Annotated in this window: 55 protein-coding genes and 1 riboswitch (2 of these 56 cut by a window edge); of the genes, 14 read left to right on the top strand and 41 right to left on the bottom strand. The window is 73.0% G+C overall.

The genetic code is table 11. The features are described from left to right. The 17 genes from HHX35_RS01570 to pyrR all read right to left on the bottom strand — a co-directional run. A protein-coding gene (locus tag HHX35_RS01570; RefSeq protein WP_182897241.1) for a hypothetical protein crosses the window boundary here: on the bottom strand, positions 1–610 show its 5' end (the start). The gene continues 632 nt to the left of window position 1, outside the view; only the first 610 of its 1,242 coding nucleotides appear in the window; it begins with the start codon at positions 608–610; the stop codon falls past the left edge of the window. A 23-nt stretch (positions 611–633) separates the two neighbouring features. Further along, positions 634–2,301: a hypothetical protein gene (locus HHX35_RS01575; RefSeq protein ID WP_182897242.1), complete on the bottom strand. Its 1,668-nt coding sequence runs from the start codon at positions 2,299–2,301 to the stop codon at positions 634–636. A gap of 40 nt (positions 2,302–2,341) precedes the next feature. After that, complete coding sequence (locus HHX35_RS01580; protein WP_310738841.1) at positions 2,342–4,861, bottom strand: primosomal protein N'; 2,520 nt, start codon at positions 4,859–4,861, stop codon at positions 2,342–2,344. Between the two features lie 154 nt (positions 4,862–5,015). Then, positions 5,016–6,203, bottom strand: a complete 1,188-nt coding sequence (metK, locus tag HHX35_RS01585; RefSeq protein ID WP_139574472.1) for a methionine adenosyltransferase — start codon at positions 6,201–6,203, stop codon at positions 5,016–5,018. A 186-nt stretch (positions 6,204–6,389) separates the two neighbouring features. Next, entirely contained in the window at positions 6,390–6,758 is a 369-nt protein-coding gene (locus HHX35_RS01590) for a hypothetical protein (RefSeq protein ID WP_079320031.1), read from the bottom strand. Positions 6,759–6,826: 68 nt separating this feature from the next. After that, positions 6,827–8,113 (bottom strand): bifunctional phosphopantothenoylcysteine decarboxylase/phosphopantothenate--cysteine ligase CoaBC, encoded by a 1,287-nt coding sequence (coaBC, locus tag HHX35_RS01595; protein WP_182897243.1) that lies wholly within the window; start codon positions 8,111–8,113, stop codon positions 6,827–6,829. Between the two features lie 14 nt (positions 8,114–8,127). Further along, positions 8,128–8,391, bottom strand: a complete 264-nt coding sequence (gene rpoZ, locus HHX35_RS01600; protein ID WP_030508986.1) for a DNA-directed RNA polymerase subunit omega — start codon at positions 8,389–8,391, stop codon at positions 8,128–8,130. A 1-nt stretch (position 8,392) separates the two neighbouring features. Further along, the gene (gmk, locus tag HHX35_RS01605; RefSeq protein WP_182897244.1) at positions 8,393–8,965 is read right to left on the bottom strand and encodes a guanylate kinase; all 573 of its coding nucleotides are present in this window, start codon (positions 8,963–8,965) and stop codon (positions 8,393–8,395) included. 122 nt (positions 8,966–9,087) lie between these two features. After that, complete coding sequence (gene mihF / locus HHX35_RS01610; protein ID WP_030450375.1) at positions 9,088–9,411, bottom strand: integration host factor, actinobacterial type; 324 nt, start codon at positions 9,409–9,411, stop codon at positions 9,088–9,090. Between the two features lie 219 nt (positions 9,412–9,630). Further along, positions 9,631–10,329 carry an orotidine-5'-phosphate decarboxylase gene (gene pyrF, locus HHX35_RS01615; protein WP_139574475.1) on the bottom strand — a complete coding sequence of 233 codons (699 nt, stop codon included), beginning with the start codon at positions 10,327–10,329 and terminating at the stop codon, positions 9,631–9,633. After that, a complete protein-coding gene (locus tag HHX35_RS01620; RefSeq protein ID WP_182897245.1) occupies positions 10,326–11,300 on the bottom strand; it encodes a dihydroorotate dehydrogenase in 975 nt (324 codons plus the stop codon). Before HHX35_RS01620 ends, pyrF begins: the two co-directional genes overlap by 4 nt. Before the next feature lie 21 nt (positions 11,301–11,321). Next, positions 11,322–12,179, bottom strand: coding sequence for a dihydroorotate dehydrogenase electron transfer subunit (locus HHX35_RS01625; protein WP_182897246.1), 858 nt, complete (start codon positions 12,177–12,179; stop codon positions 11,322–11,324). Between the two features lie 73 nt (positions 12,180–12,252). Further along, entirely contained in the window at positions 12,253–15,531 is a 3,279-nt protein-coding gene (carB, locus tag HHX35_RS01630) for a carbamoyl-phosphate synthase large subunit (RefSeq protein WP_182897247.1), read from the bottom strand. Beyond that, complete coding sequence (carA, locus tag HHX35_RS01635) at positions 15,524–16,639, bottom strand: glutamine-hydrolyzing carbamoyl-phosphate synthase small subunit (RefSeq protein ID WP_142556694.1); 1,116 nt, start codon at positions 16,637–16,639, stop codon at positions 15,524–15,526. Before carA ends, carB begins: the two co-directional genes overlap by 8 nt. Then, entirely contained in the window at positions 16,636–17,937 is a 1,302-nt protein-coding gene (locus HHX35_RS01640) for a dihydroorotase (RefSeq protein ID WP_182897248.1), read from the bottom strand. The genes carA and HHX35_RS01640 overlap by 4 nt, the downstream gene beginning before the upstream one ends. 26 nt (positions 17,938–17,963) lie before the next feature. Then, entirely contained in the window at positions 17,964–18,899 is a 936-nt protein-coding gene (locus tag HHX35_RS01645; RefSeq protein ID WP_139574480.1) for an aspartate carbamoyltransferase catalytic subunit, read from the bottom strand. Further along, positions 18,896–19,453 (bottom strand): bifunctional pyr operon transcriptional regulator/uracil phosphoribosyltransferase PyrR, encoded by a 558-nt coding sequence (pyrR, locus tag HHX35_RS01650; protein WP_139574481.1) that lies wholly within the window; start codon positions 19,451–19,453, stop codon positions 18,896–18,898. The genes HHX35_RS01645 and pyrR overlap by 4 nt, the downstream gene beginning before the upstream one ends. 489 nt (positions 19,454–19,942) lie before the next feature. On the opposite strand from pyrR, the gene HHX35_RS01655 reads away from it, so the two are divergent. Continuing rightward, positions 19,943–20,437 carry a transcriptional regulator gene (locus HHX35_RS01655; RefSeq protein ID WP_030508976.1) on the top strand — a complete coding sequence of 165 codons (495 nt, stop codon included), beginning with the start codon at positions 19,943–19,945 and terminating at the stop codon, positions 20,435–20,437. Positions 20,438–20,566: 129 nt separating this feature from the next. After that, on the top strand, positions 20,567–21,811 hold the full coding sequence (locus tag HHX35_RS01660; RefSeq protein ID WP_182897249.1) for an arginine deiminase: 1,245 nt from the start codon (positions 20,567–20,569) through the stop codon (positions 21,809–21,811). 129 nt (positions 21,812–21,940) lie between these two features. On the opposite strand, the gene HHX35_RS01665 is transcribed toward HHX35_RS01660, so the two are convergent. Together HHX35_RS01665 and HHX35_RS01670 are read right to left on the bottom strand one after the other, a co-directional pair. Further along, the gene (locus HHX35_RS01665) at positions 21,941–22,378 is read right to left on the bottom strand and encodes an SAV_6107 family HEPN domain-containing protein (protein ID WP_076432068.1); all 438 of its coding nucleotides are present in this window, start codon (positions 22,376–22,378) and stop codon (positions 21,941–21,943) included. Between the two features lie 405 nt (positions 22,379–22,783). Beyond that, positions 22,784–23,662 carry a L,D-transpeptidase family protein gene (locus tag HHX35_RS01670; RefSeq protein ID WP_259404677.1) on the bottom strand — a complete coding sequence of 293 codons (879 nt, stop codon included), beginning with the start codon at positions 23,660–23,662 and terminating at the stop codon, positions 22,784–22,786. Between the two features lie 126 nt (positions 23,663–23,788). Here HHX35_RS01670 and HHX35_RS01675 point away from each other — a divergent pair, with 126 nt between their 5' ends. Both HHX35_RS01675 and HHX35_RS01680 read left to right on the top strand, forming a co-directional pair. Next, positions 23,789–24,265: a YbaK/EbsC family protein gene (locus tag HHX35_RS01675; RefSeq protein WP_182897250.1), complete on the top strand. Its 477-nt coding sequence runs from the start codon at positions 23,789–23,791 to the stop codon at positions 24,263–24,265. A 44-nt stretch (positions 24,266–24,309) separates the two neighbouring features. After that, positions 24,310–24,879, top strand: coding sequence for a GNAT family N-acetyltransferase (locus HHX35_RS01680; protein WP_182897251.1), 570 nt, complete (start codon positions 24,310–24,312; stop codon positions 24,877–24,879). 14 nt (positions 24,880–24,893) lie between these two features. Here HHX35_RS01680 and metF read toward each other — a convergent pair whose 3' ends face one another. Then, the gene (gene metF, locus HHX35_RS01685) at positions 24,894–25,823 is read right to left on the bottom strand and encodes a methylenetetrahydrofolate reductase [NAD(P)H] (protein WP_182897252.1); all 930 of its coding nucleotides are present in this window, start codon (positions 25,821–25,823) and stop codon (positions 24,894–24,896) included. Positions 25,824–25,963: 140 nt separating this feature from the next. Between metF and HHX35_RS01690 the strand changes: the two genes are divergently transcribed. Further along, entirely contained in the window at positions 25,964–27,031 is a 1,068-nt protein-coding gene (locus HHX35_RS01690) for a polyprenyl synthetase family protein (RefSeq protein ID WP_182897253.1), read from the top strand. A 58-nt stretch (positions 27,032–27,089) separates the two neighbouring features. Here the strand turns inward: HHX35_RS01690 and thiE are convergent, their stop codons facing one another. From thiE to HHX35_RS01710, 4 genes are all read right to left on the bottom strand, one after another. After that, the gene (thiE, locus tag HHX35_RS01695; protein ID WP_396779503.1) at positions 27,090–27,743 is read right to left on the bottom strand and encodes a thiamine phosphate synthase; all 654 of its coding nucleotides are present in this window, start codon (positions 27,741–27,743) and stop codon (positions 27,090–27,092) included. A 28-nt stretch (positions 27,744–27,771) separates the two neighbouring features. Continuing rightward, positions 27,772–28,146 carry an Rv2175c family DNA-binding protein gene (locus tag HHX35_RS01700; protein ID WP_182897254.1) on the bottom strand — a complete coding sequence of 125 codons (375 nt, stop codon included), beginning with the start codon at positions 28,144–28,146 and terminating at the stop codon, positions 27,772–27,774. Between the two features lie 43 nt (positions 28,147–28,189). Beyond that, positions 28,190–29,368: an FAD-dependent oxidoreductase gene (locus HHX35_RS01705; protein WP_182897255.1), complete on the bottom strand. Its 1,179-nt coding sequence runs from the start codon at positions 29,366–29,368 to the stop codon at positions 28,190–28,192. 111 nt (positions 29,369–29,479) lie between these two features. After that, positions 29,480–30,022 carry a dihydrofolate reductase family protein gene (locus HHX35_RS01710; protein ID WP_182897256.1) on the bottom strand — a complete coding sequence of 181 codons (543 nt, stop codon included), beginning with the start codon at positions 30,020–30,022 and terminating at the stop codon, positions 29,480–29,482. A gap of 112 nt (positions 30,023–30,134) precedes the next feature. Beyond that, a riboswitch (TPP riboswitch) is annotated at positions 30,135–30,245 on the top strand. Between HHX35_RS01710 and thiO the strand changes: the two genes are divergently transcribed. The 5 genes from thiO to HHX35_RS01735 all read left to right on the top strand — a co-directional run bounded on the left by thiO (position 30,234) and on the right by HHX35_RS01735 (position 35,493). Further along, positions 30,234–31,382 (top strand): glycine oxidase ThiO, encoded by a 1,149-nt coding sequence (gene thiO / locus HHX35_RS01715; RefSeq protein ID WP_182897257.1) that lies wholly within the window; start codon positions 30,234–30,236, stop codon positions 31,380–31,382. (Overlaps the previous riboswitch by 12 nt.) Next, on the top strand, positions 31,379–31,579 hold the full coding sequence (gene thiS, locus HHX35_RS01720; RefSeq protein WP_139574490.1) for a sulfur carrier protein ThiS: 201 nt from the start codon (positions 31,379–31,381) through the stop codon (positions 31,577–31,579). The genes thiO and thiS overlap by 4 nt, the downstream gene beginning before the upstream one ends. A 2-nt stretch (positions 31,580–31,581) precedes the next feature. Continuing rightward, on the top strand, positions 31,582–32,346 hold the full coding sequence (locus HHX35_RS01725) for a thiazole synthase (RefSeq protein ID WP_182897258.1): 765 nt from the start codon (positions 31,582–31,584) through the stop codon (positions 32,344–32,346). A 211-nt stretch (positions 32,347–32,557) separates the two neighbouring features. Then, complete coding sequence (pknB, locus tag HHX35_RS01730; RefSeq protein ID WP_182897259.1) at positions 32,558–34,561, top strand: Stk1 family PASTA domain-containing Ser/Thr kinase; 2,004 nt, start codon at positions 32,558–32,560, stop codon at positions 34,559–34,561. Between the two features lie 182 nt (positions 34,562–34,743). Beyond that, positions 34,744–35,493 carry an NUDIX hydrolase gene (locus HHX35_RS01735; protein WP_220504887.1) on the top strand — a complete coding sequence of 250 codons (750 nt, stop codon included), beginning with the start codon at positions 34,744–34,746 and terminating at the stop codon, positions 35,491–35,493. Positions 35,494–35,660: 167 nt separating this feature from the next. Here HHX35_RS01735 and alc read toward each other — a convergent pair whose 3' ends face one another. Genes alc through uraD form a run of 9 tightly spaced genes read right to left on the bottom strand, consistent with a single transcriptional unit; the run spans position 35,661 to position 43,671 of the window. Continuing rightward, the gene (gene alc / locus HHX35_RS01740; RefSeq protein ID WP_182897260.1) at positions 35,661–36,626 is read right to left on the bottom strand and encodes an allantoicase; all 966 of its coding nucleotides are present in this window, start codon (positions 36,624–36,626) and stop codon (positions 35,661–35,663) included. Next, positions 36,623–37,936, bottom strand: coding sequence for an allantoinase AllB (gene allB / locus HHX35_RS01745; protein ID WP_182897261.1), 1,314 nt, complete (start codon positions 37,934–37,936; stop codon positions 36,623–36,625). Before allB ends, alc begins: the two co-directional genes overlap by 4 nt. A 10-nt stretch (positions 37,937–37,946) precedes the next feature. Next, complete coding sequence (locus HHX35_RS01750; RefSeq protein WP_220504889.1) at positions 37,947–39,116, bottom strand: glycerate kinase; 1,170 nt, start codon at positions 39,114–39,116, stop codon at positions 37,947–37,949. Between the two features lie 43 nt (positions 39,117–39,159). Next, positions 39,160–40,569 carry an 8-oxoguanine deaminase gene (locus HHX35_RS01755; protein ID WP_182897263.1) on the bottom strand — a complete coding sequence of 470 codons (1,410 nt, stop codon included), beginning with the start codon at positions 40,567–40,569 and terminating at the stop codon, positions 39,160–39,162. Between the two features lie 10 nt (positions 40,570–40,579). Further along, positions 40,580–41,119, bottom strand: a complete 540-nt coding sequence (locus HHX35_RS01760; RefSeq protein ID WP_182897264.1) for a (2Fe-2S)-binding protein — start codon at positions 41,117–41,119, stop codon at positions 40,580–40,582. After that, entirely contained in the window at positions 41,116–41,988 is an 873-nt protein-coding gene (locus HHX35_RS01765; protein WP_182897265.1) for a xanthine dehydrogenase family protein subunit M, read from the bottom strand. Before HHX35_RS01765 ends, HHX35_RS01760 begins: the two co-directional genes overlap by 4 nt. Positions 41,989–41,991: 3 nt before the next feature. After that, positions 41,992–42,852, bottom strand: a complete 861-nt coding sequence (pucL, locus tag HHX35_RS01770; RefSeq protein WP_182897266.1) for a factor-independent urate hydroxylase — start codon at positions 42,850–42,852, stop codon at positions 41,992–41,994. A 1-nt stretch (position 42,853) separates the two neighbouring features. Next, complete coding sequence (uraH, locus tag HHX35_RS01775) at positions 42,854–43,201, bottom strand: hydroxyisourate hydrolase (RefSeq protein ID WP_182897267.1); 348 nt, start codon at positions 43,199–43,201, stop codon at positions 42,854–42,856. After that, positions 43,198–43,671, bottom strand: coding sequence for a 2-oxo-4-hydroxy-4-carboxy-5-ureidoimidazoline decarboxylase (gene uraD, locus HHX35_RS01780; protein ID WP_182897268.1), 474 nt, complete (start codon positions 43,669–43,671; stop codon positions 43,198–43,200). The genes uraH and uraD overlap by 4 nt, the downstream gene beginning before the upstream one ends. A gap of 222 nt (positions 43,672–43,893) precedes the next feature. Here uraD and HHX35_RS01785 point away from each other — a divergent pair, with 222 nt between their 5' ends. Continuing rightward, positions 43,894–44,733: a deoxyribonuclease IV gene (locus HHX35_RS01785; RefSeq protein WP_182897269.1), complete on the top strand. Its 840-nt coding sequence runs from the start codon at positions 43,894–43,896 to the stop codon at positions 44,731–44,733. A 535-nt stretch (positions 44,734–45,268) separates the two neighbouring features. Here HHX35_RS01785 and HHX35_RS01790 read toward each other — a convergent pair. Both HHX35_RS01790 and HHX35_RS01795 read right to left on the bottom strand, forming a co-directional pair. Continuing rightward, the gene (locus tag HHX35_RS01790; protein WP_310738843.1) at positions 45,269–46,096 is read right to left on the bottom strand and encodes an ABC transporter permease; all 828 of its coding nucleotides are present in this window, start codon (positions 46,094–46,096) and stop codon (positions 45,269–45,271) included. After that, complete coding sequence (locus HHX35_RS01795; protein ID WP_182897270.1) at positions 46,093–47,037, bottom strand: ATP-binding cassette domain-containing protein; 945 nt, start codon at positions 47,035–47,037, stop codon at positions 46,093–46,095. Before HHX35_RS01795 ends, HHX35_RS01790 begins: the two co-directional genes overlap by 4 nt. Before the next feature lie 77 nt (positions 47,038–47,114). On the opposite strand from HHX35_RS01795, the gene HHX35_RS01800 reads away from it, so the two are divergent. Continuing rightward, entirely contained in the window at positions 47,115–47,696 is a 582-nt protein-coding gene (locus tag HHX35_RS01800) for a TetR/AcrR family transcriptional regulator (protein ID WP_240808920.1), read from the top strand. A gap of 34 nt (positions 47,697–47,730) precedes the next feature. Here the strand turns inward: HHX35_RS01800 and HHX35_RS01805 are convergent, their stop codons facing one another. Then, a complete protein-coding gene (locus HHX35_RS01805) occupies positions 47,731–48,459 on the bottom strand; it encodes a LytTR family DNA-binding domain-containing protein (protein ID WP_182897749.1) in 729 nt (242 codons plus the stop codon). 215 nt (positions 48,460–48,674) lie between these two features. On the opposite strand from HHX35_RS01805, the gene HHX35_RS01810 reads away from it, so the two are divergent. Next, on the top strand, positions 48,675–50,039 hold the full coding sequence (locus tag HHX35_RS01810) for a HAMP domain-containing sensor histidine kinase (RefSeq protein ID WP_182897272.1): 1,365 nt from the start codon (positions 48,675–48,677) through the stop codon (positions 50,037–50,039). Between the two features lie 23 nt (positions 50,040–50,062). On the opposite strand, the gene HHX35_RS01815 is transcribed toward HHX35_RS01810, so the two are convergent. Together HHX35_RS01815 and HHX35_RS01820 are read right to left on the bottom strand one after the other, a co-directional pair. Further along, complete coding sequence (locus HHX35_RS01815) at positions 50,063–51,205, bottom strand: histidine kinase (protein WP_310738844.1); 1,143 nt, start codon at positions 51,203–51,205, stop codon at positions 50,063–50,065. A 27-nt stretch (positions 51,206–51,232) separates the two neighbouring features. Then, a complete protein-coding gene (locus HHX35_RS01820; protein WP_182897273.1) occupies positions 51,233–51,853 on the bottom strand; it encodes a sulfite oxidase-like oxidoreductase in 621 nt (206 codons plus the stop codon). A gap of 251 nt (positions 51,854–52,104) precedes the next feature. Here HHX35_RS01820 and aroF point away from each other — a divergent pair, with 251 nt between their 5' ends. Next, the gene (gene aroF, locus HHX35_RS01825; protein WP_182897274.1) at positions 52,105–53,145 is read left to right on the top strand and encodes a 3-deoxy-7-phosphoheptulonate synthase; all 1,041 of its coding nucleotides are present in this window, start codon (positions 52,105–52,107) and stop codon (positions 53,143–53,145) included. 88 nt (positions 53,146–53,233) lie between these two features. Here the strand turns inward: aroF and thiI are convergent, their stop codons facing one another. The 3 genes from thiI to macS all read right to left on the bottom strand — a co-directional run. Further along, entirely contained in the window at positions 53,234–54,430 is a 1,197-nt protein-coding gene (thiI, locus tag HHX35_RS01830; protein ID WP_182897275.1) for a tRNA uracil 4-sulfurtransferase ThiI, read from the bottom strand. A gap of 137 nt (positions 54,431–54,567) precedes the next feature. Then, positions 54,568–55,218 carry a response regulator transcription factor gene (locus tag HHX35_RS01835; RefSeq protein ID WP_182897751.1) on the bottom strand — a complete coding sequence of 217 codons (651 nt, stop codon included), beginning with the start codon at positions 55,216–55,218 and terminating at the stop codon, positions 54,568–54,570. Positions 55,219–55,325: 107 nt separating this feature from the next. Then, on the bottom strand, positions 55,326–56,340 hold the 3' portion of the coding sequence (gene macS, locus HHX35_RS01840; protein ID WP_182897276.1) for a MacS family sensor histidine kinase. 236 nt of this gene lie beyond the right edge of the window; the window shows 1,015 of its 1,251 coding nt (coding positions 237–1,251); its start codon lies beyond the right edge, outside the window; its stop codon occupies positions 55,326–55,328.

Below are 56,340 nucleotides of genomic sequence, written 5' to 3' on the forward strand. Positions count from 1 at the left end.
CCCCGCTCAGCTCGATCAGCCCGCAGTACTCCAGCAGCGCCATGGCCGCCGCCAGCTCCCCCGGCAGGGTCATCCGCAGCCGCCGCAGGTCCGCAGGCCGCGCCTCGCAGCCCACCTCGTGGGCCTGGAGGATGCCGCCGGCCAGGGCGGCGAGCGGCATGCCCTCACGCACCGAGTAGATCGTCGCGAGGATCTCGGTGAGGTGCTCGTCGACGACGGCCGACCCGGTCAGGCCCTCCTCGGTCCGGTCGAGCACGTCCATGACCACGCCGTCCCAGAACTCCATGGGGTCGGGCACGCCGGGCCCGGGGCGGGCGCCCTGCCGCGTGACCTCCACGAGACGGCCGTTGACCGCGACCACCCACAGCAGACGCAGCCTGGCTGCTTCCAGGCCCAGCTCGGCGACGACCGCCTCGGCCTCGGCGGGGTGCGGCAGCCCCTGCTCGGTCACCTCGCACACACCCCGGGGAGAGGCGGCGCACCGGGCCCCGACCCACTCGGCGATGCGGCGGGCGTCCCGCACGAGCGGGACCTCCCGCACCGCGTGGACGAGCTGCTCGTCGGGGGCGATGTCGACCGGCGGGAAGGTGAGCACGTCGCTGTCGGCCATTCCAGCAACTTACTGCACAGCAGTCACCTGATGCCCCGCGAACGAGCCTTGAACGCCGCTTTCCGGGCGGCTTTGGCGGCCGCCTGGTCCGGCAGCGTGCTGCCGAGCAGTTCGAGAACCTCGACCACGTCGGGGTGGTCCACCCGCCACATGTCCTCGATCAGATGAGCGGGCGGCCCCGAGGCCGCGATGTTCTCCGCGAAACCCTCCGGGTCGGCCTCGGCGGCGGGCAGCGCGAGCGCGAGCATGTCGACGCTCACCCACAGGACCTCCTCGGGGGTGAGCGCGGGCGCGTCCAGGCCCCGCGAGGACAGCCAGTGGATGGCGTGCGGGCGCAGTTCGGCGTCGTCCAGGTAGGACCGCACGACCGGCGCCGCCTCGACGCCCAGCCGGTCCACGATGGTCACGGCGACCCCGCGCACCTCCGCCGGGGCGCCGGCCACGGCGGCGAGCAGCTCCGACGCCGCCTGCTCGGCGGTGCGCCGCGACAGCCACTCGGCGATGTCCCGCTCGGCCGCCTCGTCCGCCGTGCCGTCGCCGATCAGGCCGGCGATCAGCCCGCTCGCGTCGCCCTCGGCCGGTGCGGGCGCGAGCGGCGCGTCCAGGCCCATGCCGGCGTACACCTCCCGCAGGCCCCACAGGGCGTGCGGGGTCAGGGCCAGGCCGTCCTCGGTGCGCTGGACCGTTCCCGCGTACGCCAGAGCGCTCAGCGCCTCGTCCAGCCTGCCGACCGGCCGCCCGGCGGCCACTTCGCGCAGGTAGTCGGCGAGCGCGTCCACCGGGACGGGCGACTGCAGCCGGTAGAGCAGGTCGTGGATCTGGGACATCCCCTCGTCCACCACCGCCTCCCCGGTGAGCGGCACGGACCTCTCGACGAGGAACTCAAGCGCCGACCGCCACAGGTCGAGCAGCTCGTCCTCACCGCGCGCGTCCAGCTCACGGAAGTCCCCCGCGACCACGACGGCCGTGCCGTCGAGCCGGGCCAGGCCCAGGTCGAGCGCGAGACGCCACGCCGGTTCCGGACACTCGACGCCGAGCTCGGCCGTGCACGCCCGCGCGTCCCTGACCCGCAGCGACCGGCGCGTCGTCACCGTGCGGCCACCCTCCACCAGCCACGTCACCACCCGGTGGGCGTCGCGCAGCAGCGGCACCTCGCGCACGGCCAGCGCCACCTCCTCGCGCGGCGCGAGCCGTACGGGCGGCAGGGGCGCGCAGCCGGGGCAGTCGCACTCGTCGCCGTCCTCCGTGCCCTGTGCCCCCGCCCCCTGGGCCGCGTCGAGCTCCAGGGAGTCGGGCCCGATGGCGCTGAACAGGCTCTTGGCCATGCCGAACTTGGACGTGTCCGCGAGCGCCTGCGGCATCTCCGGCTCGATGCGGTCGATGGTCTCCCGCATCCGGGCGGCCGTCTTGCTGCCGATCTCGCCCGTGTCCAGCAGGAACTCGACCAGTGTCCGCGCCGCGGCGACCGTCTCCGGCGCGCTCTCCGGCGGCGCGATGACCTTGCGCGGATAGATTTCCAGCAGGAGCTCCTCGAAGGTGCCCGGCCGGAAATCGCCCAGTTCGTTCACCTCCAGGTAGTCGCTGGCGTAGTCGCACAGCAGACGTACCTCGTCGACGTCGACCTCGACGTTCCGCTCGCGCCCCCAGGCGCGCAGGCCGTCGACGGCCCGGTTCACCCATTCGATCGACACACAGGCACGCTAACGGCTCGCTTTGTGCGAGGCGAATCGGTCAGATGAGGTCGAGCGGATCAATGTTCACACGTACCACGTCGGGCGCCTTGCGCGCGGAGCGCACACCGGAGGCGCCCTTGAGCGCGCGGGCCAGCGCGGACCCGAGGTGGCGCGGCACCCGGACCATGGCCCGTTCCAGCCCGTCCTCCACCGGCACCGGCCCCAGCACCTGCGCCCCGGGAGGCAGCCCGGCGCCCGCCAGCGTCTCCCTGAGCGCCGCACCCGGGCCCGTCAGCGTCGCCATCCGCACGGCCGGGGGAAAGCCCAGCTCGGCCCGCTCGTCGAGCTCGCGTTCGGCGAAGGTGACGGGGTCCCAGCGCAGCAGCGCCTGCACGGCGGGCACCGCGGCGTCGGCCAGGACGACCAGCTCTCCCGCCGGCCGCAGCAGGGCGGCGGCGTTCGTCCAGCGCCGCAGCGCCTCCTCGGCCGCGCGCAGGTCGGGGCGGCCCAGCAGCGCCCATCCGTCGAGCAGCACGGCGGCCGCGTAGCCGCCGTCCGGCACCGGCTCGGCCCCTGGCGTCGCCACGACCAGCGCGGGGGCACCGCTCACCGTCGCGAGCACGCCGTCGCGCCCGCTGGTGCGCACGGCCACCGAAGGAAAGGCCCGGCCCAGCTCCTCGGCGGTGCGCCGCGCGCCCACGATGACGGCCCGCACGCCGGTCCCTCCGCAGGACGGGCAGCGCCAGTCGCCCGCGATCCGGCCGCACCAGCGGCAGTACGGCACGGCGTGCCCGCCGCTCAGCGCGAGCGGGCCCGAGCACACGGGTCCCGTGGCCGTGGGTCCCGTGGCCGTGGGTTCCGCGAGCACGGGTTCCGCGAGCACGGGGTGGGCCGCCCCGGGCGCCGGGACCGGGCGCACCGGCGGCAGGCCCGAGCAGCGGGCGGGGGCGCGGCAGTGGCGGCACGCCAGCGCGGGCAGGTAGCCCCTGCGCGGCACCTGGACGAGCACGGGACCGTGCTCCAGTCCCTCCCGCAGCGCCCGCCAGGCGAGGCTGGGCAGGCGGGCCGCCCTGGCCGCCTGGTCGCGGGCCAGCTCCGCGTCGTCGCCCGCCGGGCGCACCCGGGGCGCCCGGGCCCTGACCGCCGTCCGGTCGGGGACGAGCGGGGCCGCCCAGCCCGTCTCGGCGAGCGCCGTGGCCTCGGCGGTGCGGGCGTAGCCGCCGACGAGCAGGCCCGCCCCGGCCTGGTGCGCCCGCAGGCCGAGGACCTCCCGCGTGTGCGGGTAGGGCGCGTGACGCTCGGCGTGCAGGTCGTCGCCGTCGTCCCAGACGACCGCCAGCCCGAGGCGGGCCACCGGCGCGTACGCCGCGGGGCGGTTGCCCACCACGATCCCGATCTCGCCGCGCAACGCCTTGAGCCAGCGCCGGTAGCGCTCCGCGGGCCCGAGGTCCGCCGTGATCGCCACGTGCGGCGTCTCCCCCAGGGCCGCGGTCACCAGCGCCACGTCCTTGCCGTCGGGCACCACCACGACGACGCCCCGGCCGCCGTCCAGCGTCGCCCGCGCGGCGGCCGCGATCGCGTGCGGCCACGACGGCCCGCCGGCGTCCGTGCCGGGCAGGGCCGTCCACACGGCGCGCGGCGCCCTGCCCTCGGCCAGCGCCTCCAGGAAGGACGCACCCGCCGGGTAGGCCCTCCAGGCGTCGCCGTATGCCCGCACCGCCCGCCGCCCCGCCGCCTCGTGTGGCGCGGCCACGTGTGGCGCGGCCTCCCCTGGCGTCGCCTCCCCGTGGAGCGTCACCGCGTGGATCGCCGCCGCGGGTGCCGCGTCTTCGTGGGCCGCATCCTGCCCGGTGAATCCCGCATCCTGCCCAGTGAATCCCGCATCCTGCTCGGTGGGCCCCGCATCCTGCTCTGTGGGCCCCGCGCCCTCGATGGGGCCTGACTGCTGCGGGCCACCGGCGTCCGCCGTCGCGCGTACGGGCTCGGCGGCAGGCGGGGATACGTCGCCGTCGGCGGCGCCGGGGGAAGCCGCCCGGCGCGCGGGGGTCCTCGCCTCGGCCTCGACCCGGGCGTGCCGCGGCGGAACGGCCAGACGCAGGACGTCGGACATGGTCCCGGCGTACCGGTCGGCCACGGCGCGGGCCAGCCGCGCGATGTCGGGGGTGAGGACGGGCTCCGGGGAGATCACCCGTTCGAGAAAGGACAGCCGGCCCTCGTGCTCGCTCTCGGAGAGCCGTTCGAGCAGGTAGCCGTCGGCGAGCTGCCCGGCGAAGCGGACGCGCACCCGGCAGCCGGGCACCGCCTCGGCGTCCATCGTGGTGGGCACGAGGTAGTCGAAGGGCCGGTCGAGGTGCGGCAGCGGCGTGTCCACGACGACCCTGGCGACGGGAAGGTTCGGCGCCGCCTCGCGCGCGCCCTTGGACGCGCCCGCCCGCCCTGCGCTTCCGCGCGCCCGGTCGGCCGTCCCCCGCGTCCGCTCTGTGCCCCCCCGCGTCCGCTCGGCGGGCCGCTGCGGGGCGGCCGGGGGCGCCGGAAGGAGCGCCTCCTGAGGATGCGGGGCGCGGGTCGGCTCGGTCACGTCTCCGTCCTACCAGACCCGGCGAGCCGCAATCACACGTACGCCCGCCGCCTGTGGACGTCCGGGAATCCGCCGGGCACGCGCAGGCGGCGCCCACCCTCAGAGGCGGGCGCCGCCCGGTGCGACGATGACCGTGGTGCTCGTCAGGCGCAGGTCACAGACCCGCGGCCTTACGCAGGGCGTCGGCCCGGTCCGTGGACTCCCAGGAGAAGCCCTCACGGCCGAAGTGGCCGTAGGCGGCGGTCTCGGAGTAGATCGGGCGCAGCAGGTCGAGGTCGCGGATGATCGCGGCAGGACGCAGGTCGAAGACCTGGAGCACCGCGTCCTGGATCACGTTGACCGGCGCCTTCTCGGTGCCGAACGTCTCGACGAACAGACCGACCGGCTGTGCCTTGCCGATGGCGTAGGCGACCTGGACCTCGCAGCGGTCGGCCAGGCCGGCCGCGACGACGTTCTTGGCGACCCAGCGCATGGCGTAGGCGGCCGAGCGGTCGACCTTGGACGGGTCCTTGCCGGAGAAGGCGCCACCGCCGTGCCGGGCCATGCCGCCGTAGGTGTCGATGATGATCTTGCGGCCGGTGAGCCCGGCGTCGCCCATGGGCCCGCCGATCTCGAAGCGGCCGGTCGGGTTGACCAGCAGGCGGTAGCCCTCGGTCTCGATCTCCAGATCGGCCAGCACCGGCTCGACCACGTGCTCGCGGATGTCGGGCGTCAGCATCTCCCGCAGGTCGATCTCCGGAGCGTGCTGCGTGGAGACGACCACGGTGTCGAGGCGGACGGGCCGGTCACCGTCGTACTCGATGGTGACCTGGGTCTTGCCGTCCGGGCGCAGGTAGGGAACCGTGCCGTTCTTCCGCACCTCGGACAGGCGCCGGGCCATCCGGTGTGCGAGCTGGATCGGCAGCGGCATCAGCTCGGGGGTCTCACGGCAGGCGTAGCCGAACATCAGGCCCTGGTCGCCCGCGCCCTGACGGTCGAAGTCGTCGGAACCCTCGCCCGCGCGGTGCTCGTAGGCGTCGTCCACGCCCTGCGCGATGTCCGGCGACTGCGCGCCGATGGACACCGACACGCCGCAGGAGGCGCCGTCGAAGCCCTTGTGGGAGGCGTCGTAGCCGATCTCGAGGATCTTCTCGCGGATCAGGGCGGGGATGTCGACATAGGTCTCCGTCGTCACCTCGCCGGCGACGTGGACCTGGCCAGTAGTGATCAGCGTCTCGACGGCGACCCGGCTCTTGGGGTCGTCCTTGAGCATGGCGTCGAGAATCGCGTCACTGATCTGGTCGGCGATCTTGTCCGGGTGGCCCTCGGTGACCGACTCGGAGGTGAACAGGCGACGGGACAACTCAGGGCTCCTCATGCAGCGGCTGCTGACGTCCATGAGTGACCGGCGGTAGAGCCCAGCCCCACCGCGGCCACTCGATGCTCACGCGAGTCTAGCCCTAGGCGCTGCGGAGCCGCGAAGCCATCCGGGTTCGGGTCGCCGGGCAGGCCGCGCGCGGGAAGACCCGCCGCGCTCACGGACGGCGTGTCAGAGGTCGGGCAGGGGATCTCTGGGCAGGTCACCGGGCGAGAACGCCTCCGCGTCCGCCGCCGCCACCACGGCGGCGTACTCGTCGTCGACCTCCAGGGTCATGCCACCGATCTCGATGCGGGGTCCCGACCCGAACTCGACCGGCCCGAGGCGGGTGCGGCGGGGGTAGCGTGCCCACACCCCTGACGGCTCGTCCCTGCTGAACATCTTGGTGGACAGCAGGGTGATCGACCGGTCCGTCACCACGACGAGGAACCCGATCGTGGCGGGAGGCGGCAGGGCCACCGCGGGAAACACGTAGCGGATGTCCTCGCCGGGACCGAGCATCGCCCGGCAGCGCTCCCTGATCGTGGCGGACACCGGCATGGCGATCGCTCCCTCAACGCACGACCTGTGGGGGCGGGGCGGGCGCCCGCGCCGGCACCACGCGAAGGTCAGGCGAGACGCTGCGCCACCAAATCCCACACTACGTCGGCGAGATCCTCTTTGGGACCCCTCGGAATCTCGACGGACCCGCCCTCCGCCGTGAGGACGACGGCCGCGTTGTCCGGCGTGCCGAACGCCAGGTTCTCCCCGACCTGGTTCACCACGAGCAGGTCGCAGCCCTTGCGCTCCAGCTTGGCCCGGCCGTTGGCCAGGACGTCGTCGGTCTCCGCCGCGAATCCCACGATCACCCGGGGACGCGGCCCGTCCGCCCCGGCCGCCTTCGCGGCGCCCGGTCCCTCGCCGGTCTCGCGCCCGCCGCCCGCCGCCGCGTCGCCCGCGGCGTACGTCTCCAGCCTGGCCCGGCGGACCTCCCCCAGCTCGGCCAGGATGTCCGGATTTTTCACCAGATGGATGGGGTCGGGATCGGCGGACGACTTCTTGATCTTCGTGTCGCTCTGCCGTACGGGCCGGAAGTCCGCGACCGCGGCGGCCATCACGACCGCGTCGGCGTGCTCGGCCGCCGCGAGGACCGCGTCGCGCAGCTGCCGCGCCGACTCCACCCGCACGACCTTCGCGCCCGCGGGATCGGGCAGCGTCACGTTCGCCGCTACCAGCGTGACCTCCGCGCCCCGGGCGACGGCCGTACGGGCGAGGGCGTATCCCTGCAGCCCGGAAGACCGGTTGCCGATGAACCGCACGGGGTCGATCGCCTCGCGGGTGCCGCCGGCGGAGACGACGACGTGCCGCCCGGCCAGGTCCTCGCGCCGGCTCGCCAGCACACGCCGGCACACCTCGAAGATCTCGGCGGGGTCGGGCAGCCGTCCAGGACCGGTGTCGGCACCGGTGAGCCTGCCGACGGCGGGCTCGATCACGATCGCGCCGCGCTCGCGCAGCGTCGCCACGTTCGCCCGCGTGGCCGAGTGCTCCCACATCTCGGTGTGCATGGCGGGCGCGAACACCACCGGGCAGCGCGCCGTGAGCAGGGTGTTGGTGAGCAGGTCGTTGGCCATGCCGTGCGCGGCGCGGGCCAGCACGTCCGCCGTCGCCGGGGCGACGACCACCAGATCGGCGGACTGCCCGATGCGCACGTGCGGCACCTCGTGCACCGACTCCCACACCTCGGTGGTCACCGGATTGCCCGACAGCGCCGCCCAGGTCGGCTCGCCCACGAACCGCAGAGCGTCCCGGGTCGGCACGACGCGCACGTCGTGACCCGACTCGGTGAACAGGCGGAGCAGCTCGCAGGACTTGTAGACCGCGATGCCGGCGCTCACGCCCAGCACGACAGACGTCATCGACGGAGTGGTGCTCAGCCCTCGATGGGCTCAGAGGTGAGCAGGCCCTCGGAGACCTCGCGCAGGGCGATGGACAGCGGCTTCTCCTGGGCGTGGGTCTCCACGAGGGGCCCCACGTACTCCAGCAGGCCCTCGCCGAGCTGAGAGTAGTAAGCGTTGATCTGGCGCGCCCGCTTCGCACCCATGATCACGAGGCTGTACTTGCTGTCGACGATGTCGAGAAGCGCGTCGATCGACGGGTTGGTGATGCCTTCCGCGTAGGCGGAGCTGCTTGCCACGTCAGTGATTCCCCTGGCTAGGTGAGTGTCCCATCAAGGTTATCAGCCGATGGCACACGCCCTTGACGGACGTGTTGACGATCGTGAGATCGAACTCCTTCTCCGCCGCCAGTTCGATCCGGCCCACCTCCAGGCGGCGGGCGATCACGTCGGGAGGCTCGGTGCCGCGGCCGCGCAGCCGCCGTTCCAGCTCCTCCCAGCTCGGCGGGGCCAGGAACACCAGCAGGGCATCGGGCATCGTCGTACGCACCTGCCTGGCGCCCTGCAGGTCGATCTCCAGCAGAGCGGGGACGCCTGCCGCCAGCTTCTCCAGCACCGGCCGCCTGGGCGTGCCGTACCGGTTGCCGGCGAACTCGGCCCACTCCAGAAGCTCGCCGGAGGCGACGAGCTCGTCGAACTCGTCGTTGCCGGCGAAGAAGTACTCCACGCCGTGCTGCTCCCCCGGACGGGGCTTCCGGGTAGTCACCGAGACCGACAGCCACACCTCAGGGTGGGACCGCCGGAGCTCGGCGACGACCGTGGACTTCCCCACACCCGACGGACCGGACAGGACCGTCAGGCGCGGGCGAGGCATGGAGTCACCGCCGCGCGTCCTGAACCCGCTGGTCGCGACTGCCTCGTGGGCCCGATCTCCAGCGGACCGGGACGTGTCGGTCACTCCGTACCCCCGTGAAACTCGCTCGTACGCCGCCGAGATCAGCTCTCGGCGCCGCCGAACTCGCGCTCCAGGGAGGCGCGCTGGTTGGCGCCGAGACCCCGCACGCGGCGGGATTCGGCGATACCAAGGCGCTCCATGAGCTGCTTGGCGCGGACCTTGCCGACGCCAGGGAGCGACTCCAGCAGAGCCGAGACCTTCATCTTGCCGATGACGTCGTCGGTCTGCCCATCCTTCAGCACCTCAGCCAGAGAAACCGCGCCGTGCTTGAGCCGGTTCTTGACCTCGGCACGCTCCTTGCGTGCCTTGGCAGCCTTCTCAAGAGCTGCGGCGCGCTGCTCGGGGGTCAGGGGAGGAAGAGCCACGCCGGGTCACCTCGAATTTCTTGTCGATGTACTCGGACGGGAGGGGAAACTAGCTGGTCTTGGCCGTAACGGCAACGTCAAGGGCGGTTTCTCGGACTACAAAATTGATTTTACTACTTTTGGTATTGGAAAAGTCACTCTTCGTAGATCAAAACCGCCTCAGCAGGACCGGAGCGGGATGACGCATGGTGACGGCGCCGGAAGCCGCCCGGCGCTCGATCAGGGGCTCACGCGGCGCAGCGCGGCGGCGATCGCGGCGGCCGCCGCACCCGGGTCGGGCGCCCCGGTGATGGGCCGTCCGATCACGAGGAGGTCGGCCCCGTGGGCGATCGCGTCCTCCGGAGTGGCCACCCGCGCCTGGTCCTGGGTGTCGGCGCCGACGGGCCGTACGCCGGGGGTGATCAATGTCACGTCCGGACCGACCTCCGCGCGTACGGCGGCGACCTCCCTGGGCGAGCAGACGAGGGCCTGGGCGCCCGCCCCGACGGCCACGGCGGCCATACGGCGCGCGGCGTCCGCGGGGGGTCCCTGGATACCGATCTCGCGGAGATCGGCCTCAGAAAGCGACGTCAGGAGCGTCACGGCCGCGATCTGGGTGTTGGGGGCCCCCTCGACGGCCGCCCTGACCATCGCGGGGCCCCCCGCGGCGTGCACGGTGAGGTACGTCGGCTTGAGCCGGGCGACCGCCCGGGCGGCGGCGCCGACGGTGTTCGGGATGTCGTGCAGCTTGAGGTCCAGGAAGACCTGCACGCCGCTCGCGCCGCGCACCGAGGCGATCACGTCGGGCCCGTACCGCAGGTAGAGCTCCAGTCCCACCTTCACCGTGGTGACGTGCGGGGTGACCAGGCCGGCCCAGCGGGCCGCGGTCTCCAGGTCGGGCGCGTCCAGGGCGACGGCGATGGGAGCGGGCGTGGTCAAAGCGAACTCTCCTCGAGATCTGATCGCGAACGTGGTTGCGCGCCCGCCGGGCGGTGGGCCAGGCCCACGGCGTCGGCGAGCCGGTCGAACCCGCGCTCCTGCAGAAGCTCCTCAAGCTCCCTCAGGACCCGCGGGCAGGCGTAGGGGTCGTGGAACAGCGCCGTGCCCACCGCGACGGCGCAGGCGCCCGCCAGGACGAGCTCAAGGGCGTCCCTGCCGGTCGAGACGCCGCCCATGCCGATGATCGGCACTCCCGGCAGCGCCGCGTGGACCTGCCACACGCAGCGCACCGCCAGGGGCCGTACGGCGGGGCCGGACAGGCCGCCGGTGCCCGCCGCGAGCGAGGGGCGCATCGTGTCGACGTCGATGCTCATCCCGACCGGGGTGTTGATCATCGCGAGGGCGTCGGCGCCGCCGTCCACGCACGCGCGTGCGACCGCGACGACGTCCGCCACGTCCGGGGACAATTTGGCTATCACCGGCACCTCGTACGGCGTGGCCGCGCGCACCGAGGCCACGACCTCCGCCGCGGCGGCCCCGTCGCGGGCGAACACCCTGCCGCGGTCCTCGACGTTCGGGCACGACAGGTTGATCTCCACGGCGGTGATGCCGTCGACGCCGGCCAGGCGCCGCGCCAGCGCGGTGTACTCGGTCACGGTGCCGCCGCCGATCGACACGACCGTGCGGGCCCCGCGCTCGGCCAGCCAGGGCAGCTCGCGCTCCAGGAACGCCTCGACGCCGGGGCCCTGCAGGCCCACCGCGTTCAGCAGCCCGGAGGGGGTCTCGGCCATCCGCGGCGTCGGCCGTCCCGCGCGGGGGGCCATGGTGATCGACCGGGTGACGAACGCGCCCAGCCGGTGGACGTCGGAGAACTGGGCCAGCTCGCGGCCGGTCCCGCCGCAGCCTGAGGCGGTCAGCACCGGGTTGGGCAGCTCCACATGGGCCAGGTAGGTCCGCAGGTCGGCGGTCACGGCCGCCTCCCCCGCCCCGGCTCAGACATGCCGTCCGCCGGGCGCGCCGAGCGCGTCGAACGGGATCGTCCCGACGTCGTCGAACCGCACCCGCTCGCCCCGGAACACCGGCCCCTCGGTGCAGGCCCGGACCATGCGGGTCACGCCGTCGTCGCCGATGACCGGCACCACACACGTCATGCAGACGCCGATGCCGCAGGCCATGGACTCCTCCACGGCCACCTGCACGGGGATGCCGAGCTCGACGGCGATCGCCGTGACGCCGCGCAGCGTGTCCATCGGCCCGCACGCGTAGACCGCGTCGGCCCGCGCGTCGGCGATCACGCCGGGCAGCACGTCGGTCACCTTGCCGCGCATGCCCAGCGAGCCGTCCTCGGTCGTCAGCGTGGTCGTCTCGCCCATCCGGCGGGCCCGCAGCGCCCCGAAGACCCGGTCGGCCGACGGCGCCCCCAGCACGAAGTCGATGCGGCAGCCCCGCTGCTGCAGCGCGTCCCCCAGCGCGAACAGCGGCGCCGCGCCGTGCTCGTCGCCGACCAGCACGCAGGTGCAGGGGTCGCGGGGCAGAGGGAAGGGACGGCCGAGCGGGCCGACCATGTCGAGCGTGTCGCGCGCCCGCAGGTCGGCGAGCCAGGCCGTCCCGGCACCGCGCACGCCGAAGACGAGCTCCACCGTGCCACCGTAGTCCGGCTTCACGTCATGGATCGTGAAGGCCCGCCGGGTGAGCATCGAGGAGTCGCGGCCCCCGACGGCGACCGTGACGAAGTGGCCGGGCCGGAACCGGTCGGCGATGCCCGGCGCGACGACGGTGAGCGCATGGTAGGCGTCCACGCGGCGCGTCGTCAGCACCGTGCCCGTGACCTGAACCGGACTGCCGGCCACTCTCCGCTCCCTGTTCCTGGCGCTCGCTCCGCTCGCGCGGCTCCGGGCGCCCAAGCCCTCCGCGTGTCCCGGGCTAGTCTCGCAGCCTCCTGGCGTGTTCCTGGAGGGAACACACGTCGATGTCGCCTCTGACGATGTGCTGGATGCCCTGCACTGCGGCGGCCAGGCCCTGGACGGTCGTGATGCAGGCGATGCCGCGGTTGACGGCGGCGGTGCGGATCTCGTACCCGTCCAGGCGCGGCCCGGACTGGCCGGGGCTGCTGAACGGAGTGTTCACGATGAGGTCCACCTCCCCGTCGAGGATGCGCCGCACGATCGTCGACTCGCCGTCGGGGCCGGTGCCGTCGCTGTGCTTGCGCACGATCTTGGCACGGACGCCGTTGCGGCGCAGCACCTCGGCGGTGCCCTCCGTGGCCAGGATCTCGAAGCCGAGGTCCGCGAGCGCCTTCACGGGGAAGATCATGGCCCGCTTGTCCTTGTTCGCGACCGAGACGAACGCCCGTCCCTTGGTCGGCAGCGCGCCGTAGGCCGCCGACTGCGACTTGGCGAAGGCCGTGCCGAAGAACTCGTCGATGCCCATGACCTCGCCGGTCGAGCGCATCTCCGGCCCGAGGACGGTGTCCACGCCGCGGAACCGGTTGAACGGCAGCACCGCCTCCTTGACCGCGACCGGCGCGTCCATCGGCAGCGTGCCGCCGTCGTAGTCGGCCGGCAGCATGCCCTCGGCGCGCAGCTCGGCGATCGTCGCGCCCAGCATCAGCCGCGCCGCCGCCTTGGCCAGCGGCACCGCCGTGGCCTTGGACACGAACGGCACCGTACGGCTGGCCCTGGGGTTGGCCTCCAGGACGTACAGCACGTTGGAGGCCATCGCGTACTGGACGTTCAGCAGGCCGCGCACGCCCACGCCGCGGGCGATGGCCTCGGTGGCCGCGCGGATCCGCTTGATGTCGAAGCCGCCCAGCGTGATCGGCGGCAGCGCGCACGCCGAGTCGCCGGAGTGGATGCCGGCCTCCTCGATGTGCTCCATGACGCCGCCGAGGTACAGCTCCTCGCCGTCGAACAGCGCGTCCACGTCGATCTCGATGGCGTCGTCGAGGAACCGGTCGATCAGCACCGGGTGCTCGGAGGCCGCCTTCTCCATGTACGCCCCGAGGGTGTCCTCGTCGTACACGATGGCCATGCCGGCGCCGCCGAGCACGTACGACGGCCGCACGAGCACCGGGTAACCGATCTCCTCGGCGACCGCCCGCGCCTCCTCCACGGTCGTCGCGGTGCCGTGCCTGGGCGCGGGCAGCCCGGCCTCGGCGAGGACCTGCCCGAACGCGCCCCGGTCCTCGGCGAGGTGGATCGACTCGGGTGAGGTGCCGACCACGGGCACCCCCGCGTCCTTGAGCGCCTGGGCGAGCCCGAGCGGCGTCTGGCCGCCGAGCTGCACGATGACGCCGACGACCGGCCCGGTCTCCTGCTCGGCGTGCACGACCTCCAGGACGTCCTCCAGCGTGAGCGGCTCGAAGTAGAGCCGGTCGGAGGTGTCGTAGTCGGTCGAGACGGTCTCGGGGTTGCAGTTGACCATCACGGTCTCGTAGCCGGCCTTGGCCAGCTCGAACGACGCGTGCACGCAGGCGTAGTCGAACTCGATGCCCTGGCCGATGCGGTTGGGCCCGCTGCCCAGGATGATCACCTTGGGCCGGTCCCCCACCGGCACCTCGTTCTCCTCGTCGTACGTCGAGTAGAGGTACGGCGTGCGCGCGGCGAACTCGGCGGCGCAGGTGTCCACGGTGTTGTAGACCGGCCGGACGCCGTGCTCGTGGCGCCTGGCCCGCACCTGGGGCTCCGGCACGCCCAGGATCTCGGCGATCTGCGCGTCGCTGAAGCCGTGCCGCTTGGCCAGCTCAAGGGTGGGCCGGTCGAGCGCGGTGATCGACCGGGCGACCTCGTCGATCGCGAAGAGCTGGTCGACGAACCACGGGTCCACCGACGTGGCCTCGTGGACCTGCTCGGGGGTCGCGCCCGCCCTGATGGCCTGCTGCATGGTGCGCAGCCGCCCGTCGTGCGGCGTGCGGCAGGCCTCCAGGAGCTCGTCCAGGTCGCCGGGCTCGCCCGTCCAGCTGAACGACGACCCCTTCTTCTCCAGCGACCGCAGCGCCTTCTGCAGCGCCTCGGGGAAGGAGCGGCCGATCGCCATCGCCTCGCCGACCGACTTCATGTGGGTGGTCAGCGTCTGGTCGGCCCCGGCGAACTTCTCGAACGCGAACCTCGGCACCTTGACCACGATGTAGTCGAGCGACGGCTCGAACGACGCCGGGGTCTCCTTGGTGATGTCGTTGGGGATCTCGTCGAGGGTGTAGCCGATCGCGAGCTTGGCGGCGATCTTGGCGATGGGGAAGCCGGTGGCCTTGGACGCCAGCGCCGACGACCGCGACACGCGCGGGTTCATCTCGATGACGATCATCCGGCCGGTCTGCGGGTCGACCGCGAACTGGATGTTGCAGCCGCCGGTGTCCACGCCGACCTCGCGGATGACCGCGATCGCGACGTCGCGCATGTTCTGGTACTCGCGGTCGGTCAGCGTCAGCGCGGGCGCCACCGTCACGCTGTCCCCGGTGTGGACGCCCATCGGGTCGATGTTCTCGATGGAGCACACGATGACCACGTTGTCGTTGCGGTCCCGCATGACCTCGAGCTCGTACTCCTTCCAGCCGAGGATCGACTCCTCCAGGAGCACCTCGGTGGTCGGGGACGCGTCGAGGCCGGCGCCGGCGATGCGGCGCAGCTCCTGCTCGTCGTGGGCGAAGCCGGAGCCCGCGCCGCCCATGGTGAAGCTCGGGCGGACGACGAGCGGGTAGCCCAGCTCACCGGCCGCGCGCAGGCACTCGTCCATGGTGTGGCAGATCAGGCTGCGCGCCGACTCGGCGTTGAGGCCGTGCTCGGCGGCGACCTTGGCGACGATCTCCTTGAACCGCTCGCGGTTCTCCCCCGCCTGGATGGCGTCGATGTCGGCGCCGATCAGCTCGACGCCGTACTTGTCGAGCACGCCCGCCTCGTGCAGCGCCACGGCGGTGTTGAGCGCCGTCTGGCCGCCCAGCGTGGGCAGCAGCGCGTCGGGCCGCTCCTTGGCGATGATCTTCTCGACGATGTCCGGCGTGATCGGCTCGACGTAGGTGGCGTCGGCGAACTCCGGGTCCGTCATGATCGTGGCGGGGTTGCTGTTGACGAGGATGACCCGGAATCCCTCGCTGCGCAGGACGCGGCAGGCCTGGGTGCCGGAGTAGTCGAACTCACACGCCTGTCCGATGACGATCGGGCCGGAGCCGATCACCATGACGGACCTGATGTCCGTACGCTTAGGCACCCTTGGCCCCCTTCTTGTCCATCAGCTCGCAGAACTCGTCGAACAGATATGCCGCGTCGTGCGGGCCCGCGGCCGCCTCGGGGTGGTACTGCACGCTGAACGCGGGGCGGTCCAGCAGGCGCAGCCCCTCCACGCAGTCGTCGTTGAGGTTGACGTGGCTCACCTCGGCCGCGCCGTACGGGGTCTCGAAGGGCCCGTCGAGCGGCGCGCGCACGGCGAAGCCGTGGTTGTGCGCGGAGATCTCGACCTTGCCGGTCCTGCGGTCCTGCACCGGCTGGTTCACTCCGCGGTGGCCGTACCGCAGCTTGTAGGTGCCGAGGCCGAGCGCCCGGCCGAGGATCTGGTTGCCGAAGCAGATGCCGAAGAACGGCACGCTCTCGTCCAGCACCTCGCGCAGGGACTCGACCGCGTACCCGGCCGCGGCGGGGTCACCGGGGCCGTTGGAGAAGAAGACGCCGTCGGGATCGAGGGCGAGGATGTCGGCCGCCTTGGCGGTCGCCGGCAGCACGTGCACCTCGCAGCCCCGCTCGGACATCCGCTGCGGGGTCATGGCCTTGATGCCGAGGTCGACCGCGGCGACGGTGAAGCGCTTGCGCCCGACCGCCGGCACGACGTACGGCTCGGCCGTGCTGACCTCGCGGGCCAGGTCGGCGCCCTCCATGCCGGGCGAGCGCCGCACCCGCTCGACCAGGTCGGCGATCTCGCCGCCCTCACTGAAGATGCCCGCGCGCATCGCGCCGCGCTCGCGCAGGTGGCGGGTGAGGGCGCGGGTGCCGGGCATCGCGATGCCGACCACGCCCTGGTCGCGCAGGTAGTCGTCGAGCGTCCTGCGGGAGCGCCAGTTCGACGGGATCCGGGACGGCTCGCGCACCACGTAGCCCGCGACCCAGACCCTGCGGGACTCGGGGTCCTCGTCGTTGACACCGGTGTTGCCGATGTGCGGGGCGGTCATCGCGACGATCTGGCGGTGGTAGGAGGGGTCGGTGAGCGTCTCCTGGTAGCCGGTCATGCCGGTGTTGAAGACCATCTCGCCGAACGTCTCGCCCACGGCGCCGTACGGCGTTCCCTCGAAGACGCGTCCGTCCTCGAGCACGAGCAGGGCTGTCATACGAGCTTCCCTTCGAGAACGGTGGGGCGGCCGCGCAGGAACGTGGCGACGACGCGGCCGGGCAGGGTCAGCCCCTCGTAGGGGGTGTTGCGGCTCTTCGACGCCATCGCGGCAGGGTCGACCGGCTGCCGGACCGACGGGTCGTACAGCGTGACGTTGCCGGGGGCGCCGGGCTCGATCGGGCGGCCGTGCCCGGTCAGGCGGCCGATCGCGGCCGGCCGCGCGGACATGCGGTCGGCGACACCGGCCCAGTCGAGCAGCCCGGTCTCGACCATGGCCTCCTGGACCACGGACAGGGCGGTCTCCAGGCCGATCATCCCCATGGCCGCCGCGGCCCACTCGGTCTCCTTGTCCTCGACCGGGTGGGGGGCGTGGTCGGTGGCCACGCAGTCGATCGTGCCGTCGGCCAGCGCCTCGCGCAGCGCCCGCACGTCCTCGGCGGTGCGCAGCGGCGGGTTCACCTTGTAGATCGGGTTGTACGGCCCGAGCGGCGAGGTCTCCGCGCAGGAGTCGGTCAGCAGCAGGTGGTGGGGGGTGACCTCGGCGGTCACGTCCCAGCCCTTCGACTTGGCCCAGCGGATGATCTCGACGGAGCCCGCGGTGGAGACGTGGCAGACGTGCAGCCGGGAGCCGACGTGCGCGGCGAGCAGGCAGTCGCGCGCGATGATCGCCTCCTCGGCGACCGCCGGCCAGCCGGTCAGGCCGAGCCTGGCCGAGACCTCGCCCTCGTTGAGCTGGGCGCCCTCGGTCAGCCTGGGCTCCTGGGCGTGCTGGGCCACGACGCCGTCGAACGCCTTGACGTACTCCAGCGCCCGGCGCATCAGCACGGCGTCGGACACGCACTTGCCGTCGTCGGAGAAGACCCGCACGCGGGCCGCGGAGTCGGCCATCGCGCCGAGCTCGGCCAGCTGGCGGCCCTCGAGGCCGGAGGTCACGGCGCCCACGGGCTGCACGTCGCAGTGGCCGTATTCCTGGCCGAGCCGCCAGACCTGTTCCACCACGCCGGCGGTGTCGGCCACCGGGGAGGTGTTGGCCATCGCGTGGACGGCGGTGTACCCGCCCCGCGCCGCGGCCTGGGTGCCGGTCTCGACGGTCTCGGCGTCCTCCCGGCCGGGCTCGCGCAGGTGGGTGTGCAGGTCCACCAGGCCGGGCAGGGCGACCAGCCCGTCGGCGTCGACCGTCTGGTCGGCCTTCGCGCCCGCGAGGTCGCCGGTCTCGGCCACGACGCCGTCGCGCAGCAGGATGTCGCTCGGGGCGCCGCCCAGGATGCGGGCGCCCCTGATGAGGATGGTGGTCACAGTCCCCTCGTGAAGGTCGTACGTGCTCATTCGGCGCCTCCGATCGCGGGCTCGGAACCGCCGAGCAGCAGGTAGAGGACGGCCATCCGGACCGTCACGCCGTTGGCGACCTGCTCGACGATCGTCGAGCGCGGCGAGTCGGCGACTTCCGCGGAGATCTCCATGCCGCGGTTCATCGGGCCGGGGTGCATGACGATGGCGTCGTCGTGCAGGCGGGCGAAGCGGTCGCGGTCGAGGCCGTAGCGGCGGCTGTACTCCCGCGCCGAGGGGAAGTAGGCCGCGTTCATCCGCTCCAGCTGGACCCGCAGCATCATCACGACGTCCGACTTGGGCAGCACGGCGTCGAGGTCGTACGAGATCTGGCAGGGCCAGGTCCCGACCGCCACCGGCAGCAGGGTCGGCGGCGCGACCAGCGTCACCTCCGCGCCGAGCGTGTGCAGCAGCAGCACGTTGGACCGGGCGACCCGGCTGTGCAGCACGTCGCCCACGACGGCGATCTTCAGGCCCTCCAGCCGGCCCAGCCGGCGGCGGATGCTGAAGGCGTCGAGCAGCGCCTGGGTGGGGTGCTCGTGGGTGCCGTCCCCGGCGTTGACCACGCTGCCGCGCACCCAGGTGGCCAGGCGATGCGGCGCGCCCGAGGCGCTGTGCCTGATCACCACGGCGTCGGCGCCCATGGCCTCCAGGGTGAGCGCGGTGTCCTTCAGCGACTCGCCCTTGGACACGCTCGACCCCTTGGCCGAGAAATTGATCACATCGGCCGACAGGCGCTTGGCCGCGGCTTCGAAGGAGATGCGGGTCCGGGTGGAGTCCTCGAAGAAGAGGTTCACCACCGTGCGGCCGCGCAGCGTCGGCAGCTTCTTGATGGACCGCTGCGAGACCCGCGCCAGCTCCTCGGCCGTGTCGAGGATGAGGAGCGCGTCGTCGCGGGTGAGGTCGCCGGTCGAGATCAGGTGACGCTTCATCGGTCGTCCTCCTTGATGAGCACGACCGCGTCGCGCCCGTCCGTCTCCTCCAGGAAGACCTTGACCTTCTCGCTCTTGGAGGTCGGCAGGTTCTTGCCGACGTAGTCGGCGCGGATCGGCAGCTCCCTGTGGCCGCGGTCGACGAGCGTGGCGAGCTGGACGGCCCTGGGCCTGCCCACGTCGTTCAGCGCGTCGAGCGCGGCGCGCACGGTGCGGCCGGAGTAGAGGACGTCGTCCACGAGGACGACGGTCCTGCCGTCCACGCCGTCCGGGGGCAGTTCGGTGCGGCCGAGCGGGCGCGCGGGCCGCAGGCGCAGATCGTCGCGGTACATCGTGACGTCGATGGCGCCGACGGGGACCTTGATCCCTTCGAACTGCGCGATGCGCCCGGCGATGCGATGCGCGAGGGTGGCGCCGCGGGTGGGGATGCCGAGCAGGACGACGCTCTCCGCGCCCCTGGTACGTTCGAGGATCTCGTGCGCGATCCGGGTGAGCGCCCGGTGGATGTCGGGCCCCTCCAGGACGGCACGGGCCTGATTTCGGGCATCAGACATGAAAAAGTCACCGCCTTTCCCGCCTCACGGGACGGGTCTTAAAAGGGTGTCGGTTCTGCTTAGAGTATCAGGGCCGTCTGCGAACCCCCCTCCCGCCAGGGGGGATGGCCCCGGGGGAGCCGTTCGCCCTCGGCGTGACGAGGGGGTGCCGGGAATCTTCGGGAACCTTCCGGTGACGTTCCGGTGACGTTCCGGGGCGTTCGGGGGCCGGGCGAGGGGCGGGCCGGGGATCGGAAGCCGCATCGCGCCGGGTGTCGGTGATTTCGGTGAGAGCACTGTTTGACGCTCTTTTTTCCAATCAGCTTGACCTTTGGGAGTGTCGGCTTTACCGTCACTGTCCGTAACCACAACACGCGACCTTCCTGGGTAAAACCCGACGCAGCGGTCACCGAAGGTGCCGGTCACGGGCACCAGCCCCGGTGTTCGGAACGCTTAGGACAAGGACGCACAATCAAGTGAGAAGAGTCATAGAAAGCCGGGGGCCACACGATGCCGTCTGACTACGCCAAGTCGCTGGGCGCGCGCCTGCGCGCCATCCGGACCCAGCAGGGGCTGTCCCTGCACGGTGTGGAAGAGAAGTCCCGCGGACGGTGGAAGGCCGTCGTCGTGGGCTCCTATGAGCGGGGCGACCGCGCGGTGACCGTGCAGAAGCTCGCCGAGCTCGCGGATTTCTACGGAGTGCCGGTGTCGGAGCTTCTTCCGGGCGGAGCCGCCCCCAGCCCGCTTGCGCCCGCTCCCAAGCTGGTCATCGACCTGGAGCGGCTGTCGCAGCTGCCGAAGGACAAGGCCGGCCCGCTTGCCCGTTACGCCGCCACCATTCAGAGCCAGCGGGGCGACTACAACGGCAAGGTGCTGTCCATCCGGCAGGAGGACCTGCGCTCGCTCGCGGTCATCTATGACAAGTCGCCGGTCGAGCTGACCGAGGAGTTCATCCACTGGGGTGTGCTCGACGCCGAGGCCCGCCGCGCCGTCGAGTCCTTCTGACCTCCCGCCCGGTTCGTACGCGGCTCCCCGTGCCGATGTCCGTCCTCTCCGGCGTAGTCACGGGCGGCGCCTCCGCAAGGGGGAGCCGCCGGTACGAGTGATTCCCGCCACGCGGGGATAGGTCAGGACATGACGTTTTACGTGGGCTCCGAGGTGGGCAGGCTTCGCCGGGTCCTGGTCGACATACCCGAACTCGCGCTCAAGCGGCTCACCCCGGGCAACAAGGACGGCCTGCTGTTCGACGACGTGCTGTGGGTGCACCGCGCGCTGGAGGAGCACCGGGAGTGGTGCGAGGTGCTCGCCGGGCGCGGCGTCACGGTGCACCACCTCGGCGACCTCCTGCGGGAGGTGATCGAGATCCCCGACGCGCGCAAGCACATCCTCGACGGCAGCGTCGACGAGCACTGGTTCGGCCCGCTGGCCGCCGACGCGATCCGCAACACACTCGACGCCCTCGACGCGGACACGCTCGCGCCGCTGCTGACCGGCGGGATCACCAAACGCGAGATCATGGAGCTGGGCTGCGACCCCGGCTCCATCGCCTTCCACACGCTGGGCATGGACGACTTCGTCCTCCCGCCGCTGCCCAACCACCTGTTCGCCCGCGACACCTCCTGCTGGGTGTACGACGGGGTGTCGATCAACGCGATGCGCAAGAAGGCGCGCAGGCGGGAGACCGTCAACTACGAGGCGGTCTACCGGTGGCACCCGCTGTTCGCCGCCGGATACGGCAAGCCCGACGCCGGCGGGTTCAACGTCTGGTACGAGGGCGTGCGCATGGCCCCGGCCACCATCGAGGGTGGCGACGTCCTGGTGCTCGGCAACGGCGTCGTGCTCGTCGGGGTGAGCGAGCGCACCCAGCCGCAGGCCGTGGAGATGCTGGCGACCAATCTGTTCCGTGCGGGGTCGGCGACCCGCATCGTGGCGCTCGATCTGCCCAAGACCCGTGCGTTCATGCACCTCGACACCGTGATGACCAACGTCGACGTGGGCGTGTTCACCAAGTACGCCGGGCTCGGCATGCTCCCGTCGTACACGGTGGAGCCGGGCGACACCGACAAGGAGCTGAAGGTCACCGACCACCCGCCGGAGGACATGCACAAGGCGATCGCGCGGGCCCTCGGCCTTGACGACATCAAGGTCCTCACGCCGACGCAGGACGTGCACGCGGCCGAGCGCGAGCAGTGGGACGACGGCTGCAACGTGCTGGCGCTGGAACCCGGTGTGGTCGTGGCCTACGAGCGCAACACCACGACCAACAACCACCTGCGCAGGCACGGCATCGAGGTCGTCACGATCCGGGGCAGCGAGCTCGGCCGCGGACGCGGCGGGCCACGGTGCATGAGCTGCCCGCTGGAGCGCGACCCCGTCTGATCACCCCGGCGTCGCCTCGTTCCCGGCGTCACGGTGGGCGCCCCGGCTCCGTGGCCGACCCTGGCGCGGGCGCAGTGGGCGCCCGGGCCGCGCCGGACGGGCGAGCGGGGCCATGGGCGGAGACGGAGGTCAGCCGGCCATGGGCAGAGTGGGACGGCCGGGCAGGCCGAGGATCGACTCGACCTCGCCGACGAACCTGTCCGCCTCCGCTATGATTTCCTCTGCGTCGTTCTGCGTGACGGCTCGGACCATGCCGGCCTCGGCCGCCGCGCGCTTGGTCGCGCTCACCGCGAAGTAGGCCGCCCAGTCCGCGAGCTTGGGCTCGGCCTCCGGCAGCAGCTCCCAGGCGCTGCGCAACCGCCGCCTGCGGCCGTCCATCGGCCGCGGACGGGCCGCGAGGATCCCGGCGGCCGCACGGAGGGCCGCCAGGTGGGCCGACACGTAGCGGTCCGCGGGGGTGGGCCCGACGGTTGCGTCCGCGAGGCATGCCCTGGCGTCCGCGAGGTGTGCCAGAACCGCCTGCGAGAGCCGGGGCCCGCTCTTCTGATCGTCGTTCTGCTCAGTCATGCCCGCCTCCTTGAGTCGTGGCACTCCGGCGAAAGTCGCCGGTGACTTCACAGTCGCAGATCGCACCGACAATTTCGCCGGCCGGGAGATCCCGTGAACCGCTCGAGATCGCCCGACGCTTTCTCAGGCTCCCGTGGGCGGCCGGACGAGGAGCTTCCCCTCTCCCCGTCCGGCCCACGCCGCGGGCCGTGCCGCATCCGTCTCCGCCGACGACGAAGGCACGAATCCAACGGGGTGGGCGCGAGCCGCGAGTCCCACGCCCACTCCATCGAACATAGATTCGATCATGTCCTCTGTCAAGGCTGTCAACGAATATGTGTTCGAGGACCACGTTCGAAACACGGGCCGGAGACGGCGGAGGGGCCCCGCGCGACCACCTCGCGCGGGGCCCCTCCGGGGATGGCGCTAGCGCCTGAAGGCGCCCCTGACGTGCACAGGGACACCCTTGCCGAGCATGCCGGGCAGGATCTCGGCCACGTTCATGGGCAGCCGCACGCAGCCGTGCGACGCCGGGTAGAGCGGCACCGACAGCGCGCCGTGGAGCGCGATGCCGCCGTTGAAGAAGATGGGGTTGTAGAGCTGCCCGAGGTAGGACCGGTGCCAGCCCCTGGCCCGCCAGGTGGTCGCGTAGTCGCCGGTCGGCGTGCGCGCGCTGCCGGAGAACCGCTGCCGCTTGCCGTTCCAGGTGGCGTACTCGGTGTAGGGGATGCCGCTGCCGCTGGAGATGTGGCTGATGAGAACCGGCGCGCCGCCCCGGTACAGAACCATCACCTGCTTGGTCAGGTTCACCTCGACGCGGGTCGCCTTGCCCCTGGGCACCAGGACCTTGGGCGCCCGGGGGTTCTCCAGCGCCCTCCAGGTGCGGGCCGCGACCGTGCTGGTCGGCGTGATCCCCTGCACCTTCTGGAACGCCCAGACCGCCGTCAGCGTGGCCCCGCCGTACCGGCCGTCGACGCTGCCGGGCACGTACCCGAGCTCCTTGAGCCGGGCCTGCAGCGCCTTCACGGCGGAGCCCTTGGCGCCGAGCTTGAGCGTCTTGCCCGGGGCGGTGAACGGCGGGTAACCGGTGGCGCGGGCGGGAACGGCGCTTCGCGGCGGGAGCGCGGGGAGCGCGGGGAGCGCCGAGGACGCCTGAAGCGCCGGGAGCGCGGTCCCCGCCGTGACGGTCCCCGCCGGCACGGCGGTGCGCGCCTGCGCCGTGCCGCTCACGCCGGTCGCCGCGAAGGCAGTCGCGAACGTCGCCGCTCCCACCGCGACGAGCAGCCGCCGTCGACCCCTCATCATGACCAACCCCCTCATAAGCCCGTTTCTCGATCAAAGGACTCACCTTACGGTCCGATTGTGAGCCGCGTGATCGTAAGTGGCCATAATCGGCCGCGTATGTCCTGGCAATCCGTTTAGAGTGACCGGGTGGCAGAAAAGTTGCATCCGAACGTCGTCCGGGTTCAGGAGGCCCTGCGGGCCCACGCGGTGACAGGCGAGGTCGTCGTGCTCGACGAGGCCGCCCCGACGGCCGCCACGGCGGCGGCCCAGCTGGGCTGCGAGGTCGGCGCGATCGCCAACAGCCTGATCTTCGACGCGGACGGCGCGCCGCTGCTGGTGCTGACCAGCGGCGCCCACCGTGTGAACACCGATCTGATCGCGCGGCTCGTGGGCGCGGCGAAGGTGCGGCGGGCCACGCCGGAGTTCGTCCGCGAGCACACCGGGCAGCCCATCGGCGGCGTCGCCCCGGCCGGGCACCCCGCGCCCGTACGGACGCTGGTGGACACCTGGCTGAGCAAGCACGACGTCGTGTGGGCCGCCGCGGGGCACCCCCACACCGTCTTCCCCACGTCCTACGACGAGCTGCTGCGTATCACCGGGGGCACGGCCGCCGAGGTGGAGTGACGCCTGCCGGACCGGCCCGGCGTCGTTTTGCTAGTGTGCGACGAGTGATCCAACTGCGACGGGTGGGGCCCGACGAGTTCAGGGCGGTGCTGGACACCGTGCTGGAGATCTACACGGTCGCCATGCGCCCGCCGTCGGACCAGCTCGCGGGCCGCATGGCGATCATGCGCAACCACGCCACCTATCCCGACTTCGACTGCGTGCTCGCGGAGGACACGCAGGCCTCCGGCGTCGCCGGCTTCGCGTACGGCTTCCACGGCGGCCAGGGGCAGTGGTGGCACGACGTCGTGCGCGGGGCGCTGCAGGACCGAGCCGGGCCGGTGGTGGCGAACGCCTGGTTCGGCGACGCCCTGGAGATCGCCGAGATCCACGTGCGCCCCGAGTATCAGGGCCGGGGAATCGGCCGGCGACTGATCCACACACTGTGCGAGGGCCGCCCGGAGCGCACGGCCGTGCTGTCGACGCACGACGCCCCCACCGTGGCCCGGCACCTCTACCGGGACGTCGGGTTCGCCGACCTGATGACCCGGTTCGTCTTCCCGGGCGGTTACGAGGAGTACGTCATCGCCGGGGTGCGCCTGCCGCTGCCCGAGCCCGGGGCCCGCGAAGGCTGACGGGACCGGCCGGCTCAGCCGGCCACGGCGGCGGGCACGCTGTGCAGCGCCTGGAACACCTCGCGGGTCGCGCTCGACCGGTTGAAGGTGATGAAGTGGATGCCGGGCGCGCCCTCGTCGAGAAGCTTCTGGCACAGCTCGACGGCGTGCTCGATGCCGAGACGGCGGACCGCGGCAGGGTCGTCGGCGACGGCCTCGAACCGCTCGGCCACCTCCGGCGGGAACGGCGCACCGGACAGCTGCTCCGACCGGGCGATCGTGCTCACCTGCGTCACGGGCATGATGCCGGGGATGATCGGGGTGTCGCACCCCTGGGCCGCCACGCGGTCACGCAGCCGCAGGTAGTCCTCCGCCCTGAAGAACATCTGGGTGATCGCGTAGTCCGCGCCGGCCCGGCACTTCTGCACGAAATATTTGGTGTCCGACTCGATGGTCGCCGACCTGGGGTGCTTGTACGGGAAGGCGGCCACCCCCACGCAGAAGTCGCCCGCCTGGCGGATCAGCCGCACCAGCTCCTCGGCGTACAGGACGCCCTCCGGGTGCTTGACCCACTCGTCCAGGGGGTTGCCGCCGCGCGGGTCGCCGCGTACGGCGAGGATGTTGCGCACGCCCGCGTCGGCGAACCTGCCGACGAGGTGGCGCAGCTCGCGGATCGAGTGGTCAACCGCGGTGAAGTGGGCGACGGGGGTCAGCGTCGTCTCGTGCGCCAGCCGCTCGACGATGTCCACCGTGCGGTCCCGGGTCGAGCCGCCGGCGCCGTAGGTCACGGAGACGAACGTCGGCCGCAGCGCTTCCAGCTCGCGGATCGCCCTCCACAGCTGGCGCTCCCCCTCCTCGGTCTTCGGCGGGAGGAACTCGAACGAGAACGAGCGCTCGCCCGCGGCCAGCAGTTCGCGGACCGTCGGGACGCGATCAGGGAGCCGCGAGGGCAGACCGAGAGCCATACCGGCAAGGGTACAGCGATGGCGGTTTTCGCGGCCCCCGCGGTCTTGCTATGTGGACATTTGCCCTATCAGAGTGAGTTGGCCCACTTGGAGGGGATCTGCTGCTGGGTGCCCGGATCAACCCCGGTTAGTCTCTGAGCATGACCGCTTCCGCCGCCTCGCTCGATTCCATCCGTACGGAGGTGGACCGCGCACTCCGGGAGTTCCTCGACCGGCAGCGACCACACTTCGGTGACCCTCATCTGGCCACCCTGCTGTCCGCCGCGGAGGACTTCCTAGCGGGCGGCAAAAGGCTGCGCCCCGCCTTCTGTCACTGGGGTTGGCGCGCCGCCGGGGGAGGCGACGACCCGGGACTGCACTTCGCCGCCGCCTCGCTGGAACTCCTGCAGGCCAGCGCGCTCATCCACGACGACGTCATGGACGCGAGCGACGTGCGCCGGGGCATGCCGTCGGCGCACCGCCGGTTCGAACGGATGCACGCAGAAGCGGGCTGGCACGGCTCCGGGCGGCAGTTCGGCGAGGGAACGGCCGTGCTGCTGGGCAACCTGCTGCTGGTGTGGTCCGGGGAGATGTGGCGCACCAGCGGCCTGGCGCCCGAGGCGATCGCCGCCGCTCAGCCGCTGCACGATTACATGCTCACCGAGCTGATGTGCGGGCAGTACCTCGACCTGCTCGAACAGGCGCAGGGCGAGAGCACGTTCGACAGCGCGCTGCGGGTGGCGCTGTACAAGAGCGGCAAATACTCGGTCGAGCAGCCGCTCAGGCTCGGGCTCGTCCTCGCCGCCCGGGCCCCGCACGCCTGGATCGACCGGCTCTGCGTGCAGTACGGCCAGCAGGTGGGCATCGCCTTCCAGCTCCGCGACGACATCCTCGGCGTGTTCGGCGACCCGGCGGAGACCGGCAAGCCCGCCGGGGACGACCTTCGCGAGGGCAAGCGGACCGTCCTGATCGCGCGTGCGCTCGCCTCGGCCACGCCCGCACAGGCGGCGGTCGTACGGGCCCTGCTCGGCGACCCCGGGCTGGACGCCGAGGGAATCGGGCGGCTGCGTACGGTGATCGAGGAGACCGGCGCGCTGGCCGCGTGCGAAGGCATGATCAAGCGCTACCTCGACGACGCGCTGCACGCCCTCGACCAGGCGCCGATCGAGGAGGAGGCCCGCACGGCACTGGCCGCCCTGGCCGTGGCCGCCACGTCCCGCCGCACCTGACGCGACCCGTCGGCAGGACCGGCGACCGTCCTGAGCAGGCAGCGAGGAAGTGTTCCGCTCAGAGCGGGACGGCGGACAGCCGGGCCTTGAGCGCGGCGGCGGCGGCGCCCGGGTCGTCGGCCTCGGTGACGGCCCGGACGACCACGGCGCGGCGCACGCCGTGCGCCATCACCTCGTCGAGGTTGCCCAGGTCGATGCCGCCGATGCCGAACCACGGCCGGTCGGTGCCCAGGCGCGCGGCGTGCTCCAGCAGCGCGGGGCCGGGCGCCGGACGGCCGGGCTTGGTCGGCGTGGGCCAGATCGGCCCGCAGCAGAAGTAGTCCACCCCCGGCTCCACGGCCGCGGCCGACGCCTCGGCCGCCGAGTGCGTGGACCTGCCGATGAGGACATCGGGACCGAGGATCTCCCGGGCCACCGGCACCGGGAGGTCGTCCTGGCCGAGGTGCAGGATGTCGGGCCGGGCGGCGTAGGCCACATCCGCCCGGTCGTTGACCGCCAGCAGCGCGCCGTGCCTGTCGCAGGCCGCGCGGAAGACCTCCAGCAGGTCCAGCTCCTCGCGCGCCTCCAGGCCCTTCTCCCTGAGCTGGACGATGTCCACGCCGCCGGACAGGACCGCGTCGAGGAACTTCTCCAGGTCGCCGCGGTCCCTCCTGCCGTCAGTGCAGAGGTAGAGCCTGGCCTGCGCGAGCCGCTGTCGCCGGATGTCGTTCACCCGACCACAATGCCACGCGGCGGCCGGGTCAGAAGCCCAGGGCCTGGGCCCTGCGCTTGACCTCGGTGTGCCGGCCCTTCACGATCGCGTCGATCGGGGCCCCCGGCAGCGAGTCGTCCGGGGTGAACAGCCACCGGATCGACTCCACCTCGTCGTACCCGGCGTCGGACAGGACCGTGAGCGTGCCGGGCAGGCCCTTGAGCACCTCGCCGTCCGCGATGAACACCGACGGGATCTGCGGCTCGCCGCCGCCCCGCCGGACGCCGACGAGCTTCTTGTCCTTGAGGAGTTGCTTGGCACGGCCGATGCTCAGTGCCAGCTTCTTGGCGGCCTCCGAGAGGGGGAGCCACTCCCCTACGAGCTGGTCGGTCTCCCGGTCGATCTGCGCAACAGTAAGCGTCACGGGTCCACCATTACCACAGGCGAGCTGCCAGGAAACACCTCGATTAGGCCATAATGCAGTCGCGGAGCGGCACGGCCGCGTCCGCGACCCGCTGGGGGTCGAGCCGCCGGCCACTCTCGATGATCTTGCGGCCCTGCACCACGTCGCGCGGCCGGTCGACGGTGAGCACCGCGGCGAGCCGGTCGTCCGCCGTCAGCCAGCACACCGACCACTTCGCGTCCCTGCGCGGGTCGCCGCGCAGCACCATGCGGTCGCCGGCCTCCCTGTGACCGGCGAACTGCACCATGTGACCGAACTGCTCGGACCAGAAGTACGGCACCGGGTCGTAGACCGCCTCCTCGCCCAGCAGGGTGGCGGCGGCCGTGTCGGGGGCCTGGAGCGCGGTGTCCCAGTGCTCGACCCGCAGCCGGGTGCGGAACCTGCGCGACCACCAGTTCGCGCAGTCGCCCACCGCGACCACGTTGGGCAGCGACGTGCGCAGATGCTCGTCGACCACCACCCCGTCGTCGAGCCGGACCGCCGACCCCTTCAGCCAGTCGACGGCCGGGCGCACCCCGACGCCGGTGACGACCACGTCGGCCGGCACCCGGGCGCCGGACATGAGCGTGAGACCGTCGGAGTCCACGGTGCCGACCATCGCGCCGAGGCGCAGCTCGACGCCCGCCCGCGCGTACCAGTCGGTGGTGTGGCTGCCCACGGCGGGCCCGAGCGCCACGGCGAGCGGGCTCTCCCCCGCCTCCACCACGGTCACCGCGCACCCCGCCCTGGCCGCCGCGGTGGCGACCTCGGCGCCGATCCAGCCGGCCCCGACGACGGCCACGCGGGCGCCTGGGACCAGCCGCTCGCGCAGCGCGAGCGCGTCCTCGATCGTGCGCAGCACGTGCTGGCGGCCCTCTCCGCGCAGGCGGATCGGCGTGGCGCCGGTGGCGATGACCAGGCCGTCGTACTCCAGCTCGCCCTCGGTCGTCTCCAGCACGCCGTCGCGCAGGCCCTTGGCCGCCGTGCCGAGGCACAGCCGCACGTCGAGGGCGTCGAGATCGGAGTCGACCACGGTGGAGTCGGTCTCTCCGAGCAGCACCGCCTTCGACAGCGGCGGCCGGTCATAGGGGCGATGGTGTTCCTCGCCGATGAGCGTGATGCGGCCGGTGAATCCACCGGCCCTCAACGCCTCGATGCTTCGCACGCCGGCCAGGCCGGCACCCACCACCACGACGTGATCCACAGCTTGACCATAGATTGTCAACGGGGGCCCTGGCCAACGGGCCCCCCATAACGAGTTGGGCAATTGACGCGCACTTCCGCGGGGGCCCACGTTGTGAAGGACGCCGGGCCCTCACCGCACCACGCGCATCCAGATGTTCGTGGCGTGCGGCACGTGCGTGAGGCTGATCCGTTCGAGCCTGACCCGATCGCCGCCGGGGTGGGAGAACAGCCGGACGCCGTCGCCGAGCATGACCGGCGCCACGCACACGAGGATCTCGTCGAGCAGGCCCGCGTCGAGGCACTGCGCGGCGACGTCCGCGCCGAGCACGTTGACGTACTTGTCCCCCGCGGCCGACTTGGCCGCCGCGACGGCGGCGCCGAACTCCGTCACGAAGGTCACGCCGGGCACCGGCGCGGCCGGGACGTCGTGGGTGAGCACGAACTGCGGCCCGCTCCACCCGCCACCGAACGGCTCGCCCTCCTGGGGGGTGTCCCGGTAGGGGTCGTCACCGCGGAAGGTGCGGTTGCCGACGAGCAGCGCGCCGATGTCGCCGACGAGCGCGTCCACGGTCGGGTTGGGCCCGAGATGTTCGGTCAGCCAGGACATGTCGCCGCCCGGCCCGGCGATGAAGCCGTCCAGCGACATGGTGGCCGAGTACAGCATCGTGGCCATGAGGGGCACCTCCGTCGGGTCGATCCACGTCGCGCCATCATGCGCCCGCGGGCGGCCCCGGACCCGCCGATCCGGCGATCGGCCGTTATGGGCGGCGTACTACCCTTGTGGGCGTAAGACGCGCGGGAGCCCGGCGGACCGGGCTGAGAGGAGAGCGTGAGGCTCTCGACCGCCCCGACCTGATCCGGGTAATGCCGGCGAAGGGAGCGCTGTGTCCCGCACACCGCCATCCGGCGCCCAGTCCGGCGCGCAGTCCGGCTACGACGTCCTGATCGTGGGCGGCGGGGTGGAGGGCCTGGCCGCGGCCTGGCGCACCGCGCGGCGGGGCCTGTCGGTGGCGGTGGTCGACCCCACGCCAGGAGGCGGCGCCACTCACGCGTCGGCGGGGATGCTCGCGCCGGTCAGCGAGGTGACCTACACGGAGGAGCCGCTGCTGCGGCTCGGCCTCGCGTCGCTGGCGGCCTGGCCGGCGTTCCGGGCGGAGCTGGAGGACGAGACCGGCGACGACCTCGACTACCGGACCGAGGGCACGCTGGAGGTCGCCCGCGGCGCGGACGACATGGCCGTCCTCGACGACCTCGCGGCCTTCGAGCGGACGCTCGGCCTGCGGGTCGAGCGGCTCACCGGGCGCGAGTGCCGCTCCTTCGAGCCGATGCTCTCCCCCTCCGTACGCGGTGGGCTGCTGGCCCGCGACGACGCGTGGGTCAACCCCCGCAGGGTCGTGCGCGCCCTGCTCGCGGCGTTCGAGAAGGCGGGCGGCACGCTGGTGACCGAGCGCGTCGCGGGGATCGACGCCCAGGGGTCCGGCGCTCCGAGCGTACGGCTGGAGTCCGGCGGCGCCGTCGCGGCCGGTCAGGTCGTCGTGGCGGCCGGGTCGTGGTCGGCGTCCCTGCTGCCCGGCCTGCCGGTACGCCCGGTCAAGGGCGAGATCCTCCGGCTGCGCGGGCCCCGGGGCTTCCTCACCCGGTGCGTCAGGGGGCTGGTGCACGGCGCCCCCGCCTACCTGGTCCCCCGGGGCGACGGAGAGATCACCTTGGGCGCCACGACCCAGGAGATGGGGTTCGACGCGCGGGTCACCGCCGGAGGGGTGTACGAGCTGCTGCGCGACGCCCGCGAACTGGTGCCCGGCATCACGGAGCTCGAACTGGCCGAGACGACGACCGGCTTCCGCCCGGGCACGCCCGACAACCTGCCGCTCATCGGCCCGGCCGGGCCGCCCGGCGTGCTCGCGGCGACCGGGCACGGACGCAACGGGGTGCTGCTGTCCCCGATCACCGCCGACGCCGTCGCCGCGTTCCTCACCGGCGACGAGGTGCCTCCGGTCGCCCGGTTCTGCGATCCAGGGAGATTCAGCCAATGAAAGTCACGATCAACGGAGGCGCGGCCGAACTGCCGGACGGCGCCACGATCGGCGACGCCGTACGGACCCTCACGCCCCTCACGTCCGGGGTCGCGGTGGCGCTGAACGGCGAAGTCGTGAGCCGGAGCGCCTGGGACTCCACCCAGGTCGCCGACGGCGACGGCGTCGAGGTGCTCACGGCTGTGCAGGGAGGGTGAGCATGACCGACGACGTCCTCGTGCTGGGCGGGGAGAAGTTCACCTCGCGGCTCATCATGGGCACAGGCGGCGCGCCGTCGCTGGAGGTGCTCGACCAGGCGCTGGAGGCGTCCGGCACCGAGCTGACGACCGTCGCGATGCGCAGGCTCGACCCGGAGTCCCGCGGTTCGGTGCTCGACCTGCTGCGCGCCCGCGGCATCAAGGTGCTGCCGAACACGGCGGGGTGCTTCACCGCCGGGGAGGCGGTGCTGACCGCACGCCTGGCCCGCGAGGCGCTGGAGACCGACTGGGTCAAGCTTGAGGTCATCGCGGACGAGCGGACCCTGCTGCCCGACCCGATCGAGACCTTCGACGCCGCCGAGCGGCTGGTCGCCGACGGTTTCGTGGTGCTGCCGTACATCGGGGACGACCCGGCGCTGGCCCGCAGGCTCCAGGACGCCGGGTGCGCCGCCGTGATGCCGCTCGGCGCCCCGATCGGCTCCGGGCTGGGCATCCGCAACCCGCACAGCATCGAGCTGATCGTCGAGGCCGCCACGGTGCCGGTGATCCTCGACGCCGGCATCGGCACGGCCAGCGACGCCGCGCAGGCGATGGAGCTGGGCTGCGACGCGGTGCTGCTGGCCAGCGCCGTGACCCGGGCCCACCGGCCCGGCCTGATGGCCGCGGCCATGCGGCAGGCGGTCACGGCTGGGCGGCTGGCCCGCCTCGCCGGGCGCATCCCACGCCGCCGCTACGCCGAGGCGTCCTCCCCCGCCCGCCCCTCCTGAATCCGCCATCGCCGCGACCAGCCGTCCTCCCCTCGCCCGCCCGTCCCGAGAAGTCCGCGCGGGCGGGCGGGAAGGCGGGCGATCTCACGTCTGGTAAGCCCGGCTTTCGGAATCGGCACGGCTTTTCGGACCGCACGGGAGGCGGCCGAATAGGTCTCGGTTTGGGATTCGGGAACACGCCGGGCGGCAAATCACCCGTAAACTCTGGCGAGTGGACACGACGCTAACCGACCCGCTCGTGGGGCAGTTGCTCGACGGGCGCTACCGCGTCGAGTCCCGGATCGCCCGGGGTGGCATGGCCTCCGTCTACCTGGCTCTGGACGTCCGGCTCGACCGCACGGTCGCCGTCAAGGTGATGCACCGCTCGCTGGCCGAGGACCCGCAGTTCGTGCGGCGGTTCATCGGCGAGGCCAAGTCGGTGGCCAGCCTCTCGCACCCCAACATCGTGCAGGTCTTCGACCAGGGCACCGACGGGGCGCACGTCTACCTGTCGATGGAGTACGTCCCGGGGCGGACGCTGCGCGACGTCCTGCGCCGGCGCGGCCGCCTCCCGGCCCGCGAGGCCCTGGAGATGGTCATCCCGGTGCTCGCCGCCCTCGGGGCGGCCCACCAGGCCGGGCTCATCCACCGCGACGTCAAGCCCGAGAACGTGCTGCTCGCCGACGACGGCCGGGTGAAGGTCGTGGACTTCGGCCTGGCCCGCGCGATCGAGGCGACCAACCAGACCAAGACCGGCATGATGATCGGCACGATCGGCTACATGTCGCCCGAGCAGGTCACGACCGGCACGGCCGACGCCCGCAGCGACGTGTACGCCGCCGGGATCATGCTGTTCGAGCTGCTCACCGGGCGGCAGCCGTACGCGGGCGAGACGCCGATGTCGATCGCCTACCGGCACGTGCACGAGACCGTCCCCGCGCCGTCCTCGATCGTGCCCGAACTGCCGCCGCCGATCGACGCGCTCGTCGCCGCGGCCACCGACAAGGACCCCGCCGCGCGCCCGGCGGACGCGACCGCCATGCTCGTCGCCGCCGTCGAGGTCCACCGTACGCTGCCGAAGACCGGGCACACCGGTGCGCACGCCGCCCCGCACGGGGCCCCGGACACCGGCGCCCACAGCGGCATACGGACGGGCGCGCACCGGACCATGCCGCCGGCCGGCGGGGCCTCGTCGTTCGGCACGGCGCAGCACGCGCTCGCGGAGCCCGGGTCGCCGCTCGGTCACACGATGATCCAGCCGCGCTCGGAACTGCTCACCGGCGCGGCCGAGGCGGAGCGGCGCCGGGGACGCAGGATCAGGCCCGTCTGGTTCGTCGCCGCGCTGGCCCTCGTCATGCTGGCGGGCGTCACCTTCACCGGCTGGTGGTTCTCCCAGGGCCGCTACACGAAGGTCCCCGACCTGGTGAACAAGCCCGTCACGGTCGCCAGGCAGGTGGCGCAGCAGGCCGGCTTCGAGGTCCGGATCGGCAAGGAGCGGTTCGACGACAAGGTGCCGAAGGACATCGTTCTCGACACCGAGCCGGGGCTGGGCGCCGAGGTGGTCAAGGGCTCGGTGCTCACCCTCATCCCGTCGGCCGGCCCGGAGACGGTCCCCGTGCCGAAGGTCGAGAGTCTCAACCTGACGGACGCCCGGGCGAAGATCGCCGAGGTCGGGCTGACTCCCGGACGGGTGAGCAAGAGCGCGAGCGACACCGTCCCCCGTGACCAGGTCATCCGTACCAACCCGCCGGTGGGCAAGCGCGTCAAGAAGGGCAGCACGGTCAACTTCGTCGTCAGCGCCGGTCTGCTGATGCCGGACGTCACGCAGATGATGCGCGACCAGGCGGAGAAGTTCCTGCGCGAGAAGGGCTTCAACGTCCAGATCGACGAGACCGCCGACGACGCCCCGCCGGGCACCGTGATCGCGCAGGACCCTCCCGGAGGCGCCGAGGTGGTGTCCGGGGCGATCGTGCACCTGACCGTGTCACGCGGGCCGGACCAAGGCTTCCACTGGCCGTGGGAGACCAACCCCAACGACCCCGCCCAGAACCCGCCCGCCGTCGTCAACGTGCCCGACGTACGGTTCAAGTTCGTGAAGGACGCGGTGAACGAGCTCAAGGCGGCCGGTTTCAAGGTGAACGTCCGCAAGCTGGCGGGCGTGGGCACCCAGCGCGTGATCGGCGAGAACCCGCTCGGCCAGCAGCCCGCGGGCACCACCATCACCCTCTGGCACTGACGCCGGGTATCCGGTCGCGTACGGCCCGGTCGCACGGTCATCCGAGGCCGCTTCCCGGCGCGGAGCCGCGCGACCGGCCGGCGGCGCCTGACGGGAGCCGAGACACGAGCCGTGCCGGGACGCGCCCCCCCTGTGCCGTACGAGTCACAGCCGGCGGGGGGTGTACGTGCGAACATGAGCCGGTGAGCGAGGCTCTGCCAGAACCTTCCGTCGTCGAACTCCTGGAGGCTCGCCGGCTCCGCCTCGTCGAAGCCGCCGCGCCGCGGATCCCACCCGAAGAGCAGGCGGCCATGAACCGCGCGTGGGATGAGGCGGTGCGGGCCAATCCGGCCCTCTTCGACGGACCGGCCGTGTCATGCGCGGGGCTCGAAGGGGATGATCCGGAGGGCCTGGTCATCACCTGGGCACGGACGACCTACCGGCTCCATGCCCTGCGCCGTGTCCCGGGCGCCACAGTGTGGCTGCCGTCCCTCTTCGTCAGCGTCGTGCAGCCGTCGGACGACGGGCGCCTCCTGGTGGTGCGGATGTCGCCGTGGACGGCCGCTCCGGGCCGCTGGCAACTTCCGGGCGGTTCCGCCGAACCTCCCGAGGACGACGGGCTCCTCGACACGGCCGCGCTGCGCCGGCATGCCATGCGGGAGCTGGCCGAGGAGATCGGTGTCGACACGGCGCCCGGTGATCTGACCCTGTGGCTGGTCACCCGGGATGCGGACGGAAGCGCCGGTGTCCTGTTCCTCGCTCCGCCCCGGCCCGCGTCGTTCCTGCACGAACGATTCGCGGAGCTCGTGGCGTCGGAGACGGCTCTGGGGCGCGACCCGGAGCTGGACCGGATCGCCCTTGTCCACTCCCCCGCCGAACTCACGCGTCTCAGCGGCCCCCACGTCGGCTACCTGGAACCGGTCGTCCGCCGGTACGCGGCGCGGCAGTCGTGATCATCCCGAACACCCCGAACCCGGAAGCCTTTCCGAATCCCGTTCGCGGCCACCGCCCTGCTCACGGGCACCGCCCGGCGCCGGCACGGCGGCGCGGTGCCCAGACAGGAGCGTCAAGCGGCTCCTGTGACGAAGCGAGACGGATGAGCCCGCCGTCAGGGCGGGGACTAGGGGGTGAGGGTGCCGAGGAGGCGGAGGCGGGCGAGGCCGCCGTCGGGGTAGATGTCGAGCCGGGCGTGGGTGATCCGGCGGTCGTCGTCGAGGCGGAAGCGGTGGCGGGTGTCGGGCTGCAGGCGCGTCCTGGGCAGCAGCGGGAACCAGGCGTTCTCGTCCTCCAGCGGCGCCCGGTCCGCTTCCACGCCCTTCAGCGACGCCCAGCCGGGGGCGTTGAACACCAGGTTGGTCGTGTCGATCTCGGCGACGGCCACCCGGCCGGGCCCGGCCAGGGCGACGACGAGCCAGTCGTTGCCGCCGTCGCGACGGCGGGCGGTCTCCCAGCCCTCGGCCTGGTTGCGGGCCGGTCCGGGCGCGAGGACGTTGTTCGGCGAGGAGTAGAACTCGTCGGAGCACGCGGTCACCAGGCCGCCGTTCTCCAGCGCGGCGAGGTCGACGGTGAGGCCCTCCAGGAACGCCCGGTCGGGCACGACCCGCCCGTGGACCCGCAGCCGCGCGACGCCGCCGTCGGGGAAGATGTTCAGCCGCACATGGGTGAAGCGGCGGGGGTCGGTCACGGCGAACTCGTGGACCGCGTCGCCCTTCAGCGGGCTCTTCTGCACGACCTCCACCCAGCCGTCCAGCTCGTCCGGCGCGGGACAGCCCTCGGCCGCGCACGCCTCGACCGACGCGTACGGCGGGTAGTTGCCGCGAAACCACGCGGTGTCCACGACCACGCCCCTGATGATCCCCGGCAGGCCGAGCCGCACGATCGCCCAGTCGTGGCCGGGCTCGCGCCGCCGCCGGGTCTCCCAGCCGTCGTAGACCTGGCCCTTGGCCCCGAAGGTGTGCGGCCGGAACTCGGCCGGTCCCGGCCTGATCAGGGCCTCCCGCTCGGCGAACGACTCGTCGTTGGCGGCCACGACCGACCCGCCGTACGTGCGCAGGGCGAGATCGGGCAGGCGGGTGAAGCCGGTCATCGGGCTCCCCTCGTCAGCAGCCGGCCACGCGGCCTGGCGAAGTCGACGGGCGTGCCGCGCAACCAGGTGGTGCGCACCACGCCCGCCAGCCGCGCGCCGTGGTAGGGAGACACCGGGTTGCGGTGGTGGAGCGTCGCGACGTCCACCGTGAACTCGGCGTCGGGGTCGAAGGCGACGAGGTCCGCGTCGTCGCCCTCCCGGATCGCCCCCTTATGAGGCAGGCCGGCCAGGCGGGCCGGCCCCTCGGCCATCCAGCGGGCCACGTCGGCCAGGCCGTGCCCGCGGGCGCGGGCCGCGGTCCACACGGCGGGCAGGCCGACCTGGAGCGAGGAGATGCCGCCCCAGGCGGCGGCGAAGTCGGGCACCTTGAGGTCGGGCGTCGACGGGGAGTGGTCGGAGACGATCCCCATGAGCACGCCGTCGGCGAGCGCCTGCCACAGCGCGTCGCGGTTGGCGGCCTCCCGGATCGGCGGGCAGCACTTGTAGGCGGGCCCGGTGACCTGCTCGGCCGCCAGGGTCAGGTAGTGCGGGCAGGTCTCGGCGGTGACGCGCACCCCCGCCGCCTGCGCCGCCCGCAGCGGTTCGACGCAGGCGGCGGCCGACACGTGCACGATGTGCGCCCGCGCGCCCGTCTCCGCCGCGAGGGCGATCACCTGCTCGACGGCCCGGCGCTCGGCCTCCTGCGGGCGTGACCGCAGGAAGTCGTCGTACGCGGGGCCGCCGGGGTCGGACAGCAGCCCGGGGTCCTCGGCGTGCGCGATCAGCAGGCCGTCGAAGGCCGCCACCTCCGCCAGCGCGGCCCGCAGCCCGTCGCGGTCGAGCGAGGGGAACTCGTCCACCCCGGACGGGGACAGGAAGCACTTGACGCCCATCACCCCGGCCTCGTGCAGGGGCCGCAGATCGGCGAGGTTGCCGGGGATCGCGCCGCCCCAGAAGCCCGTGTCGACGTGGCACCGGCCCTCGGCGGCCTTCCGCTTGACCTCCAGCGCCGCCACGTCCACGGTCGGGGGCAGTGAGTTGAGCGGCATGTCCACGATCGTGGTCACGCCCCCGGCCGCCGCCGCCCTGGTGGCGGTCGCGAAGCCCTCCCAGTGGGTGCGGCCGGGCTCGTTGACGTGCACGTGGGAGTCGACCAGCCCGGGCAGCAGCGGCAGGTCGCCGAGGTCGGCGGACTCCTCCGCCGGCGGCGGCTCGTCGTAGGGCCGCAGGGCCGCGATCACGCCGCCGCGCACGGCGACCGCGAGCGGGCGCTCCCCCTCCAGGGTCACGGTCCGCCGGGACCTCACCACCAGGTCGTACGGTTCCCCCACGCGCCACTCCTCATGTCGTGAGATGTCCGGCGGCGATCCGCGCCGCCAGCCGCTCAAGCAGCGGCCCGGCCTCGGCCATGCACCGCCGCACGTCGGGCTCGACGTCGGTCAGCGCGTACGCCGCCTCGATGCCGGCCGCCCTCAGCTCGTCGTCGCCGACGGTGCGCCGCCCGCAGACGGCCACGACCGGCACGCCGTGCTTGGCCGCGGCCGCCGCGACGCCGACCGGCGCCTTGCCACGCAGGGTCTGCTCGTCGATCGAGCCCTCGCCCGTGATCACCAACTGGGCGCCCTCCACGTGGCGGTCGAACTCCACCAGATCCAGCAGATAGCCGATGCCGGGGCGGATCTCGGCGTCGAGGAACGTCAGCGCGCCGAAGCCCACCCCGCCGGCGGCGCCCGCCCCCGGCCGCCCGGCCACGCCCATCGCGCGTACGACGCCGTCGTGCTCGGCGGCGCCGGCCAGGCCGTGGGTGTGCGCGGCGACGGCCGCCAGCCGGGCCAGCCCGGCCTCCAGCACGGCCACGTCCTGCGGGCTCGCGCCCTTCTGCGGGCCGTACACCGCCGCCGCGCCGTACGGCCCGAGCAGCGGGTTGTCCACGTCGCTCGCCACGATCACCTCGAACCCGCTCAGGCGGCCGGAGGCGTCGACGGCGTGCAGGTCGCGCAGCGCGGCGCCGCCCGGCGGCAGGTCGTTCCCGGCCGCGTCGAGCAGCCGCACGCCGAGGGCCTGGGCCATCCCCGCGCCGCCGTCGGTGCAGGCGCTGCCGCCGAGGCCGAGCACGATCCGCGTCGCGCCGTGCCGTACGGCGTGGGCGATCAGCTCACCGGTGCCTCGGCTGGTCGCGGTCAGCGGCACCGGGTCGCCCGGCAGCCGGCGCAGGCCCGACGCCTCGGCCAGTTCGATCACGGCCACCCGTACGCCGGGCTCGTTCCGCACGGCGTAGCTCGCGGTGACCGGATCGCCGGCCGGCCCGGTCACCTGCGTCTCGACCCGGGTGAACCCGCTCGCCACGACCGCGTCCACGGTGCCGTCGCCCCCGTCGGCCACCGGCAGCTCGACGACCGGGACGTTCCCCGATCCCGGAGAACGCAGCCCGGCGGCCACGTGCGCGGCCACCTCGGGCGAGGTGAGCGACCCTCGGAACTTGTCCGGTGCGATGACGACGTGTCCTGTCATGGTGTGGCTCACCTGTGGCCCTTCGATCGTGTCCGGGAACGCCTCAGACATGATCCATGGTGGTCAGCCGGCGGTGGGCGTCGGCCCCGGCCCGCGCGGCCTCCTCTCCCGAGACGGTGCGCAGTTCGCCGTCGTCCACGACGGTCCGGCCGCCCACGAGCAGCCGGGCGAGCGGCGGGGTCGCGCCGTACGCGAAGGCGACCACGGGATCGTCGATCGCGGCGTGGAAGCCGCCGAGCCGCCACAGCGCCACGTCGGCGAGCTTGCCGAGCTCCAGTGAGCCGATCTCGGCCTCCCGGCCGAGGCAGCGGGCGCCGCCGAGGGTGGCCATCTGCAGGGCCTGGCGGGCGGTCAGCGCGCGCGGGCCGTAACGGGCCCGCTGCGTGAGCACGGCCATGCGGATCTCCCCCGCCAGCGGGGTCATCTCGCTGGAGGCCGCGCCGTCGACGCCGAGCCCGACCGGCGCGCCCGCGGCCAGCAGGTCGGAGATCCGGGCGATGCCCGCCCCGAGACGGCCGTTGGACGACGGGCAGTGGGCCGTGCCCGTGCCGGTCTCGGCGAAGCGCCGCACGTCCTTGTCGGTCAGATGGACGCAGTGGGCCAGCCACACGTCGGGACCCAGCCAGCCGAGCCGGTCGAGATACTCGACGGGCAGCACGCCGAACTGCTCCCTGCAGTGCTCGTCCTCGTCGGCTGTCTCCGCCACGTGCGTGTGCAGCCGTACGCCGCGGGCGCGGGCGAGGTCGGCCGAGCGGGTCATGAGTTCGCCGCTGACCGAGAACGGCGAGCAGGGGGCGACCGCGACGCGCAGCATCGACCCGAACGACGGATCATGATATTTCCGGATCGCGTCGTCGGTGGCCTGGAGGATCTCGTCGACCTCCTCCACGACCTCGTCCGGCGGCAGGCCACCGCGCGAGGCGCCCCGGTCCATCGACCCCCGGCAGGGATGGAAACGCAGCCCGACCCGCCGCGCGGCCTCGATCTCCGCCTCGAAGAGGTCTCCCCTGCCCTTGGGGAAGACGTAGTGGTGGTCGGTCGAGGTCGTGCAGCCCGACAGGGCCAGCCAGGCCAGCCCCGCCGTCGCGGCGCCCGACACCACCTCGGCGTCCATCCGGGCCCACAGCCGGTAGCTGGCCACCAGCCACTCGAACAGCGTGCCGTCCGGTGTCACCCCCTGGGACGCCCACTGGTAGAGGTGGTGGTGGGTGTTGACCAGGCCGGGGGTGACCAGGCAGCCGGAGCCGTCGACGCGTTCCGCCCCCTCCGGCACGCGCGGCGCCGGGCCGGGACCGACCGCCGTGATCAGACCGTCCTCCACGACGACGTGGCCGGACGCGGTCTCCTCCCCGGCGACGGGGACGACGTAGGCGTTCTCGATGACGACCGGACGCGGGCTTTCGGGCAACGGAACCCCCCGGAGGCGGACGATGGCGGGATCGTGGTTCGTCATGGGCGGGGGCCTAGGCCGTCCCCGCGCGGCGGGCGGCGGCCAGGCGCACCGCGTCGAGGATCTTCTCGTATCCGGTGCAGCGGCACAGGTTGCCGGCCAGGGCCTCCCGGATGTCGGCGTCCGGCGGCACGCCGTCGGCGCCCGTGAGCAGCGCGTGGGCCTGGACGACGAGACCGGGCGTGCAGAAGCCGCACTGCACGGCCCCCGCGTCCACGAACGCGCGCTGCACGTCGTTCAGCCCGCTGTTCGGTCCGCTGCTCGGCCCGCTGTTCAGCCCGCCGCCGAGTGCACCGTCCGGTCCGCCGCCGGAGGCCGCCAGGCCCTCGACCGTCACCACCTCGCGTCCCTCCGCCTGACCGGCGGCGACCAGGCACGCGCAGACCGGGGTGTCGTCGAGATAGACCGTGCAGGAGCCACATTCGCCCTGCTCGCAGGCGTTCTTGGCGCCCGGCAGGCCGAGCCGCTCGCGCAGGACGTACAGCAGGCTCTCGCCCTCCCACACGTCGTCGGCCGTCATCGGGCGGCCGTTCACCGTGAGGTTCACCCTCATGCGCTCCCCCTGCGGTCGCCGGCTCTGAAGTCGTCCCATGCCCAGCCGAGCGCGCGGCGCGCCATCACGGCCAGCGCGTGCGTGCGGTAGGCGGCGCGGCCCCGCACGTCGTCGATCGGCGCGGCGGAGGCGGCCACGAGTTCGCCGAAGCGGCGCGCCGCACCGGGATCGAGCGGGCCGCGGTCGTCCCAGTCCAGTTCCCCTGCCGCGAAGTCCTCGGCCCGCCGGGCGTGGCGCGGGGTCGGCGCGGCCGAGCCGATGCCGGTGCCCACCCGGCGCACGGACGGGTCCAGCGCGACCGCGAACGAGCACACCGCGATCACCATGGCGTTCCTGGTGCCGATCTTGGAGAAGTACTGCGGTCCTGTGGCGGCCGGGACGCGCACGGCGCGGATCAGCTCGTCGGGGGCGAGCGCGTTGCGCTTCACGCCGGTGTAGAACTCCCCGATCGGGATCAGCCGGGTGCCGCGCGCCGACTCGGCCTCCACGACCGCGCCGCAGGCCAGCAGCGGCGGGTGGCTGTCGCCCGCGGGCGAGGCCGCGCCGAGGTTGCCCGCGACCGTGCCCCGGTTGCGGATCTGCGGCGAGCCGACCGTGCGGGACGCCTGGGCCAGGCCGGGAAGTTCGGCCCCGAGCTCGGCGATCAGCCGGGAGTAGGTCACGCCCGCGCCCACGCGGATCTCGCCGCCCTCCCGCGACCACTCCCGGAGCTCGGCGATCGGGGTGAGGTCGAGCAGGGCGGCCGGGCGTCCCTTGTCGAGGTTGATCTCCACCATGACGTCGGTGCCGCCCTGGATCGGTGTGGCCTCGGGCCGCTCGGCCTTCAGCGCCAGGGCGTCCACCCAGGTCAGCGGTCTCAGGAAGTCCATCGGCTACTCCCAGGCCGGTCCGGCGGCGGGCGCGTCCTCGCGCAGCACCGTGCCCTCGATCAGCCCGTACGGCCGGTCGGCGGCGAAGAAGACCTCACCGTCGTTGTCCAGCCCGAAGGGCGCGAGGTCCACCAGGAAGTGGTGCTTGTTCGGCAGCGACAGCCGCACCTCGCAGACTCCCGGGCACTCGGCCAGCACCCGCGTGCCCATGGCGTACAGCGTCTGCTGCAGGGACAGGCTGTAGGTGTCGGCGAAGGCCGCGAGCAGGGCGCCCCGCGCGTTCTCGTAGGTCTTGTCCCAGTCCTGGGAGGCGTCCGCGTGCCGCCACGCCGCGTCCACCGCGGTGGCCAGGACGCGGTCGCGGGTCTCCGGCAGCGTCGTGTACTCGTCCCTGGCGAAGCCCCAGAACTCGGAGTTGGTCGTGTTGAGCACGACGAGGTCGCGCAGCCCGGAGACCACCCAGGACCGCGTCCCGTCGTGGTGGGCCACGCAGGTGCGGACCTCCCGGCCCGAGCGGACGAACGAGTGCCCGAACGCGCCGTTGCGCTCCCAGGCGTGCTCCTCGACGGCGACCCTCGCGTGGTGGATCGCGGGCTGGGAGTCCGCGAAATGACGGGCCAGCAGCAGCGCGAAGTCCTCGATCATCCCGATGCCGTGCTTCTTGGCGAACGCGAAGACCGTGTTCTTCTGCGTGTCGGTGGGCAGGACGGCGCTGTTGTCCCCGCTCAGGTGCACCTCGGTCATGTCGCCCGACAGCGACGTGCTGACCGTGAGGTCCTTGATCCGGTGGGCGTCGCCGTGCCGGGTCACCCGCACGACCCTCGTCTCGGCCTTGCCGTACCTGTTCGGCCCCAGAACGGCCACGTCAGCTCCCCCGGTAGGTCGAGTAGGCGAACGGGCTCAGCAGCAGCGGCACGTGGCAGTGCTCGCCGGCCTCCCGGATGGCGAACACGACGCTCACCTCGGGGAAGAACGCCTCGTCCCCCAGGTAGGCGCCGGTGTCGAACACGAGCCGGTAGGTGCCCGGGCGCGGATCTTCGGCCAGGTCCCACTCCCGGCCCAGCGGCGTCCATTCCCGGATGCGGCCGTCGCCGTCGGTGCGGCCCTCGGCCACCGGCACGAAGCCGTGCGCGGCGCGCCGCGACAGCCGTACGAACAGGTCCTTGGCCGGCCGCCCGGCGGCGGTGTCGAGCACGTGCGTCGAAAGGCTCACCGGCCCTCCCAGAGCTTGGCCAGCCGCATCGCGACGATCTTCGACAGCTCGTCCCTGACGACCTCGCGCTCGGTCTCCTCGTCGTTGCCGAGCCGGTCCCGCAGCAGCGCCAGCAGTTGGCCGGCCTCCCGGCCCGTCGCGCAGACCAGGTAGACGTGACCGAACCGGCTCTCGTAGGCGGCGTTGCCCTCGCGGAGCGCGCCGAGCACCTCCCGGCTGGCGTCCGCGGTCCCGGACTGCTCGGACCGCGACCACGCGGCCTCGCGTCCCGCGCCGTCAGGCCGCTCGCCGATCCTCGGGTGCGCCGCCAGCGCCTCCAGCACGTCGTCCCAGGTCAGCGCCGCGAGAGCCGCCTCGCTCGCGCGGCGGAGCCCGTCGAGATCCCGGAACGGCCCGCGCGCGGCGACCGCCTCCAGCCACCTGGCGGAGGCGCAGCAGGACCGCAGGTCCTCCCGGCCGAGTTCGCGCATGCCCGTCAGTCAACCGCCGGGCCCGAGGCGATTCCAGCGGCGCGAAGTCCGAACCGGACGCCCTGCTTCCAGCGCCGCTTTGTACGTTGTGACAAAGGGGCTGCGGCAAAAGGGGCTGCGGCCAAAGGGGCTGCGGCCAAAGGGGCTGCGGCCAAAGGGGGGCGGCACCAGCCTGCGCCAACGTCCTACGCCAATACTCTGTGCCAATACTCTGGGGGCATCATGACTCCTTCCACTCTCATCGGCGGACACGTCTTCGTCGCCGGTGGCCTCGCCAAGGGCGGGCTGAAGTACGCGGCCGACATCGGCGCGGAGATGATCCAGGTTTTCGTCACCAACCCGCGGGGCTGGGCGCTCAGCGAGGGCAACCCCGCCGAGGACGCCAAGCTCCGCGAGTCGGGCGTGCCGGTCTTCCTGCACGCCGCCTATCTCGTGAACTGCGGGTCGCCGACGCCGGAGACCCTGGAGAACTCGATCGCGGTGATCCGCCACACCCTGCGCAGGGGCGCCGAGACCGGCGCGCTCGGCGTGGTCGTCCACACCGGCTCGGCCGTGAGCCAGTCGCGCGAGGCCGCGATGCGCCAGATCCACGAGCGCCTGCTGCCGGTGCTGGACGAGCTTCCGGACGACGGCCCCGACCTGCTGCTCGAACCGATGGCGGGCCAGGGCCAGATGCTCTGCGCGACCGTGCAGGACCTCGGTCCCTATCTGGAGGCCCTCGACCACCACCCCAAGGTGGGCGTGTGCCTCGACACCTGCCACGCCTTCGCGGCGGGGCACGACCTGGCCGCGCCGGGCGGGGTGAAGGAGATGATGGACGCCCTGAACGACGTCGCCCCCGGCCGGCTCAAGCTGATCCACGCCAACGACTCGAAGGACCCCTGCGGCTCCAAGCGGGACCGGCACGAGAACATCGGGGCCGGGCACATCGGCGCCCAGGCGTTCGGCGAGCTGATGCGCCACCCCACGGCCGCCGGGGTGCCCATCTGCATCGAGACGCCCGGCAAGGTGGAAAAGCACCGCGAGGACATCGAACTGCTCAAGAAGCTGCGCGGCGCCTGACCGGTGCCCCCGGGACCGCCGGTCACCGCGCCGCGGCGGGGTAGCCGACGTTCTGAGGTAGCGGCCCCGCGTTCAGGGGCAGCCGCACCCCGCCTTCAGGGGCGGCCGCACCCCGCCTTCAGGGGCGGCCGCACCCCGCCTTCAGGGGCGGCCGCACCCCGCCTTCAGGGGCAGCCGCCCTGGGGGAAAGCGAGGATGGGGCGTTCGCGGCGATCCGGCGCCCCCGTATGGCCGGATCGCCGCGCACCCCCCGATACGCGTTGGCGGGGCCCTTCCCCCCCGAGTAGGGCCCCGCTTGGTAACCAATCGGTGACAACCTGCTCACTTTGTGATTACCCCGCGTGTCTTGCGACGTGCGAAAGACTACGAGGTGTAGTTGGGCGGGGGGATGGCCCTTCGGACGAGCGGTCTCTAGTTAGCGCCATGCGGCCCGCTCCCGCACGACGAGCGGGCCCCGGGAGACGACGAGCGGTAGATCGGGGCGCGCGAAGACGCCCCGGCCGGCCCGCGCGCCTCCCGACGAGTGTTGCGCAGCTCAGCCGCCGAGGCGGCGGTAGCGCCGGGCGGACAGGGGCAGGAAGACGAGCGTGATCAGCAGCGGCCAGCCGATCGCCAGCGTGAGGGCGTGCTCGGCGGCCCAGGAATCGCCCTGCCAGCCGGGGTTGCCGAACAGCATCCGGCACGTGGCGACCGTCGCCGACAGCGGGTTCCACTCCGCGATCGCCCCGAGCCATCCCGGCAGGAGCACCGGGGACACGAAGGTGTTGGCCAGCATCGTGAGCGGCAGCAGCGGCAGCCAGGCCGCGCTCGCCGCCTCCGGGGTGAGCGCCAGCCCGAGGTAGATCCCCACCCAGATGAGCGCGAAGCGCAGCAGGAGGAGCAGGCCGACGGCGGCCAGGGCGTCGCCGATCCCCCGGTGCCAGCTCCATCCGGCGACCAGGCCGCACGCGAGCAGGATCAGCAGTTCGAGCACCGAGTTGACGATGTCGGCGAAGGCGCGGCCGAGCACCACGCCGGGCCGCGAGATCGGCATCGAGCGGTAGCGGTCGGTCACCCCGCGGGCGGTCTGCAGGCTGACCACCGTCATCGTGGTCATCACCCCCATCGCCATCGTCTGGGAGAACATGCCCGGCATCAGGAACTCGCGGTAGTCGCCGCCGCCCGCGACGTTCATCGCGCTGCCGAGGACGTAGCCGAACAGCACGACCATGACGATCGGATACAGCGTCAGGTTGAGGACGGCGGCCGGGTTGCGGACCCAGTGTTTGAGGTTGGTGCGGGCGATGACCGACGCGTCCGACAGCGTCCAGCGCAGCCGCTCGCCCCGCCGGGGCGGCGCGTCCGGGGCGGCCAGGGCGCTCACGCCGCCGCCTCCGCCGTCAGGCTCAGGAACACCTCGTCCAGCGTCGGACGGCGCAGAGAGACGTCCTCGACCTCGATGCCGCGCCGCTCCAGCTCGCGTACGACCGTGGTGAGCGCCCCGACGCGGTCGCGCACGGGGGCGGTCAGGCGGCGGGCGTCCGCGTCGGCCACGGGCTCGGCCTGCGCGACGCCCGTGAGGACCGCGGCCGCGTCGCCGAGGCGGCCGGGATCGCGCACGACGAGGTCGAGGTGGTCGCCGCCGATCAGCGACTTCAGACGCTCGGGGGTGTCGTCCGCGATCACCCTCCCCCCGTCGATCACGGCGATCTGCCGGGCGAGCTGGTCGGCCTCGAACAGGTACTGCGTCGTCATGAGCACGGTGCTGCCGGCGTCCGCGAGCCCGCGCACGGTGCGCCAGACCTCCGTGCGGCTGCGGGGGTCGAGCCCGGTGGTCGGCTCGTCGAGGAAGAGCACGCGCGGGGCCTGAAGGAACGCGGCGGCCAGGTCGAGACGCCGACGCATCCCTCCGGAGTAGTGCCTGACCCGCCGGTCGGCCGCCTCGGACAGCCCGAACCGCTCCAGGAGCTCGCCCGCGCGGCGGCGTGCCGCCGCCGCGCGGAGGTGGTGGAGCCGCCCCCACATCTCGAGGTTCTCCCGCCCCGTGAGGATCTCGTCCACGGCCGCCTCCTGCCCGGCCAGGCCGATGCGGCGGCGCACCTCGGCCGGCTGCCGCGCGACGTCGAACCCGGCCACGAGCGCGCGGCCGGAGTCCGGCCGCGCCAGCGTGGTCAGCACGCGGACGGCGGTGGTCTTGCCCGCGCCGTTCGGGCCGAGAAGCGCGCACACGCTCCCGCCGGCGACCCTCAGGTCGAACCCGTCGAGCGCTCTGGTCTCGCCGTAGCGCCTACCCAGCCCCTCGGCGACGATGGAGTAAGAGTTCATAACTCCATAATGGGACTTTGATGTCTCATTATCAACCACGAACGCCTCCTAATGGAGGCGCTGCTAGCCTTCCGGGGGTGACCGACACCAGGGAATCGGGCACGCGCAGCCGTACGCGCCGTGCCATCCTCGCCGCGGCGGCCTCGGTCCTCGCCCGCGACCGCGGCGCGACGCTCGCGGACATCGCCGAAGCCGCCCAGATCGGCCGCAGCACGCTGCACCGCTACTTCTCCGACCGGCAGGACCTCGTGAACGCGGCCGTCGTCGACTCCTTCCGCGTGGTGGAGAGGTCGACGGCGGGGGCGGCCATCGACCAGGGCCCGCCGCTCGAGGCGATGCGCAGGCTGATCGCCGCCCTGGTGGACGCCGGGGACCGCCTGGCGTTCCTGTTCGGCGACCCCCGGGTGCTCGAGGAGTTCACGGCCTGCTTCGAGCCCGATCTGTCGGTGCCGACCACCGTCACCCTCATCGAGCGCGGCCAGGCCGAGGGGGTGTTCGACCCCGGCGTCAGCGCCGAGTGGATCCAGCAGGTGCTGTGGGCCCTCACCTACACGGGCTGGGAGGCGGCCGAGAAGGGGCTGCTCCCCCGGCACGGCGTCGCCGCCGCCGTGACCCGCGCATTCGAGAGCGGCATGGTCGTGTCCCCGGCCCGCCCCTGAGGCGCCGCAGGGTGCGGCGTGATCGTGTGGAGGCTCAGGGACGGAACTGGCGGACGAGCTGCTCGCGCACCTGCCGGGTGTGCCGCCTGCTCACCGGCAGCGTCTCGCCGCCCACCTGCAGGACCACCCGCCCGGCGTCGAAGCGCAGCTCGCTGACGTGCCGGGCGTTGACGAGGGTGCTGCGGTGGGCCCGGACGAACCCGGCGCCGCCCCAGCGGCGTTCCAGCGCCGCGAGGGACATCCGCACGAGGTAGGCGGCGTCGGCCGTGTGCAGGCGCACGTAGTCGCCGTGGGCCTCGGCGTAGCACACGTCCTGCCGGGCCACGAACTTCGTGCGGCCCCCGAGCTCGACCGGGATCGTCTCCAGGTCCTCCTCTGTGCCGGGAGGCGCGACGGCGGCCGAGAGCCGGCGTACGGCCTCCGCCAGGCGTTCCGGGCGTACGGGCTTGAGCAGGTAGTCGACGGCCTCCAGCTCGAACGCCTGGACGGCGCAGTCGTGGGCGCTGACGAAGACCAGGCGGGGAGGCGTGGGGAAACCGCCGATGAGCCGGGCCAGGTCGAGGCCGTCGAGGCCCGGCATGCGCACGTCCAGGAAGACGCCGTCGAGGCGCTCCCCGTCAGCGATCATTTGGACCATGTCGTGCAGGGCGGCCCCGCCGTCGGTCGCCGTGCTCACGTACTCCACCCGGGCGTCCTGGCGGAGCAGGAAGGCGAGCTCGGACAGGGCGGGGACCTCGTCGTCCACCGCGAGGACACGCAGCATGGCGTCCACCGTGCCGCGTGCCCCGCCCTCCGCGCAAGGGGTGACCGAGCGGTAGGTGACATTCCCGATACTCTCCGCCACCGTCGTGGCCGATGCCGAGGCCACCTCCACTCCAAGACTAGGTAGAGCTATTCGGCTTTTGCCGCCTGCAAGGCCTTTTGTCCGCCACGGCTGCTTACCGTTGACAGGAAGACCAGGCCCAACGAGGAATTTCGATGAGCATCAGGCCGGGCACGTTCCTTCCCTTCTCCCACTCCATCCAGGCGCGCGTGACGCTGACCGTGGCGGCGGTGTCCCTGCTCGTCGCCGCGGTGATCGGGGCCGGCCTGTGCCTGCTGCTCCGGCACCGGATCGAGAGCGAGATATTCAAGGAGACGCGTCGCGTCGCCACCGAATGGATCGGCCTGATGGAGCGCGGGCAGGTTCCGCCGCCGGCGCCGACGGCGCGGGTCCCGCTCGTCCAGCTCGTCGACTCGCGGGGCCGGGTGGTGACGGCCGGGCCCATGGCCGGCGGTCGGCCGCTGAGCACGGTCCGGCCGACCGAGGAGAACCGTTTCCGGGACGTGATCGAGTGCGCCGAGAGCGAGCGGTGCGTCATGCTCACCGCCGCCCGGGTCCCGTCGTTGCAGTCCTGGGAGCTCTGGCGGGGCGAGCCCCACTTCGTCTACACCGGCACGGACCAGCCGCCCGCCCTGCGCGGGTGGCGGCTGGAGTTCCTCGTCGGCGCCGGCGGGGTGCTGCTGGCCGCTCTGTGGACGTGGACGACCTGGCGGGCGACGGGTCGCATCCTGCGCCCCATCAACGCGATCCGGCAGCGGATGTCGGAGATCAACGCCAACGACCTGTCCCTGCGGGTGCCGGAGCCGTCCGGCCGGGACGAGATCGCCCGGCTGGCGCGGGCCGCGAACCAGACGCTCGGCCGGCTGGAGTCGGCGGTCACGCGGCAGCGGGAGTTCGCCGCCGTCGTGTCCCACGAGCTCAAGTCCCCGCTCACCGGCCTGCGCACCGGGCTGGAGGAGGCGCTGCTCTACCCGGAGATCGACGCACGCCAGGCGATCGCCAGGTCGCTGCCTGCCGCCGACCGCATGCAGCAGATCATCGACGAGTTGCTCGCCTTCGCCCGGCTGCGCAACACGCCGTGCTCGTCCGAGCCGGTCGACCTCGGGGCGCTCGTGCGCGCCGAGGCGGCGCGCACCACGGGCGTGCCGGTGCGCGCCAGGGCCGAGCCGGACGTGCGGGTCCTCGGCAACCGTGTGCAGCTGGCCAGCATCGTGACGAACCTTCTGGTGAACGCGCAGCGCCACGCCAGCGGCCAGGTGGACGTGAGCGCCGAGCGCGCCGGTGCCCAGGCGCTGGTGGTGGTGCTGGACGACGGCGACGGCGTCGGCAAGGAGGACAGGGAGCGCATCTTCGAACCCTTCACCCGCCTGGAGGCGGGACGGCGCCTCGACCCCGACGGCAGCGGTCTCGGCCTGGCCCTGTGCCGGGCGATCGCGGTGGCGCACGAGGGCAGCCTGTGCGTCGAGGACTCCCCGCGCGGCGCCCGGTTCGTCCTCCGGCTCCCGCTCCTGACCGGCTGAGCGCCCGGCCCGGCCGTCGGGGTTCAGGAGCGCGCCGGGACGGCCCGGGGACGGGTCTTGGGGATGCGCAGCCGGATGCGGGTCCCCTTGCCGGGCGCCGTCTCGACCATGAGCCCGTAGTCCTGGCCGTAGAGGTGGCGCATGCGCACATCCACGTTGCTCAGCCCGATCCCGCTGCTCTCCTCGGCGAGCGCGGCCCGCAGATGCTCGGGGTCCATGCCGACGCCGTCGTCCTCGACCCAGATGTGCGCCTCCGGCCCGGCGTCCCTGATCACGACCCGGACCTCGCCCGGCATGCCGTGCTTGATGGCGTTCTCCACCAGGGGTTGCAGGCACAGGAACGGCACGTCGACCCGCAGCACCTCGGGGGCGACCTGGACGGTGAAGCGCAGCCGGTCGCCGAACCTCGCCTGCTCCAGCAGCAGGTAGCGGTCCACGCAGCTCAGCTCGTCGGCGAGGGAGGTGAAGTCGGCCGCCCGGCGCAGCGCGTACCGGATGAAGTCGGCGAAGTCGAGCAGCAGCTCGCGGGCGCGCTCGGGATCGGTCCGGACGAACGAGGCGATCGTGGTGAGCGAGTTGTACACGAAGTGGGGCGAGATCTGCGCCCGCAGGGCCCGCGCCTCCGCCTCCAGGGTCCGCCTGCGGGAGGCGTCGAGTTCGGCGAGTTCGAGCTGGCCGGACATCCAGCGGCCCACCTCGGCCGCCGTGCGCACCATGGCGGCGCCGATCTCCGCGTCGTACACCGCGAGCGCGCCGACCGCCCGCCCTTCCACGGTCAGGGGGACGACCACCCCGTGCCGGTCGCCGCCCGCGGCGGGGGCGCGGCGTGGCCTGCCGCCCGCCATGGTCGCGCGCACCTCGGCGAGGACCGCCTCGTCCGCCGGCACACCCGTGCCGTCCCTGGCCAGGACGCGGTCGCTCGTGGCGACCACCAGGCCGGCGGTGCCGAGCAACGTCCGCAGGTGCCGTGCGGCGCGGCGGGCGGAGCCGCGGGTGAGCCCGGCGCGCAGCGAGCCCGCCGCCCGCCCGGCGACGCGCAGGGCGAGGAGCGTCGCCTCCCCCGGCAGCTCGCCGGGGGCCGGCCCGCGGCAGGCGAGGGCGCGGCCCAGTGCGCCGCCGCAGACCCCGCAGAGCGCGCACAGCGCGACCCAGACGGCTGAAGACACGCCGGACACCGTAGCCGCTCGGCGGCCTCACGGAGGGCCGTCGCCCGGATCCTCCTGATATGAGTAGCGCTGCTCCTTCCAGGGATCGGCCACGTTGTGGTAGCCGCGATCCTCCCAGAAGCCGCGCCTGTCCTCGGTCAGGTACTCGACCGCGCGCACCCACTTCACGCTCTTCCAGGCGTACAGGTGCGGCACCACGATCCGTACGGGATAGCCGCGTTCGGGGGACAGCGGGTTCTCGTCGAGGTGTGTGGCGAACAGCGTGGTCGGGCGGTCGAAGTCGGACATGCGCACGTTGGCGCTGTAGCCGTACTCGGCCCAGACCATGACGTGGCGCACGCCCGGCGCCGGGGGGACGCGGTCGAGCAGCACCGACGTGGGAACGCCACCCCACTCGTTGCCCATGAGGGAGAACTTGGTGACGCAGTGGAAGTCCGCGACGACCGTCGTCCTGGGCAGCGCGGAGAACTCCTCCCACGAGAACTCGTGGACCCGGCCCGAGGCCGTGGCGCCGAACACCTGGAAACGCCACGTCTCAGGGCGGAACGCCGGGACCCGCCCGTAGTGGACGACGGGCCGTCCGCGCGGGACGTACTGGCCCGGCGGCAGGCGCGTCTCCTCCTCAGGTTTCTCCGGCACGCACGCCATCCTGCCATCCGCCCGGAGGACGGCCGCACCGGACCCCGGAGGTGCGGGTGCGGCACGATCAAGGAAGACGTGCGCTATATTGCGTCACATGCGCACCGCTTGGTCGTTTTGGTATGGCGACGGACCCGTGAGGACCGATCGCCTCCATGCGCTGCGCTGACAGCCACGGCGAACGAAGGCCCCGGGTCCACACGGACCCGGGGCCTTCGTCGTTTTCCGGACCCGCACCGTTCACAGCGACAGGAGTCACCATGGTCATCGTCATGACCCCCGAGGCCACGCAGGACGACATCGAGGCGATCGCCGACCTCGTCGCCGCCGCCGGAGGGGAGGCGTTCGCGAGCCGCGGCGTGAACCGGACGATCGTCGGCCTCATCGGCGACGTCGAGCAGTTCGCCACACTGAACCTGCGCGCCATGCCGGGCGTCGCGGACGTCGTGCGGGTCTCCACGCCCTACAAGCTCGTGACCCGGGAGAACCATCCCCAGCGCTCCACGGTGACCGTGCGCGGCGTGCCGATCGGCCCGGACACCGTCACCCTGATCGCGGGCCCGTGCGCGGTCGAGACGCCGGAGCAGACGCTGGAGGCCGCGCTGATGGCCAAGGCGGCGGGCGCGACGCTGCTGCGCGGCGGCGCCTACAAGCCGCGCACCTCGCCGTACGCCTTCCAGGGACTGGGCGAGGAGGGCCTGCGGATCCTGGCCGACGTGCGCGAGCAGACCGGCATGCCGATCGTCACCGAGGTCGTGGACGCCCACGACGTGGCGCTCGTGGCGTCGTACGCCGACATGCTGCAGGTCGGCACCCGCAACGCGCAGAACTTCGCGCTGCTGCAGGCCGTGGGCGCGGCGGGCAAGCCGGTCATGCTGAAGCGGGGCATGACCGCGACCATCGAGGAGTGGCTGATGGCGGCCGAGTACGTCGCCCAGCGCGGCAACCTCGACATCGTGCTGTGCGAGCGGGGTATCCGCACCTACGAGCCCGCCACCCGCAACACGCTCGACATCTCGGCGGTCCCGGTCGTGCAGCGGCTGTCGCACCTGCCGGTGATCGTGGACCCGTCGCACTCCGGCGGCCGGCGCGACCTCGTGCTGCCGCTGTCGCGGGCCGCGGTCGCGGTCGGGGCCGACGGCCTGATCGTCGACGTCCACCCCCACCCCGAGCAGGCCCTGTGCGACGGCCCGCAGGCCCTGGTGAACGGGGACCTGGACGACCTCGCGGCGGTCATGCGCGACTTCCCCCCGCTGCTGGGCCGCACCGCGACGACGACGGCGTCCCCGATCCCCGCCTGAACCCGTCGCGCCCGGACCCGGTCCGCCGGGGCCCGGGAACCGCGTCAGGCGGTCCCGGGCCCCGGCGGGGCCGAAGGGCGAACGCGTCTCAGACGTCGAGCTTGTACGGCTGGATCGAGTCGGCCAGCTGGGCGGCGAGGTCCTCGGCGTCCAGGCGCCGCTCGATCTGCTTGAGGTCCTCGATCTTCGCGCGGGTCTCGGCCTGCCGGGGCGCGAGCAGCGTGCAGCAGTCCTCGTCGGGCAGCTCGGAGATCTTCAGCGTCCCGATGCGGCGGGCCTCGGCCATGATCTCGGTCTTGTCCAGGCCGATCAGCGGGCGCAGGATCGGCAGGTCCACGGCGTGGTCCTGGGCCGTGATGTTGGCCAGGGTCTGCGAGGAGACCTGGCCGAGGCTGTCGCCGGTGACCAGCGCCTCGGCGTGGATGCGGTGGGCGACCTCCTCGGCCGTCTTGAGCATCAGCCGCCGCTGCGCGATCACCGCGAGCCGGTCCTGGCCGGAGTTCCTGATCGACTGCTGCGCCTTGCCGAACGGCACCACCCACAGCCGCGACTTGCCCTGGAACTTGTCCAGGTTGCGCACCAGCGCGTACGCCTTGTAGATCGACTCGGAGGTGGTGAACGGGATGCCGGAGAAGTGCAGGAAGTCCACCCGCAGGCCGCGCCGCATCATGCGGTAGGCGGCGACCGGGGAGTCGATGCCGCCGGACAGCAGCGCCAGTGCCCGGCCGCTGGAGCCGACCGGCAGGCCGCCCTGGCCCGGCCTGCCCCCGGTGAACAGGAACGCCTCGTCCTTGTCCACCTCGATGTGCACGGTCAGTTCCGGGTTGCTCAGGTCGACCGGCAGCCCGTAGGTGTCGTTGATCGCCCCGCCGACCACGCGGTCCAGCTCGTTGGAGCGCAGGGGGAAGCGCTTGTCGCGTCGCCGCGACCGTACGGCGAAGCGCGCCTTGCGGGCCACCTCGTCGCTGTCCCTGATCAGCTCGATCGCGGCCTTGGTGATCGAGTCAGGGTCCTTCGCGACCCGCCAGGCGAGGTGGACCAGCACGATCCCGGGCACGTCGGCCACGCGGGCCGCCACCGTCTCGGCCTCCTCCACTTCGGTCCCCGGGGGCAGGAACAGGGCGATCACCCCGTGCCGCTGGCGGATGTCGACCCGGTGGTCCTTGAGAGCGTGCTTGATGTTCGCCCGCAGGCGCATCTCGAAGATCTCGCGGTTCCGGCCCTTCAGAACCACCTCGCCTAACTTGAGCAGCACCGAGGGCTCTCCGAGGGCGGTCATGGTCATCTGTGGAAACCTCCGGACGGACAGGGGCGGCCGTCACGCCGGGGAGGGCACGGCCGGGGGACATACGCCAAGGACAACGCGTCACAGCGATGCGGGCTTCCCCACTGTAATGCCGTCCGCGACATCGCCGATTACGCCTAGTCGAGTTCGGCCAGGCCCTTCTCTATCGCGTAGCGGACCAGCTCGACCCGGTTGTGGAGCTGGAGCTTGCTCAGCGTGTTCTGCACATGGTTCTGCACGGTGCGATGCGACAGCACCAGACGTTCGGCGATCTGCCGATATGTCAGGCCCTTGGCGACCATGCGCAGCACCTCGGTCTCCCGGTCGGTCAGCCGGGGGCCGTCCTGCGCGGCGTCCCGCCCCGGGCCGGCGGGCCGGTGGGCCAGCCTGCGGTACTCCCCCAGCACCAGCCCGGCCAGGCCGGGAGTGAAGACGGCGTCGCCCTCGGCGGTGCGCCGGACCGCGTCCAGGAACTCCTCCCGGCTCGCCGATTTCACGAGATATCCGGAGGCGCCCGCCTTGACCGCCTCCAGCACGTCCGCCTCCTCGGCGCTGGCCGACAGGACGAGCACGCGCGGCGGGGCCGCGGACGCGCCCAGCCCCCGGGCCACCTCCACCCCCGGCAGGTCGGGCAGCCGCAGGTCGAGCACCACCACGTCCGGCCGCACCGCCGCCGCGACGCGCAGCGCCTGACGGCCCTCCCCGGTGGCGGCGACGACGTCGTACCCGGCTTCGGTCAGGTCCCGGGCGACCGCCTCCCGCCACATCGGGTGGTCGTCCACCACCATGACCCGCACCCGCGGGCGTTCCCGGCCGCCGGCCGCCGCCTCGTCCTCGGCCCCCGCGCCCGTGGCCGGGCCCGCGGAATCATCCGCGCGCAGCCGTCCGTCTCCGCTCACGACCGCCTCTCGCTCCCTTCGTCCGCCCGCACCGGGACCGACAGCTCGATCTCCGTTCCCGTCCGCGACGAGGTGATCGCCACCGTGCCGCCGAGGTCGGCCACGCGGCCCCGGATCGAGCGGGCCACGCCCATGCGCCCCTCGCGGGCCGCCTGCTCCAGCCGGCCCTCGGCGATGCCCGGCCCGTCGTCGCGTACGGTGACGACGACCGCGCCGCCGTCCTCCTCTGCGAGTATCCACGCGCGGGCGCCCTCGGGGCAGTGCCGCACGACGTTGTCGAGGGCCGCGCCGACGGCCGCCGCCACCTCCCGCGCGCTCTCGGCCGGCAACGGCAGCGGCGTCGCGGGCGCGGACACGGTCACCCGGGAGGTGCCGTACGGCCGCAGGAGGTCACGCAGATCGATCTCGGGCTCCGCCGGGCCGGTCCCCGTGAGGTCCGCCTCAGGGGAGGTCTCTTCAGCGGCGAATGGACGGCGAGGCGACGCCGGCGGCCGGAGCCGGCCGCGAAGACCGGGCTGCGGGGCGGGATCCGGCGCCTCCGCCACGGACGGGGCCTGCACCAGCGCCCGCAGGGCCGCCTCCTGCTCTCCCGCCAGCCTGCCCAGCTCGGCCGCCTCGCCGCCGATCTCCGCGCCCCTGCGCTGCACCAGGGCCAGCACCTGGAGCACCGAGTCGTGGATGCCCCGGGCCAGCCGCTCCCGCTCGCGGCCCGCCGCCTCGATCCGCGCGGCGCGCCGCATGCGCTCCTCGGCCTGCCGTGCGAGCCGGGCGACGTGCCCGACGACGACTCCGGCCATGAACATGAGCACGGCGCCGTTCACCGGGATCGAGGCGAGGTCGACCCCGTTGCCGCTGCGCAGCCACAGGTCGGCCGCCGACATGATCGCGGCGGCGACCGCACCGGCCCGGCGTCCCCGCGCCACGCCGTATGCCAGGACGGGCCCGGCCACCCAGGTCGCCGTGATCGGGATCGCCCCGGCCAGCATGTCGCCGGGGCTCTGCGCGTACGGC

The organism is Microbispora sp. H10830 (assembly GCF_014161375.1).
Taxonomy (GTDB): Bacteria; Actinomycetota; Actinomycetes; order Streptosporangiales; family Streptosporangiaceae; genus Microbispora; species Microbispora catharanthi.

What these genes read in the sequence shown, in the direction of transcription:
- HHX35_RS01590 (WP_079320031.1), bottom strand. Translation starts at nt 6,758, where the DNA reads ATGCCGGTGTCCGCCACGATCAGGGAGCGCTGCCGGGCGATGCTCGGT.
- coaBC (WP_182897243.1), bottom strand. Translation starts at nt 8,113, where the DNA reads ATGACGTCTGTCGTGCTGGGCGTGAGCGCCGGCATCGCGGTCTACAAG.
- gmk (WP_182897244.1), bottom strand. Translation starts at nt 8,965, where the DNA reads ATGCCTCGCCCGCGCCTGACGGTCCTGTCCGGTCCGTCGGGTGTGGGG.
- carA (WP_142556694.1), bottom strand. Translation starts at nt 16,639, where the DNA reads ATGACAGCCCTGCTCGTGCTCGAGGACGGACGCGTCTTCGAGGGAACG.
- HHX35_RS01645 (WP_139574480.1), bottom strand. Translation starts at nt 18,899, where the DNA reads ATGAAGCGTCACCTGATCTCGACCGGCGACCTCACCCGCGACGACGCG.
- pyrR (WP_139574481.1), bottom strand. Translation starts at nt 19,453, where the DNA reads ATGTCTGATGCCCGAAATCAGGCCCGTGCCGTCCTGGAGGGGCCCGAC.
- HHX35_RS01655 (WP_030508976.1), top strand. Translation starts at nt 19,943, where the DNA reads ATGCCGTCTGACTACGCCAAGTCGCTGGGCGCGCGCCTGCGCGCCATC.
- HHX35_RS01660 (WP_182897249.1), top strand. Translation starts at nt 20,567, where the DNA reads ATGACGTTTTACGTGGGCTCCGAGGTGGGCAGGCTTCGCCGGGTCCTG.
- HHX35_RS01665 (WP_076432068.1), bottom strand. Translation starts at nt 22,378, where the DNA reads ATGACTGAGCAGAACGACGATCAGAAGAGCGGGCCCCGGCTCTCGCAG.
- HHX35_RS01670 (WP_259404677.1), bottom strand. Translation starts at nt 23,662, where the DNA reads ATGATGAGGGGTCGACGGCGGCTGCTCGTCGCGGTGGGAGCGGCGACG.
- metF (WP_182897252.1), bottom strand. Translation starts at nt 25,823, where the DNA reads ATGGCTCTCGGTCTGCCCTCGCGGCTCCCTGATCGCGTCCCGACGGTC.
- HHX35_RS01690 (WP_182897253.1), top strand. Translation starts at nt 25,964, where the DNA reads ATGACCGCTTCCGCCGCCTCGCTCGATTCCATCCGTACGGAGGTGGAC.
- HHX35_RS01710 (WP_182897256.1), bottom strand. Translation starts at nt 30,022, where the DNA reads ATGGCCACGATGCTGTACTCGGCCACCATGTCGCTGGACGGCTTCATC.
- thiS (WP_139574490.1), top strand. Translation starts at nt 31,379, where the DNA reads ATGAAAGTCACGATCAACGGAGGCGCGGCCGAACTGCCGGACGGCGCC.
- HHX35_RS01725 (WP_182897258.1), top strand. Translation starts at nt 31,582, where the DNA reads ATGACCGACGACGTCCTCGTGCTGGGCGGGGAGAAGTTCACCTCGCGG.
- alc (WP_182897260.1), bottom strand. Translation starts at nt 36,626, where the DNA reads ATGACCGGCTTCACCCGCCTGCCCGATCTCGCCCTGCGCACGTACGGC.
- HHX35_RS01750 (WP_220504889.1), bottom strand. Translation starts at nt 39,116, where the DNA reads ATGACAGGACACGTCGTCATCGCACCGGACAAGTTCCGAGGGTCGCTC.
- HHX35_RS01755 (WP_182897263.1), bottom strand. Translation starts at nt 40,569, where the DNA reads ATGACGAACCACGATCCCGCCATCGTCCGCCTCCGGGGGGTTCCGTTG.
- HHX35_RS01760 (WP_182897264.1), bottom strand. Translation starts at nt 41,119, where the DNA reads ATGAGGGTGAACCTCACGGTGAACGGCCGCCCGATGACGGCCGACGAC.
- HHX35_RS01765 (WP_182897265.1), bottom strand. Translation starts at nt 41,988, where the DNA reads ATGGACTTCCTGAGACCGCTGACCTGGGTGGACGCCCTGGCGCTGAAG.
- uraD (WP_182897268.1), bottom strand. Translation starts at nt 43,671, where the DNA reads ATGCGCGAACTCGGCCGGGAGGACCTGCGGTCCTGCTGCGCCTCCGCC.
- HHX35_RS01785 (WP_182897269.1), top strand. Translation starts at nt 43,894, where the DNA reads ATGACTCCTTCCACTCTCATCGGCGGACACGTCTTCGTCGCCGGTGGC.
- HHX35_RS01795 (WP_182897270.1), bottom strand. Translation starts at nt 47,037, where the DNA reads ATGAACTCTTACTCCATCGTCGCCGAGGGGCTGGGTAGGCGCTACGGC.
- HHX35_RS01805 (WP_182897749.1), bottom strand. Translation starts at nt 48,459, where the DNA reads ATGCTGCGTGTCCTCGCGGTGGACGACGAGGTCCCCGCCCTGTCCGAG.
- HHX35_RS01810 (WP_182897272.1), top strand. Translation starts at nt 48,675, where the DNA reads ATGAGCATCAGGCCGGGCACGTTCCTTCCCTTCTCCCACTCCATCCAG.
- HHX35_RS01820 (WP_182897273.1), bottom strand. Translation starts at nt 51,853, where the DNA reads ATGGCGTGCGTGCCGGAGAAACCTGAGGAGGAGACGCGCCTGCCGCCG.
- aroF (WP_182897274.1), top strand. Translation starts at nt 52,105, where the DNA reads ATGGTCATCGTCATGACCCCCGAGGCCACGCAGGACGACATCGAGGCG.
- thiI (WP_182897275.1), bottom strand. Translation starts at nt 54,430, where the DNA reads ATGACCATGACCGCCCTCGGAGAGCCCTCGGTGCTGCTCAAGTTAGGC.
- HHX35_RS01835 (WP_182897751.1), bottom strand. Translation starts at nt 55,218, where the DNA reads ATGGTGGTGGACGACCACCCGATGTGGCGGGAGGCGGTCGCCCGGGAC.